This is a genomic window from Aquiluna sp., from assembly GCF_965064355.1.
In genome coordinates this window covers 1-43,988 of the sequence record NZ_CBCHRQ010000005.1, presented here as the reverse complement: position 1 = coordinate 43,988, position 43,988 = coordinate 1, and the positions used below count along the sequence as shown (strand labels likewise).

The 43,988-nt window shown below is 52.8% G+C and carries 42 protein-coding genes and 3 tRNA genes; 32 read left to right on the top strand and 13 right to left on the bottom strand.

The features are described from left to right. The 5 genes from AC128V_RS01235 to AC128V_RS01215 all read right to left on the bottom strand — a co-directional run. Nucleotides 1–854: HAMP domain-containing protein (locus AC128V_RS01235; protein ID WP_482762861.1), on the bottom strand; the 854-nt coding region annotated here is incomplete at its 3' end. 4 nt (nt 855–858) lie between these two features. Next, nucleotides 859–1,551 (bottom strand): response regulator transcription factor, encoded by a 693-nt coding sequence (locus AC128V_RS01230; protein ID WP_482762860.1) that lies wholly within the window; start codon nt 1,549–1,551, stop codon nt 859–861. Nucleotides 1,552–1,603: 52 nt separating this feature from the next. Beyond that, entirely contained in the window at nt 1,604–3,232 is a 1,629-nt protein-coding gene (locus tag AC128V_RS01225) for a DNA repair helicase XPB (protein ID WP_482762859.1), read from the bottom strand. Nucleotides 3,233–3,241: 9 nt separating this feature from the next. Then, the gene (locus AC128V_RS01220; protein ID WP_482762858.1) at nt 3,242–4,852 is read right to left on the bottom strand and encodes a helicase-associated domain-containing protein; all 1,611 of its coding nucleotides are present in this window, start codon (nt 4,850–4,852) and stop codon (nt 3,242–3,244) included. After that, on the bottom strand, nt 4,853–5,092 hold the full coding sequence (locus tag AC128V_RS01215) for a hypothetical protein (protein ID WP_482762857.1): 240 nt from the start codon (nt 5,090–5,092) through the stop codon (nt 4,853–4,855). A gap of 56 nt (nt 5,093–5,148) precedes the next feature. On the opposite strand from AC128V_RS01215, the gene AC128V_RS01210 reads away from it, so the two are divergent. Together AC128V_RS01210 and AC128V_RS01205 are read left to right on the top strand one after the other, a co-directional pair. After that, nucleotides 5,149–5,529 carry a cold-shock protein gene (locus AC128V_RS01210; protein ID WP_482762856.1) on the top strand — a complete coding sequence of 127 codons (381 nt, stop codon included), beginning with the start codon at nt 5,149–5,151 and terminating at the stop codon, nt 5,527–5,529. After that, nucleotides 5,513–6,034 (top strand): DUF3027 domain-containing protein, encoded by a 522-nt coding sequence (locus AC128V_RS01205; protein WP_482762855.1) that lies wholly within the window; start codon nt 5,513–5,515, stop codon nt 6,032–6,034. The genes AC128V_RS01210 and AC128V_RS01205 overlap by 17 nt, the downstream gene beginning before the upstream one ends. Nucleotides 6,035–6,102: 68 nt before the next feature. Here the strand turns inward: AC128V_RS01205 and serC are convergent, their stop codons facing one another. Further along, nucleotides 6,103–7,218: a phosphoserine transaminase gene (serC, locus tag AC128V_RS01200; RefSeq protein WP_482762854.1), complete on the bottom strand. Its 1,116-nt coding sequence runs from the start codon at nt 7,216–7,218 to the stop codon at nt 6,103–6,105. Nucleotides 7,219–7,272: 54 nt separating this feature from the next. Here serC and AC128V_RS01195 point away from each other — a divergent pair, with 54 nt between their 5' ends. The 3 genes from AC128V_RS01195 to AC128V_RS01185 all read left to right on the top strand — a co-directional run bounded on the left by AC128V_RS01195 (nt 7,273) and on the right by AC128V_RS01185 (nt 9,532). Beyond that, nucleotides 7,273–7,941, top strand: coding sequence for a metal-dependent transcriptional regulator (locus AC128V_RS01195; RefSeq protein ID WP_482762853.1), 669 nt, complete (start codon nt 7,273–7,275; stop codon nt 7,939–7,941). 59 nt (nt 7,942–8,000) lie between these two features. Further along, nucleotides 8,001–8,744, top strand: a complete 744-nt coding sequence (locus AC128V_RS01190; RefSeq protein ID WP_482762852.1) for a C40 family peptidase — start codon at nt 8,001–8,003, stop codon at nt 8,742–8,744. A 281-nt stretch (nt 8,745–9,025) separates the two neighbouring features. Continuing rightward, complete coding sequence (locus AC128V_RS01185; protein ID WP_482762851.1) at nt 9,026–9,532, top strand: HNH endonuclease; 507 nt, start codon at nt 9,026–9,028, stop codon at nt 9,530–9,532. 1 nt (nt 9,533) lies between these two features. Here the strand turns inward: AC128V_RS01185 and AC128V_RS01180 are convergent. After that, nucleotides 9,534–9,606, bottom strand: a tRNA-Arg gene (locus tag AC128V_RS01180). A 116-nt stretch (nt 9,607–9,722) separates the two neighbouring features. Between AC128V_RS01180 and AC128V_RS01175 the strand changes: the two genes are divergently transcribed. Further along, the gene (locus tag AC128V_RS01175) at nt 9,723–13,328 is read left to right on the top strand and encodes a hypothetical protein (RefSeq protein ID WP_482762850.1); all 3,606 of its coding nucleotides are present in this window, start codon (nt 9,723–9,725) and stop codon (nt 13,326–13,328) included. On the opposite strand, the gene AC128V_RS01170 is transcribed toward AC128V_RS01175, so the two are convergent. Next, a complete protein-coding gene (locus AC128V_RS01170; protein WP_482762849.1) occupies nt 13,325–13,522 on the bottom strand; it encodes an FmdB family zinc ribbon protein in 198 nt (65 codons plus the stop codon). The two genes, AC128V_RS01175 and AC128V_RS01170, sit on opposite strands and share 4 nt — an antisense overlap. Nucleotides 13,523–13,540: 18 nt before the next feature. Further along, entirely contained in the window at nt 13,541–14,083 is a 543-nt protein-coding gene (locus tag AC128V_RS01165) for a 5-formyltetrahydrofolate cyclo-ligase (RefSeq protein WP_482762848.1), read from the bottom strand. Nucleotides 14,084–14,101: 18 nt separating this feature from the next. On the opposite strand from AC128V_RS01165, the gene AC128V_RS01160 reads away from it, so the two are divergent. From AC128V_RS01160 to AC128V_RS01150, 3 genes are read left to right on the top strand one after another with little or no spacing between them, the layout of a single operon-like run. Beyond that, nucleotides 14,102–14,689, top strand: coding sequence for a GNAT family N-acetyltransferase (locus AC128V_RS01160; RefSeq protein ID WP_482762847.1), 588 nt, complete (start codon nt 14,102–14,104; stop codon nt 14,687–14,689). 35 nt (nt 14,690–14,724) lie between these two features. Then, the gene (locus AC128V_RS01155) at nt 14,725–15,318 is read left to right on the top strand and encodes a hypothetical protein (RefSeq protein ID WP_482762846.1); all 594 of its coding nucleotides are present in this window, start codon (nt 14,725–14,727) and stop codon (nt 15,316–15,318) included. A gap of 45 nt (nt 15,319–15,363) precedes the next feature. After that, nucleotides 15,364–15,777: a hypothetical protein gene (locus tag AC128V_RS01150; protein WP_482762845.1), complete on the top strand. Its 414-nt coding sequence runs from the start codon at nt 15,364–15,366 to the stop codon at nt 15,775–15,777. Here AC128V_RS01150 and AC128V_RS01145 read toward each other — a convergent pair whose 3' ends face one another. Further along, a complete protein-coding gene (locus tag AC128V_RS01145; protein ID WP_482762844.1) occupies nt 15,778–16,662 on the bottom strand; it encodes a TIGR01777 family oxidoreductase in 885 nt (294 codons plus the stop codon). It lies immediately after the preceding gene. Between the two features lie 73 nt (nt 16,663–16,735). Between AC128V_RS01145 and AC128V_RS01140 the strand changes: the two genes are divergently transcribed. Continuing rightward, nucleotides 16,736–17,734 carry a TerC/Alx family metal homeostasis membrane protein gene (locus AC128V_RS01140; protein ID WP_482762843.1) on the top strand — a complete coding sequence of 333 codons (999 nt, stop codon included), beginning with the start codon at nt 16,736–16,738 and terminating at the stop codon, nt 17,732–17,734. A 2-nt stretch (nt 17,735–17,736) separates the two neighbouring features. On the opposite strand, the gene AC128V_RS01135 is transcribed toward AC128V_RS01140, so the two are convergent. Together AC128V_RS01135 and AC128V_RS01130 are read right to left on the bottom strand one after the other, a co-directional pair. Further along, nucleotides 17,737–18,885: an MFS transporter gene (locus AC128V_RS01135; protein WP_482762842.1), complete on the bottom strand. Its 1,149-nt coding sequence runs from the start codon at nt 18,883–18,885 to the stop codon at nt 17,737–17,739. Nucleotides 18,886–18,893: 8 nt separating this feature from the next. Then, a complete protein-coding gene (locus tag AC128V_RS01130; protein ID WP_482762841.1) occupies nt 18,894–20,360 on the bottom strand; it encodes a dolichyl-phosphate-mannose--protein mannosyltransferase in 1,467 nt (488 codons plus the stop codon). Between the two features lie 23 nt (nt 20,361–20,383). Between AC128V_RS01130 and rsmI the strand changes: the two genes are divergently transcribed. The 14 genes from rsmI (at nt 20,384) to AC128V_RS01060 (ending at nt 36,261) form a co-directional block, all read left to right on the top strand. After that, a complete protein-coding gene (gene rsmI, locus AC128V_RS01125) occupies nt 20,384–21,202 on the top strand; it encodes a 16S rRNA (cytidine(1402)-2'-O)-methyltransferase (protein WP_482762840.1) in 819 nt (272 codons plus the stop codon). 10 nt (nt 21,203–21,212) lie between these two features. Continuing rightward, the gene (gene metG / locus AC128V_RS01120; protein WP_482762839.1) at nt 21,213–22,781 is read left to right on the top strand and encodes a methionine--tRNA ligase; all 1,569 of its coding nucleotides are present in this window, start codon (nt 21,213–21,215) and stop codon (nt 22,779–22,781) included. Further along, nucleotides 22,778–23,674, top strand: coding sequence for a TatD family hydrolase (locus AC128V_RS01115; protein WP_482762838.1), 897 nt, complete (start codon nt 22,778–22,780; stop codon nt 23,672–23,674). The genes metG and AC128V_RS01115 overlap by 4 nt, the downstream gene beginning before the upstream one ends. Further along, nucleotides 23,674–24,492, top strand: coding sequence for a 16S rRNA (adenine(1518)-N(6)/adenine(1519)-N(6))-dimethyltransferase RsmA (gene rsmA, locus AC128V_RS01110; protein WP_482762837.1), 819 nt, complete (start codon nt 23,674–23,676; stop codon nt 24,490–24,492). The genes AC128V_RS01115 and rsmA overlap by 1 nt, the downstream gene beginning before the upstream one ends. Beyond that, entirely contained in the window at nt 24,489–25,343 is an 855-nt protein-coding gene (gene ispE / locus AC128V_RS01105) for a 4-(cytidine 5'-diphospho)-2-C-methyl-D-erythritol kinase (RefSeq protein WP_482762836.1), read from the top strand. The genes rsmA and ispE overlap by 4 nt, the downstream gene beginning before the upstream one ends. Continuing rightward, nucleotides 25,343–27,121 (top strand): ABC-F family ATP-binding cassette domain-containing protein, encoded by a 1,779-nt coding sequence (locus AC128V_RS01100; RefSeq protein WP_482762835.1) that lies wholly within the window; start codon nt 25,343–25,345, stop codon nt 27,119–27,121. Before ispE ends, AC128V_RS01100 begins: the two co-directional genes overlap by 1 nt. A gap of 42 nt (nt 27,122–27,163) precedes the next feature. Beyond that, nucleotides 27,164–27,235, top strand: a tRNA-Gln gene (locus AC128V_RS01095). 21 nt (nt 27,236–27,256) lie between these two features. Continuing rightward, nucleotides 27,257–28,678 (top strand): bifunctional UDP-N-acetylglucosamine diphosphorylase/glucosamine-1-phosphate N-acetyltransferase GlmU, encoded by a 1,422-nt coding sequence (gene glmU / locus AC128V_RS01090; RefSeq protein WP_482762834.1) that lies wholly within the window; start codon nt 27,257–27,259, stop codon nt 28,676–28,678. Then, a complete protein-coding gene (locus AC128V_RS01085; protein WP_482762833.1) occupies nt 28,668–29,642 on the top strand; it encodes a ribose-phosphate diphosphokinase in 975 nt (324 codons plus the stop codon). Before glmU ends, AC128V_RS01085 begins: the two co-directional genes overlap by 11 nt. Nucleotides 29,643–29,651: 9 nt before the next feature. Beyond that, nucleotides 29,652–30,866 (top strand): APC family permease, encoded by a 1,215-nt coding sequence (locus tag AC128V_RS01080; RefSeq protein ID WP_482762832.1) that lies wholly within the window; start codon nt 29,652–29,654, stop codon nt 30,864–30,866. Between the two features lie 88 nt (nt 30,867–30,954). Beyond that, nucleotides 30,955–31,542, top strand: a complete 588-nt coding sequence (locus AC128V_RS01075) for a 50S ribosomal protein L25/general stress protein Ctc (RefSeq protein ID WP_482762831.1) — start codon at nt 30,955–30,957, stop codon at nt 31,540–31,542. Further along, nucleotides 31,505–32,074: an aminoacyl-tRNA hydrolase gene (pth, locus tag AC128V_RS01070; RefSeq protein WP_482762830.1), complete on the top strand. Its 570-nt coding sequence runs from the start codon at nt 31,505–31,507 to the stop codon at nt 32,072–32,074. Before AC128V_RS01075 ends, pth begins: the two co-directional genes overlap by 38 nt. A 9-nt stretch (nt 32,075–32,083) precedes the next feature. Beyond that, nucleotides 32,084–35,563: a transcription-repair coupling factor gene (gene mfd / locus AC128V_RS01065; protein WP_482762829.1), complete on the top strand. Its 3,480-nt coding sequence runs from the start codon at nt 32,084–32,086 to the stop codon at nt 35,561–35,563. A 32-nt stretch (nt 35,564–35,595) separates the two neighbouring features. Beyond that, the gene (locus tag AC128V_RS01060; RefSeq protein WP_482762828.1) at nt 35,596–36,261 is read left to right on the top strand and encodes a nucleoside triphosphate pyrophosphohydrolase; all 666 of its coding nucleotides are present in this window, start codon (nt 35,596–35,598) and stop codon (nt 36,259–36,261) included. 36 nt (nt 36,262–36,297) lie between these two features. Here AC128V_RS01060 and AC128V_RS01055 read toward each other — a convergent pair whose 3' ends face one another. After that, nucleotides 36,298–36,906, bottom strand: coding sequence for a TetR/AcrR family transcriptional regulator (locus AC128V_RS01055; protein WP_482762827.1), 609 nt, complete (start codon nt 36,904–36,906; stop codon nt 36,298–36,300). Nucleotides 36,907–36,974: 68 nt separating this feature from the next. Between AC128V_RS01055 and hisS the strand changes: the two genes are divergently transcribed. The 8 genes from hisS to AC128V_RS01015 all read left to right on the top strand — a co-directional run bounded on the left by hisS (nt 36,975) and on the right by AC128V_RS01015 (nt 43,947). Continuing rightward, nucleotides 36,975–38,174 carry a histidine--tRNA ligase gene (gene hisS, locus AC128V_RS01050; RefSeq protein ID WP_482762826.1) on the top strand — a complete coding sequence of 400 codons (1,200 nt, stop codon included), beginning with the start codon at nt 36,975–36,977 and terminating at the stop codon, nt 38,172–38,174. An 88-nt stretch (nt 38,175–38,262) separates the two neighbouring features. After that, nucleotides 38,263–39,549: a phosphopyruvate hydratase gene (eno, locus tag AC128V_RS01045; RefSeq protein WP_482762825.1), complete on the top strand. Its 1,287-nt coding sequence runs from the start codon at nt 38,263–38,265 to the stop codon at nt 39,547–39,549. Nucleotides 39,550–39,618: 69 nt separating this feature from the next. Continuing rightward, a complete protein-coding gene (locus AC128V_RS01040) occupies nt 39,619–40,125 on the top strand; it encodes an FtsB family cell division protein (RefSeq protein ID WP_482762824.1) in 507 nt (168 codons plus the stop codon). Continuing rightward, entirely contained in the window at nt 40,125–40,616 is a 492-nt protein-coding gene (locus AC128V_RS01035; protein WP_482762823.1) for a DUF501 domain-containing protein, read from the top strand. Before AC128V_RS01040 ends, AC128V_RS01035 begins: the two co-directional genes overlap by 1 nt. Continuing rightward, the gene (locus tag AC128V_RS01030) at nt 40,607–41,827 is read left to right on the top strand and encodes a S8 family peptidase (protein WP_482762822.1); all 1,221 of its coding nucleotides are present in this window, start codon (nt 40,607–40,609) and stop codon (nt 41,825–41,827) included. The genes AC128V_RS01035 and AC128V_RS01030 overlap by 10 nt, the downstream gene beginning before the upstream one ends. Further along, nucleotides 41,808–43,199 (top strand): NAD(P)/FAD-dependent oxidoreductase, encoded by a 1,392-nt coding sequence (locus AC128V_RS01025; protein WP_482762821.1) that lies wholly within the window; start codon nt 41,808–41,810, stop codon nt 43,197–43,199. The genes AC128V_RS01030 and AC128V_RS01025 overlap by 20 nt, the downstream gene beginning before the upstream one ends. A 44-nt stretch (nt 43,200–43,243) precedes the next feature. Then, nucleotides 43,244–43,316: transfer RNA gene (locus AC128V_RS01020), tRNA-Leu, on the top strand. Between the two features lie 67 nt (nt 43,317–43,383). Continuing rightward, nucleotides 43,384–43,947, top strand: a complete 564-nt coding sequence (locus AC128V_RS01015; RefSeq protein ID WP_482762862.1) for a LemA family protein — start codon at nt 43,384–43,386, stop codon at nt 43,945–43,947. Nucleotides 43,948–43,988 lie beyond the last annotated feature (41 nt).

The window sequence follows — 43,988 nt, the reverse complement described above, 5'->3', positions numbered from 1 at the left end:
TAAAGCTCGGCATAGCCTCGGACTGTCACAAGCGGGGTTCTTAGCTCATGACTGGCATCTGAAACAAAGCGCCTCATCTGCTCCAGGGTCTTGTCTTTGCCTTTCACTGCAGACTCGATCGAATCCAACATGCTGTTTAGGGCGTTGTTTAGTCTTCCGATTTCGGTCTTGTCATGACGGTTAATCAGGCGCGAAGAAAACTGTCCTGCCTTCACTGACTGTGCGGTTCTTTCGACCTCGCGAAGCGGCTTGAGTGCAGATGTAATGGTGAGCCAAATACTCATTCCTGAGAGCACAATAAGGAAGATTCCAAAGCGACCACCAATGCTGCCGTATTCACTAATGATCTGTCGGTTGGTATTGGTGGGGAGCGCAACAACTACAGATCCAGCGGCACGATTGAGCGGAAGCGCAACAATGCGCCAGGTCGTGTTTGGACCTCTTACGTTGTCAACCTCAACCTCGAATGGAATACCTTCGGTTGCTTTGACAACCTCAAGGGTGAAGGATGAGAAATTTGGCGTGATGCGTTGACTGCCAGCCGATGAAACCAAGCCGAGAAACTGCTTGCCGTCGGAATTCAGAATTGCGATGTAGTAGTCGCTGGGCAGTGATGGCAGAGTCAGATCTCCATTGGCGACTCGGCGATCAAGCAGAATGGGGTTCTCAGAAGCCAAAGTTGATGCGGTTGCAACCAACAGGGTGTCGGTGTTGCGCTGCAGATAGGTGCTTAAAAGTGCAACAGTTCCAGCGCTAGAGACAGTGAGCAGTAACCCAATCAAACCGACCGACAACGCGGTCAGTTTTGCTCTAAGGGATACTCGCTCCCATCCCGACAGAAACTTGTTCTTCAACTAGCTAACCTTTTGGACCCTTGAGCATGTAGCCGACGCCGCGCTTGGTAACGATAAGCGGCTCTGTGCTGACTGGGTCAAGTTTCTTTCGAAGATAAGAAACATAAGACTCGACAATGCCCATTTCGCCGTTGAAGTCATACTCCCAAACATGGTCCAAGATTTGAGCCTTAGTTAGCACGCGATTTGGATTGCTGGCAAGATAGCGAAGAAGCTGGTATTCGGTGGGGGAGAGCTCTACAACTTCGCCCTTTACGGTTACCTCGTGGGCATCCTCGTTCATCTCTAACTCGCCAACTCGGATCACGGAGTGACCATCGGAGTCTTTGCCGGTTCTGCGCATAATTGCGCTGATGCGAGCCACGATCTCATCGAGGCTAAATGGCTTGGTGACATAGTCATCGCCACCCACAGTCAAACCCGTCACCTTATCCTCAGTCTCATCGCGAGCGGTTAGGAACAGGATTGGGGTTTCGATGCCCATCGAGCGAATCTTCTTGGTGACACCAAATCCTGAAATGTCTGGAAGCATCACATCGAGCAGCACGATATCCGGCTGAGTGTCAATGATTTTGGCAATCGCATCGGTGCCATTTGGGGATGTGAGCACCTGGTGCCCAGCGAATCGAAGGCTTGCTGAAAGCAAGTCGCGAATGTTTGGTTCATCGTCAACTACAAGTACTTTTAGGCTCTCCATGACGCAAGCATGAACTAGTTAGCTGGAAGATTCCTGAGAATCATCTGGATGTCTAAATCTCGTCTGCATCCAAGATTTCATAGGAGTAGCCCTGCTCCGCCAAAAAGCGCTGACGATTCTGAGCGAAGTCCTGCTCAACGGTGTCTCGTGCCACCAGTGTGTAGAAAGATGCTGACCGGCCGTCGGCTTTGGGTCTGAGCAGTCGTCCGAGGCGCTGTGCCTCCTCCTGGCGGGAGCCAAAGGCACCAGAGATCTGGATCGCGACCGAAGCTTCTGGAAGGTCAATAGAAAAATTCGCAACCTTGGATACCACCAGGGCGGTTAGTTCGCCGCGGCGGAACTTTGCAAACAGCTGCTCGCGCTCATCGACCGGGGTCTCGCCGGTCAGTTTTGGAAGCCCCAAACCTTGTGATACCTCTTCGATCTGGTCGAGGTATTGCCCAATGATCAATGTCGGCTCGCCCTTGTGCTTGCGAAGCAGTTCTTTGATGATCGGCATTTTGGCTTCAGCGGTTGCGGCTATCCGGAATCGGGCATCTTGATCGGCTATCGCGTAGTCCATGCGAACCTCATCCGGCAAGCTAACTCTCACCTCGTAGCAGCTTGCTGGAGCGATGTAACCCTGGGCTTCTATGTCCTTCCAGGGTGCATCAAAGCGCTTTGGTCCGATTAGGGAAAAGACATCTGACTCGCGGCCATCCTCACGAACCAAAGTCGCGGTCAGTCCAAGTCGTCTTCTTGCCTGCAGATCCGCGGTCATCTTGAAAATAGGGGCTGGCAAAAGGTGCACCTCGTCATAGATGATCAATCCCCAGTCGCGGGCGTTTAGCAGTTCCAGGTGAGCGAACTCGCCTTTTCGCTTGGTCGTCAAAATTTGATAGGTGGCAATCGTCACCGGACCGATGTCTTTGGTCGACCCGGAGTACTCAGCAATGTCTTCTGCTTTGAGAGAAGTTCTTGTCAAAAGCTCATCTCGCCACTGTCTTGCAGAAACTGTGTTTGTTACCAAAATCAAAGTGTTGGTTTTTATCTCTGCCATGGTTGCAGCTCCAACCAAGGTCTTACCCGCCCCACAGGGCAGCACCACAACGCCAGAGCCACCAAGCTCAAACTTAGCCACCGCCTCTTTTTGGTAATCGCGCAGTTTCCAAAGGCTTTGATCTAGGGATATTTCAAAAGGTGTGCCAGGGGTGAAGCCGGCATTGTCCTCGGCTGGCCAGCCAAGTTTCAATAGCTCCTGTTTTAGCTGACCTCGAGCCCAGTCTTTGACGCGGTAGGCATTTTCTAATCTCTCATCTAATAGCTCAGAGATCTTTCGGTTGCTGGCAACCTCAATCAGGATCGAAGGGGTAGAACCGGTAAGGCGAAGACCTGTCTCATCGCGATCAATAACCAAATTGCCATAGCGATCGATGGTGGAGCGAATCTCTCGCTCAACACCTTCTGGAACCGGGTACTTGCTCCAGCGCTTGAGCGAATCGATGATGAATTCGGCATCGTGACCTGCGGCCCTGGCGTTCCATAGACCAAGTCGAGTGATGCGATAGGTGTGGATGTGCTCAGGTGCTCGCTCTAGCTCCGCAAAGATTGCGAGCTCGTGGCGAGCGTCCTTAGCTTGTGGATGATCTGTTTCGAGCAGGACAGTGCGGTCGGATTGCACAATCAGCGGCCCAAGAGACATCCTTAAAGCCTAACTGAGCCAGACGGCCTGAATCCTAGAAAGTGGCAAGGTGCGCTCCGCTTCCTTTTCCACATCTCTGCCGCGGAATCGGCCACCGGCAATACCAAGTGGAGTCATTTCAATCTCGACAATGCCCTCTGGCATATCCACCCGGACGCCAACCCGAAGCTTGTTCTTCAGGGCAAATTGCAGCTGTCTTAGGTGATCATCCGGGCTAGGCGCTAGGGCTTCAGCGCTAAGTAGCGACTTGGCTTGCAGTCCGAACAGATCAACGCTTTGCTCCTCAATGAAAACCTGAGCGAGCCTTGGAGCTACTACCTTGCCGTCTTCGCCAAGTTGAATAACCGGATACCCAGCGTCACGAAGGTTGAAGTAGATCAGGCTCGGGTTCAACCTTGAAACTAGGTGGTCATCCTCACCCTTGAGCATCAAAGCTGCCAGCCCATTCTCATTCAAAATCTGAGTGAGCAAAATAGGGTCGCTGGATTCCACGACCGACTCACCATCACCGGCCCGAACGGTTAGCTCGCCAAACTTCTTTTTGGCTTGGGCTAAAAGATATGTAACTGGCTGCGGCAGGTCGGAACCCGAGAGCGTGAGCAAAATTGTTTCAATTTCTTTTGCCGTTATGCCCATCTCCATGGCGTGCAGAATTGAATTTAGGGACAGTCGGAAACGGCAAGCAAGTCCAAGATCCTCAGATTGTGCAAGCAGGTCGATTTGCTTGTGAACCGCAGGAGCAAGTGGTCCCGGAGAGATGATGCTCAAATCACCCTGGATGATGATTCTGGAAACTGGCTTTGGAAACTGATCCCACACCAATTGCCCGGCATTAGCCAAATCGGCGCTCGCCGATTTGAATAAAACTGTTGGTTCGAAATCGGAGAGCAATCCCAGGATGTGTCCGTAGCGCAAAAGCTCCAGATCATTTTGGTCAAACAGCGGGTACTGCTGACTGATCATGGTTTCTAGTGACCCGGATGTAATAACCACTTCAGGTAGGTCCCAAACCTCGCTGGCCAAGCTGAACCAACGCTGGGCAGGGTCGGCGTCCAGCCACTGCAAACCCTTAATGGTGCAGACGTAGCGATTGTCGATGACATCAACCAATCCTGCTCGCCTGGCCAGCTGGAAGCGCAGCTGAAGCTGCGCGAGGTCCATCTTTAGGACCTGTGCCAAATCTTTAGCCTCTGCAGCCCGAAGCCCGGCCTTTACCGCTTCCAACCAATGGCGTTCGCAGGCAAAAAGAATCTCGGTAATGGCCAATTGAGTTTCGTAGTTTGCAAGTTCACTGCTTAGTAGCTCGTGCTTGACAGGCTTTAGCTTGATCGCCTGAAGCTCCTTGACTAGCTCAACCGCGGATTCAAATCCTGCAGTGTCCGATGCCAGATAAGTTGCCTGAAGCTTTGGGTTAGTGCCACCGGCTTTCAAGATAGCCAACGACTCGCTATCTAGAAGGCGAATGCGACGCTCCAGTTCGCGGCGTCCAACCATGGCGCGGGCAACGTCAAAAAGGTCACCTAGCGAGGCGGCGGAGTTTCCGAGTGGTCGAAGGACTGCCTTGAGCTCGCCTTCGCCCATCTCGCGAAGCGCACTTGCTATAAGCAGTAATTCAGACAATTAGCTCCGATTGTTTTTGCCCCTGCGGGCGATTGAGGTGATCAGCATGCCGATAATCAGCAAAAAGCCAACCGGAAAACCAATTAGTGGCAATTGCGCCATCAAGGCTGGAAGTTGGTCCACTCCTAGGGCGGTCAAAATCAGGGTTGCAGCCATCGAAACAATCGAAAGCGCAATCACCCCGATCGCCATATAGGCCAGGGTGACTTCAATTTGAGAACGCTTTGGAGAATCAGCCATCAGATAACTCTAACCTTTCAGATACACTTATCGCCGGTTAGTGGAAAGTAGGACGTATGCCAACCGGCAAAGTTAAATTCTTTGATGATGACAAGGGCTTCGGCTTCATCGCAGGCGATGATGGCACCGAAGTGTTTCTGCACATCTCGGCACTACCTGCCGGCACCTCAACCATTAAGCCTGGCTCAAGAGTCGAATACGGCATCGCCGATGGCCGCAAGGGCGCTCAGGCGCTCTCGGTGAGAGTCATTGAGGTTCCAACCATCACTCCAATGAACCGTAAGCCTGCCGAAGACCTAGCAATCATCACCGAGGACCTAATTCGTCTTTTGGATCAAATCGGTGGAAACCTAAAGCGCGGAAAGTACCCAGAGAACTCTCAGTCGAGCAAGGTAGCGCAGCTATTGCGCAAGGTTGCTGATGAGCTCGAAGGTTAATCCAACCGAGTTAGCCCTTCAAGCTCTGCGCGAAACCACTGAGCTTGGACTAATTGGCGAATTTGTTTCCGAATCGGAAATCGAAAAAAACGTAGTTGAAGTTCGCTTTGCCTGCACCCTCAAGCAATATCAGCACTGGCACTGGGTCGTTACCCTCACCCAACCAGACAAGCGCAATCCGCTAACGGTTTCTGAGATTAATCTCTTAGCGTCCGAGGACTCCCAGCTTGCTCCGCAGTGGGTGCCGTGGGCTGAGCGCCTGGCGGAATTTAGACGTCAGCTGCGCGCCGAAGGCAAGGCAAACACCGATGCCGAAGCAGATGCACTAATTGAGGGTATGCACTCAGGATTTACGAACCATGAACCAGGCCAGGATTCCAAGCAGGACTCCAACGATGGCGGTGTGAAGCCACCAGTCAAGACCCGCGTTCGTCAGCGCAGGGTAAAACGCAATGAGGACAATCAGGACCAGGACCCACAGTCCGGTTCCGACCAAGATAGCTAACCTGGTATTTACCTCGGCTGGCTTCGGTTCCGGGTGTCGATCCGAGAACTTTACGAATAGCTTCGCCATTAGATGCGCTCCAATACATAATCCAAACAATTAATCAGTGCTTGCACATCGCTTGGTTCAGTTGCGACGAAAGTCGCAACTCGAATCTGGTTTCTACCGAGTTTGCGATAGGGCTCAACATCGACAACGCCATTGCCACGCAAAGTCTTGGTAATCAAACTCGCATCGATCTTCTCGTCAAAGTCAATCGTTACTACAACTTGAGAGCGGTGGTCTGGGTTTACGACATATGCGGATGCAACGGATGTTTTTTCTGCCCAGTCATACAAAAGCTTCGAGCTTTGCTTGGTTCTGGCATCCGCCCACTTCAAGCCACCGTTTTGGTTGATCCACTTGATCTGGTCATTCAGTAAATACAGCGTTGCAATAGCTGGAGTGTTTAGAGTCTGGTTTAGTCGAGAGTTATCCAAAGCCGTTTTGACACTTAGGAATTCTGGAATGTAGCGATCGCTGGCGGCAATCTTCTCAACTCGTTCGATGGCAGCCGGTGACATCATCGCAAGCCATAGTCCGCCGTCAGAGGCAAAGTTCTTTTGCGGGGCAAAGTAGTAGACATCAGTCTCGGAAAGTTCAAAGTCAATACCACCGGCAGCGCTGGTGGCATCTGTGAGCATTAGCGCACCTTGGTCGGCACCCTGAACTCTTGTGACCGGGGTGACAACACCGGTTGAAGTTTCGTTGTGTGGGTAAACGTAGGAGTCAATTCCTGCTTCGGCGATAAGGGCTGCTCTTGAGCCTGGCTCGCTATTGACAACAGTCGGGGTCTTTAGCCAAGGGTTAGTTAGCGCGCTTGCGAACTTTGATCCAAACTCACCATGCACCAGTGCTTGGGCTTTGCTCTCAACAATGCTGAAAGCCGCCGCATCCCAAAATGCCGTCGATCCGCCGTTTCCGAGCACGACCTCATAACCCTCAGGGGACCTAAACAGATCACTCAAACCCGCGCGAATTTCACCAACCATATTCTTGATTGGCGCTTGGCGGTGGCTGGTGCCCATCAGCGCAGCACCTTCGATCAGAAAGTTGCTGAATTGTGCCGCTCTGGTGCGAGATGGTCCGCAGCCGAATCTTCCATCAATGGGTAGCAGTTCGCTTGGAATTTTGATCTCGGCCATGGGCAAAGTTTAGCTTTGATTTAGCATTAGTCTTGCTAAGCCAAAGGGGGCATCATGACGGATCTAATTGACACCACAGAGATGTACCTCAAGGCCATCTTGGAGCTTGAAGAAGACGGCATCACCCCAATGCGCGCCCGCATCGCGGAACGTCTTGACCACTCTGGGCCAACTGTTTCTCAAACCGTAGCTCGCATGGAGCGCGATGGTTTGTTGCGAGTCGGCGATGACCGGCAATTGGAATTCACCGAAGCCGGCCGGGTCACTGCGGTAGAGGTGATGCGCAAGCATCGACTAGCAGAGCGATTGCTTCTGGAAGTTATTGGTCTTGATTGGCACTTGGTCCACGAAGAGGCTTGCCGCTGGGAACACGTTATGAGTGAAGCGGTCGAGCGAAAGATTGCCCTCTTGCTTTCCGATGTAACTCATTCACCTTTCGGCATGCCAGTGCCAGGTCTTGAGCTTTTAGGACTTACCGCTGCTAACCCCAGGTCATGTAAACCAATCTCTTCAGTTGGTTCAGGAGAGTATGAACTGGTTCGAATTGGTGAACCGGTTCAGGTCGATCAAGACTTCTTGCTTCAGCTTTCCGAGCTTGGTTTAGTGCCCGGTGCCAAGGTGGTTGTCATGGTTGAAAAAACTGGCTGGTTACTGAGCGCAACCTCCAAAACTGAGGGATTGCTGTTAGATGAGCTGATTGCGTCTCATCTTTTCGTCGGCTAGCAGAACCTCGGTTATACTCTTGACGCGGAAGTTCCAATGAAGTTTCCGGAGGATTCCTTTTGACCCATCCAACCGCAGAGGTTCAGCTGGTATCTCGTAAAGAGATGCGTAAGCAGCAGGCCCAGCCCAAGCGCGTTCGTCGCAGCAGGAATGTTCGCACGCCTGTAACGATGATCGCGACAATTGGCCTGCTTGCCACTTCGGTTCTGCCTTCCTACGGTTTTGACCCGGAGACTACAGCCCTCAGCGGATTGACTCGCGACAACGGCCTGGTGCAATTCACCGCGGAATCCCAAGGACTTTCGGTTGCGACCGTGCGTGCTGTGGAGTTCTCGCGCGGCGACTACAAGCCTGCCGAAGCATCAGAATTTGAAGTCAAAACCTCCAGAAGCCGCGTCTACACAGGAATGCTCGCTGAGGATTACTGGGCCAAGCCACGTTTCAGCAACTTCAGTTCGGCACTTTTGATGAAGACCTCCGCCGAATTGGTAGGTGTTCCATACGTTTACGGTGGCGATACCCCGGCTGGCTTTGACTGCTCTGGCTACGTACTGTTTATCTACTCGCAGTTTGGCGTTCCACTGCCTCACAGTGTTTATCAGCAGTCAAAGCTGGGTAAGAAGATCGATATCGAGGATGCAGTTCCCGGTGACATCGTGGTTTTCAACGACTTCAGCCACAACGGAATCTACGCGGGTAACGGTAACTTCTATCACGCACCGCAGCCAGGTGACCGTGTGAAGCTAGCCCCAATCTTCACTCCTCGATTCCACATCATCCGACTGGTCGACATCAACAGTTAATCGATACCAAAACTTCATTTTTTGTTTCTGCGTTTCTCCGCTGTTTTTTACGTGTCAGTCGTAATCTTCCATCAAGTGTTGACTTGATTTTCGGGGAGGAGGTGCAAGATGCCTAATGGTTTGCTCTCCAAGCACGGCAATTGGATTCATCTGCACCAGCATCCCTGTATATCTAGTCGGGAAATTTCGCGCGTCGCATTTTGCGGCGCGTTTTTTATTTCCCGGCAGTCACACCGAAATCCCGCAGGCCGTGCGGGTGGTTTCGATAAAGGAGCAGTTAGTTGCGCACATTAGTCCTAAACGCAGGTTACGAACCGCTAGCCGTGGTGTCATTCAAGCGAGCGTTGATTTTGGTGTTGAACCAAAAGGCAACCATTCTCGCCGGAGCTGAGATGGGTAAAGTCCACAGCGCTGATCGCGAGTTCGAATTGCCGACCGTGATACTGCTGCAACGCTACGTGAGAATTCCAGGCTCTCGAAAGATACCGGTGTCTAGGCGAGGAGTCTTGAGAAGGGACAGTCACCGCTGCGGCTACTGCGGCAAGAGCGCAAACACTATTGACCACATTCTTCCTAAATCTCGCGGGGGAGCGGACAGCTGGGAGAACTTGGTTGCCTGCTGTCTACGTTGCAATAACAACAAGAGCGACAAGACTCCGGCAGAGATGGGCTGGGAACTCAAGATCACACCAAAGATGCCTAGCGGTTTGATTTGGACTGTTCGCGGAGTTGAAAAAGAAGACCCGCAGTGGGAGCCGTTTTTGGGGATGCAGCGCCAAGCTGCGTAAGTGGCCTCGATAGGAATCGAACCTACGACACACGGTTTAGGAAACCGTTGCTCTATCCACTGAGCTACGAAGCCAAAAAGCTACTACTAGGTTACTCGCAATTGCCAGTTGGATTTTGGCTTGATAACTGTTTATCCGGCCTACCGAGAGCCAACCGAGGATTAGAGAGTTTCACTCTTAGGATTTGCGCGTGGAAGCGCACGCTAGCATCCGCGCTTGGCGCGATGAACTTTCGGGAATTGGTGGAACCAACCCCTTAGTTTCGTTTGAGCTTTCCAGCTTCGGTCAGGTTGATCTTGCAAGATCCCACCCTGGAGGACTTGCTCAGCTAGTTACCTCAAGAAGCACAACGCTAAGCAACCTGGTTCGCGATGGAGTCGCCCAGGCCCGTGCACACAGCACTGTGCGGCGCATAAAACTCAAAGCGGCCAGAATTCAAGACAACTTCGGCATCGCGTCAATTTTCATTGCAGGTGGTTTGGTGCATGATCTCGACAGCGGTCAGAAGCTTCCAATTTTGCTTTGGCCGACGCATCTAATCTCTAAGGGCGAAGACTACGAAATTCGAATTGACCCAAGGCCCCAGATGAACCCGGCCGTTTCAAAATTGATCAGCTCGGTTAGAAAGAGTTTCAGCCCGAATGACCTCTTAGCAGTTTCGGTTGGGCAGGGCGATCTCATCCCGCTTTCGGTTTTGTCTTTGGTGTCTGAAATTTTGTCTGGCGAGAACGTCGAAGTCGACAAGCTACTGGTGCTTGGAAACTTCGTGCCGGATCTACTGATGACACAGTTGCAGGAATATTCGCTCCATGAGTCAGCCGTGAAGTTACTCACCGGCGATGACGAAGTGACACAACTTTCTTCGACGCAGGATGTGGTTCTGGTCGCAAACGCCGACAACTCGCAGCGTGAGGTGTTAGCCAGAGCCTTGGCGGGCAATTCGTTTGCGGTTGAAACCCTGCCCGGCTGTGGCTACCTGCAGACCGCAGTCAACCTAGTTGCAAATCTTGCCTACGCTTCAAAGCGCGCTCTGATTATCGGACCGAGGCAGCAAACCTTGGATGAGATGGGCGAGCGACTAGTTGCAGTTGGGCTTTCAGGTTTAGCAATCCGCGAGGCGCAGAGCTGGACCGATGCGGTGAGTGCAATTTCTCGCAATGAGAAAGCTCAACCGGTTGCACTTGCCGACGCTATGTCCTCCAAGAAGCAGGCAGAAGCTCAGATTGCAAAGTACTTCGAGTTGGTCGGGAATCCAGATCAAGAGTTAAATGTCAGTTTGATCGACGCCATGCGAGAGTTGGCAGCGCTTGCGGGCAAGCAAGTTCCTGCCGTAAACAACGCAAGAATTCGTACCGATCTTCTTCCTGGCCTTTCTGACCGAGTGCTACCCGCTCTTCGAAACGCCTATGAAATAGGAGTGTTTAGATACGGACCACAGGATTCACCGTGGTTCGCTGCTCGCTTTGAAAATCAGGTGGATTTGGATGCTGCACTCAGTGCCGTTAGGTCAATCTCCGGTGAGGAATTCCGAACTCTTCGCTACCAAATCAACAAATACCTAGCGGATCAAAATTTGGTTCAGTGCGAAAGCGTTGAACAGTGGGCCAGACAGCTGAGGTTGCTACTAGGCATCCGAGAAACATTGGATAAGTTCCTACCTTCAATTTACGATCGCTCTTTAGCCCAGATGATTGAGGCAACGGCACCCAGAACTGAACGAGGTCAACTTTCTGGTGCTCAACGTCGCAGATTCAAAAAGTTGGCCAAAGAATTTATTCGCCCGGGTGCATCAATTAGCAACCTCTATCTCTCGCTCCAGCTCGCTGAGCAGCAGCGCATTGGCTGGCTGGAGTTGAACCAAACCCAGGCTCCACCGACGGTTCCACTTGGTCTTAGCGATGTGCAGGAAAAGTACGAGCGAATTACCTCGGTGCTGGATCTATTGCAGCGACACCTCGACCCAAATCCAGATATCGAACTGCTTACTCGATTGAACCTAGATGCCCTTGAGGCGAAGGTAAATGACCTGGCGACAAAGACAGAGATGCTCGATCGACTGCTCGAGCGCGGGCCATTGGTGTCGGAGCTGGAACAGCTAGGTCTTGGATCTTTGGTTGTGGAGCTTTGCAAGCTACACCCAAGCCTTGAGCAGGTTGAAAGTGAATTTGAGTTGGCCTGGTGGCAGTCTGCCCTTGAGGCAATTGTGAATCGCAACCCCGCAATCTTGCAATTCTCAGCAGCTGAGATTGCAAAGCTGGAAACCGAATTCGAACGCTGCGCAACGCAACTTATCGAGCACGGCAACAATGAGGTCAAAGATCGCCTGAGCAACCGCTGGACGGCGGCCATTGCGAAGCACCCAGCTCAAGCCGACAAACTTCGCAATCTGCTTCGTGCTCGAGAGCTCACCCTTCGGTCGGGATACCTAGAAGCGGGTCCGCTCTGGAACGCGCTCGCAAGTGCCGTCTTACTATCGCCATTTCGCCTGCACGAAATTGCGAAGGATGAAAAATTTGACGTGGTCATTATTTTGGATGCCGCTTCCACCGCTATGGCAGAGGCACTTCCGGCGATAGCTCGCGCTAACCAGGTTGTTGTTTTTGGTGACCCAACTCTTGCCCTGGTTGAAGACTTTGACACGGTGGCAAGGGCAAACCAGGGTCGTGTGGCTCCTAAGCGCGAGTCCAGCTTTGAAGTCATTGCAAAGCGATTCGGGTCAATCTCGATAACCCACAGCTATCGCACCGAGGGTCAAGTTCTGGGCAGCTACCTAAACCAAAACTTCTATGGCGACCGATTGATTCTGGAGCCAGCCGCGGGTCAACTCTTTGGTTCTCACAACTTCGAGCACGTTCAAATCCTTAAGGGCGCAGTCGCGACCTCAACCATAGAAGGTGCTACCGAGTCGATGGACGCTGAGGTGGCCAAGGTTGTTGAGTTGGTGCTGAATCACGCTCGTTGGACCCCCGAGCAATCGCTGTGTGTAGTTACTGCATCGGCGTCCCACGCCGACCGAATTGAGCAGTCGGTCGCATTGGCTTTGAAGGATCAGGCAAACCTTGCAGAATTCTTTGACGCCCATGGTCGCGAAAGGTTCCAGGTTGCCACCATGAGCCAGTTCACCCACCAACTGGCAGATCGCGTGATCTTCTCGGTCGGTTTTGGCAGAACTCCAGAGGGTCGCATTTCCGGAACGCTTGGGGACTTCAATTCAGAATTTGCTTCCCACTGGATGGTGAACACGATTGTCTCTGCAAGAAAGCGACTGACCGTTGTATCTTGCTATAACTTCGAAGACTTTGCTGCCGGAAAGCTGCCGGATAATCAGCGTTGGCTAAAAGACCTAATAGCCCCAAGCTTCCTAAGCGATATTCGAAGTGGTGAGCCGGACCCACTTTTGGCAGACCTCGCCAGAAGATTGGAAAAAATTGGGTGCAACGTCGCACTGAACTTTGGAGACCGGATTGGACTTGCGGTTTCACTGGGCAATAAGGCAGCTGTGGTGGATGCTGACTGGGCGCTCAAGGGAGAGAACTGGGACGAAAAGCTTTGGCTGAGGCCAGGACTATTGCGTGCGATGGGCTGGACTTACATCCGCGTCCATGCGCTGGAGATTTTTGCCCAACCGCAAGAGGTTGCCAATCGAATCGCCAAGCAGCTAGGTCTTGATCTTGAGCGCAAGGCTCAACCACTTTTTGAAGACAAGGCTTTTGAGGACACCGGTCGAGCCTGGGGCGACCCTGATGACAATAACGACAATCGTCTAAACGACGAGCGCCCACCGCACTGGGGTTAGTCGCTACTTGGGCTAGAAGGCTGGGAGTCGGTTCGGTAAAAACCAGAACCCTTGAAGCTAACTCCAGGAGTGCTAAATTGCTTGCGCAGTTCACCCTTGCACTTTGGGCAGCTGGTCAAAGCAGCATCTGAGAAAGACTGTTGAATCTCAAATGCATGTTCACACTCTTTGCAGACGTATGAATAAGTTGGCATGTTTCCTCCGTGAAGATTTTAACCGATTGCGGATGCGCGAAAGTGGTGGATTGCTGTTGGCGTAACAGCACCGGTCACCCAAACATCGTGTTCTTCTGCTGGAACGGTCGGCAAAACCTCTGAGTCAAACACCACCGCGTAACGAGGAATGCCCGTAACTAAGCGGAGCGCTCGGTCGTAGTAGCCCATGCCCTTGCCAAGTCTGTTGCCGACGCCATCCACAGCGAGAGCTGGAACAAGGATTAGTTCACACTCGGAAATCTCTTGAGCATCGCCCTGCGGCTCCAAAATGCCATGGCTGCCCGACTCCAATTCGCCAGTTGCAAATACCAATTCTTTGCCTGAGATTCTTGGCAACAGCAAGGTCTTGCCCATGGCCACCACCCAGTTATTGAACTCCGCTACATCGGGCTCATTTGCAAGTGGCTGATAGCTCGCTACAACGTTGGCATTGAGCTCTAGGGCCAGACGCACCAGGTTGGCAGCAAGTCCCTCTGAGGACTGAGGTCGAGCCGCCAGGCAGCGCTGTCTGATCTCAGATTTGCTCTCAGGGGATTCCATAGAGGTAATCTTGCCAGCGTGAACCCATTTCGCCCAATCGCCCACGGAGCAATTGCGCTGCGCCTAGTCGGACGAAGAGATTACTGGCGCTTGCAGCACCTTTTGACCCAAGACCGCGATTGGCTAGAACCTTGGGAGGCAACCGCACCTGGGCTTAGAACCCTGGTGAATGCCCGCTGGATGATTTCCAGCCTGAGAGCGCAGGCCAAACGTGGCACCGGGTACGGGTTTGTGATTCTGAAAGATGGCTTGGTCGTCGGTCAACTCAATGTGGCCAATGTTCAGCACGGTTCAGTTTCTTCGGCAACCATCGGTTACTGGATCGCAAAATCCACCGCCGGGCAAAACATCATGCCAGCTGCCGTCGCACTAGCGATTGATTTTTTGATGGATGACATTGGCCTGCATCGAGTAGAAATCGATATCCGGCCCGAGAACCTAGCAAGCCTTCGGGTGGTCGAAAAATTAGGTTTGAGGCAAGAGGGACTAAAAGAACGTTTTATCCACATCGATGGCGCATGGCGTGATCACAAGATTTTTGCCATCACCTCGGAGGAAAGAATTGGCTCGATGTTGAACCGACTGGCGAACACGCGCGCTGAATAACGCCTTTTAGGAACGCCTACGCATATCTTGAAGATATGGAAAATTCGGTGGGCTTGGGCGGAATCACTTTTGTGGTTGCGGCCATTGTCTGGCTGGCGATTTTTGTCCCAGGATTTTCTAAGCGATCTGAACTCAAAGCTAACTCGAGCATCGTAAAGCGGGACGTAAAAGTTGCCCAGGCCAAGTTGCCGATGACATCGGATGAGAAGCTAAATCGCCTAGTCAACACCCAAAGATTTTTCTCAGTGTTATTTGCGATGTTCCTTATCGGCAGTATCTCTGCGGCCATAGCGGCAACAACAAATGCCGGCTGGTGGGCGCTTTCTGCAGCGATTGGAATTCTTGCGCTTTTGAGCATCTTGGTTTCAAGGGCGGCTTCGGTTCAGGCCGCATCTCTCGCTTCTAAACTTCACCGCACTCGCCAAGAGGTCCGAAAGAAAGCCTCTGCAAAGCGACCGCTTATTGAAAATCGCGATTGGGCACCAAACCCAATTCCTGCCCCGCTGAACCAACCAAAGGTTGGAGAGCTAGTAAACAACCTGGCAGATGTAGTTGAGATTCAACGCCCTGCAAATATTTTGCAAAGTAAAGAATTAGACGCGATACTCGCAAGACGCCGCGCAATCTAATTCTGGCGTTAAGCTAAAACGCAGTTATCCCTCAAACAAAGACAAATGGAGCGCGTAAAAACAATGGGACTATTAGACGACGTAAAGAGATTTTTTCAAAAGACTTCTGCGGTAACCGTAAAGGAAGCTGGCATTCTTGCAGACGAGGCCGGTAAGGCCGCGAACAAGGCAGCTGACGATGCACGTAAGGCCGGCACTAAGTTTGCTGCTGAGGCTCTATCAGAGGTAGAGAAGGCAGCCAAGGCTGTTGCAAAGGGTGCTTCTGCTGCAAAGAAGAAGACCACCACTGCAGCTAAGAAGCCAGCGGCTAGAAAGCCTGTAGCTAAGAAGCCTGTTGCTGCAAAGACCACCACTGCAGCTAAGAAGCCAGCTGCCAAGCCAGCTACTGCAAAGACCACCACTGCAGCAAAGAAGCCTGCTGCAAAGAAGCCAGCGGCTAGAAAGCCTGCAGCTAAGTAATTAGTTCAGAACGTATCCCACCGATTCGGTGAGGGTCGGGTGTTTGAAAACAAACCCCGTCTTCTCGAGTCGGTGGGATTTCATTTTCTGTGAGCAGAGCAAAAGTTCATCGGCTGCTTTGCCAATCAACAGCCTCATGGCAAATGCCGGAACTTTGATCAGCGTAGGTCGGTGAAGTTGACGCCCCAGCTCCTTGATGATCTGCTCACAAGTCGCAGGTTCAGGCGCGGTCAGGTTGTAGGCACCTGATGCGGTTTCGTTTTCGATGAGGTGAATGATGGCCCGGGCCTCGTCTTCAAGTGAGATCCAAGCCCACCACTGCCGACCTGAGCCAAGCGCTCCACCAATTCCGAGTTTGATAAGCGGCAAGAGTTTTCCCAGGGCACCGAGCTTCTTACTCATAACCATGGTTGTCCTAACCAGCACAACGCGCGTCCTCGCCAGCTTGGCTGACTCTTCCCACTGGTAGGCGAGATCGGCTAGAAATCCCTCTCCCTTAGGAGATGACTCGTCCAACCACTGATCCCCCTGGTCACCGTAGATGCCAGAGGCCGATCCCGATATCAAAACCTGTGGTGGATTAGGGCAGGCATTAATGGCGTCCACAAGGGTTTTGGTGGATTCGAGCCTGGAGGCGATTAATTCTTTTTCATACTTTTTGGTCCAAGGAATTTTGCCTGTGGTCGCGCCGGCCAGGTTTATAACGGCGTCGATATCTGAAAGAGCAGCTGGGTCCAGCGGGGCCACTCCTGGGCTCCAGGAAAGCTCCTCTTGAGAGCGTGCTGGGCGTCGCACCAGCCTCACAACTTGGTGGCCTTGGGCCTTTAGTTGCAGGTTTAATTCGGTGCCAATTAGGCCGGATGCTCCAGAAATCAGGACTTTCACTGAACTACCTCGCAATCTCGTATTAATACTTACAATTGGTGTCGGACGATTATTCCGCTGTCGCGGAATTGGAATGGGAATAATGCAGGTAGAGCTCTGGGTATGGGCCGTCACAATCGCCGTTCTAGGCGTTATTTTGGTCACAGACTTTGTTGTCCAGCTTCGCCGTCCTCACGAGCCCACCTTCCGCGAGTCTGCGATTCAGGTGAGCGTCTACATCTCGTTAGCCCTGCTATTCACCTTCGTTGTCGGTGGTGCTTGGGGTCCGCAGTACGCGGCGGAATACATAGCCGGCTGGGTCACCGAATACAGCTTGTCGGTGGACAACATCTTCGTCTTTTTGATCATCTTCACTCAGTTCGCTGTGCCAAAGCGCCTGCGTAGCCAGGTGCTACTGATTGGTATCGCGATTGCGCTGATTCTTCGCTTCATCTTCATCATTCTTGGTGCTGCGTTTATCGAGCGTTTTAGCTGGGCGTTCTACGTCTTTGGCGCTTTCTTGATCTTTACCGCCATCAAGCTGGTCATCGAAACCTTCCACAAGGGCGAAAAAGGCAACAACGAACCCGGTGGAATGACCAAGTTTGTTTCTAAATTCATTCCAACTACCACCGAGTATCACGACGACAAGTACCGCATCAAGCAAAATGGCAAGTGGGTATACACCCCGCTTTTGTTAGTCATGATCTCAATCGGATTTACCGACATCCTGTTTGCACTTGATTCGATCCCGGCGGTATACGGACTTACCAATGAGCCATACATCGTGTTTGTGGCAAACGCCTTTGCGCTTTTGGGACTGCGCCAGCTCTACTTCTTGCTTGGTGGCCTAATGGAGCGCTTGAAGTACCTATCAATCGGTCTAAGCATCATCTTGGCTTGGATTGGTGTGAAGTTGGTTGTGCACGCTCTTCACAAGAACGAGCTGCCATTTATCAACGGAGGCAAGCACGTTGAGATCATTCCTGAGATTTCCACCGAGCTATCGCTCGCGGTCATCATCATCACCCTGGTGATCACAACCATTTGGTCGCTTGCCGTAACGGGCAAAAACGCTAAGAAGAAGTCCTAGCGCTAATTCTTTGTGCCTCTGGTAATCAGAAGCGATGCGATCAGCGTGAAAACGCTGAAGACCACTGAAACCAGTAGCGCGGCTATTGGGTCGACGATATCAATCGCAATGCCTGCTAGAGCGCTTCCGGCGGAGAATCCAACCAGCTGACCCGCGGTAGTCCAACCGTAAGCCTCAACGGTCTCGCTCCAAGAGGTGCCAGTGGCAATCATTAGCGCGAGCGTTCCAAGCGCTGGTGCAACCCCAAGCCCGGCGATAAACAGGCTAACTGCTGCCCAGACTGGATTTTCCGGTGCAATCAAAAAGGCTGAATAACCAACCAGGGAAATCACTATGAACACGGTAAGTGCGTGTGGACCTTTGAACCTTGGAGCAATTAGCAAACCACCAAAGATCGAACCCAGTGAGAAGACCGCAAACATCAAGCCAGCCAGAGTCTTGCCAAACAACGCTACCGACCCAACCTCGACGCCAGCAAAGGAGCCGACAAACAACAGTCCCAGCACTGTCACAGCGGCAACCCTTGGGTTTCGCAGTGCTTTACCGAGGGCATTCGTATTCTTTGGGATCTTGACCGAGCCAACGGACTTATTCAGCAGGAACCAGATCGTGCCGAAAACTTGAATCAAAGCGACGGTGAAGAGCATTGGTACGTTGCCAAAGCTTGCTGCCACCAAGGTTGCGACCAGCGGTCCAAGCACCCAAATGATCTCCTGGGCTGTGGCATCAAGTGAGTAAAGCGCTGGCATCAACTTCTTTGGTGTCACCTGCGGGTAAATAGATCTTGCCGCTGGCTGGATAGGCGGGGATGCAAGGCCAACGAGAAACGAAAGTGCAACTAACCAAAGCGCTTCCGGAGGGACAAATGCCAAGCTAATCAGCGCAGCGACCGAGGTCGATGTGCTGATGATGATCACTCTTCGCATTCCAAAATCTGCCATCCACCTTGCCAACAGCGGGCCGGAGATGCTTGCGCCAATGGTCTCAGCACCCAGGGCAATTCCAGCAATTGCGTAAGAGCCGGTTATGGCTTGAATGTGAATCACAAATGCGATGCTGAGCATCCCGAATGGGAACCGTGCGAATAATTGCGAAATCAAAACCGCAATTGCTTCAGGAGCCGCTTTTAGCGCGGAAATACCCAGGGCCACTTAATCACCTAAATCCAAGAAGGCAGCCACATTTGTATTCGCCAGTACCAGTAGGGGACCGGCAATCCCATCCAAAGGGATGCGAAGAATGCTGCCAGCACCAAAGTTACCACTACGAAGAGAGTTATCGCCCATTCGCGTTCCGCAGCCCTTCTCAGCACCACGCCTTTGCGCCAGAAACTGTGCAGGGCAAAACTGAGCGCCAATAGCAAAAACGGCGTGAAGACCACCGCATAGAACTGGAAGGTGGTGCGGCTGAGGTAGATCAGCCAAGGAGCCCAACCTGCAAGGAAAGCAATAAAGATCGCCCCTGCGGCAATATCCGCCCTTTTCACAAAGCGCACGCCCACCCAAATCATGGCCAGTACGGCAGTGAGCCAAATCAGTGGGTGCGGCAGTGGTGTAATGGCGATGCTGCAGCTTTCTAGCAGGCCGCAGTTCTCCCCAGTGAAGCTATCGAAGTAGAAAGCAGTGGGTCGAATATTCAAAAGCCACTGCAGTGCATTAGCGGCGTATGGGTGCTCCGCACTTAGGCCGGTGTGAAAGCTGTAGGCATTGGTGTGGTAATCCCATAGTGCGATAAGCCAGTTTTCATTTGCCTCTCGGCCCCATCCGCCTTGGCTCAAAATCCAACCGGACCAGCTAGCGATATAAGTGCCTATAGCTATAACCAGCATGGAAATTGCATTCAGGGCGGCTTGCAACACCGCCGGCATTACCTTGAGTCCCAGTCGTTGTCTTGAAATCCAGTCAGCGATAAAGCTGTAGATCCCAAAGGCGGCGAGGAAATAAAGCCCAGACCATTTCACCGAGCAAGCCACCCCCAGCGTCAGTGCCATTGCCCAAAGCCAAGGTCTTGGAGAAAAACCAAAGTCCCGCTTCATTAGCGCGGCTTGATTCAATCTTCGAGAGACGGCCGCCCGGTCTCGAAGCAAGAAATAGAAAGCCAGCAGGACGAAAAACGCCAAGATTCCATCGAGGATTGAAGTCCTGGACATCACAATCGATTGACCCTCGATTGCTAAGAACAATCCCGTAAGGGCAGCAAAGACTCGATTGCCGATCAATAGCCTTGCCGCAGCGATAATCAATGGAATCGCGAGGGTGCCTAGCAAGGCAACTGAGAATCTCCAGCCAAAACTCGAATCTGCTCCAAATAGCTGCATGCCCAGCCAAATGATCCATTTACCCACCGGCGGGTGAACGACATAAGCACCATCTTGCAGATAGCCGGATACATCGCCAGATTCAAAGGCGCCATTCGCGCCATCTGGCCACTGCTTTTCATGCCCAAAAAGACCGAGGGTGTAAGCGTCTTTGACGTAGTAGGTCTCATCGAAAACCAAAAGCTGCGGGTTTGCCAGGTTTCCAAATCTCAGCAACGCCCCCAGCGCGGTAATCAGCAGGGTGCTGATCGGATAAAACCAACGGCTAGCAGCTGCACGTTTGGTTAAGGTAAGCAGCCCGTAAATCACCCTTAGATGCTAGTTTGCTTAGCGTGTTGATTCTTGCTGCCACCCCAATCGGTAATCTCTCCGACGCATCCCAGCGTCTGAAGAATGTGCTGACAACCAGCGAACACATCGCAGCCGAGGACACCAGAACCCTCAAGCAGTTGGCCTCCGGACTTGGAATCCGGCTGCACGCCAGGCTCTACAGCCTTCACGAACACAGTGACCTTGAGCGAACTGCGCTTTTGGTTGAGGTTGCCAGAGATCACGATCTATTGGTGGTCTCTGATGCCGGAATGCCTACGATTTCTGACCCCGGCTACCAATTGGTTCGCGATTGCGCTCAGGCCGGAATCGAGATCATCGCAATCCCGGGACCATCTGCAGTTATCTCGGCGCTCGCTGTCTCCGGGTTGCCAACCGACCGATTTAGCTTCGAGGGATTTCTTCCTAGAAAGCAAGGCGAGCGCGTCAGGGTATTTACCAGCCTCAAAGATGAAGCTCGCACGATGGTGTTTTTTGAAGCCCCGCATCGAATTCACGAGTCACTGGTGGATGCGGCATCGGTGTTTGGGGAAGAGCGTCTCGGAACAGTTTCACGAGAGCTCACAAAGAAGTTCGAGCACACTGAGCGCGGAACTCTCGCCGATCTAATTACCTGGGCTGCCGGCTCACCCAAAGGTGAAATGGTTTTGATAATCGCCGGCGCTGCTCCAAAAACCTTTGACATTGCAGATCTTGGATTGAAAGCCTTGGCTCTAGCAGCCTCCGGAATGGGCCTAAAGCAGGCTTGCGCGGACCTTGCAGAAGCTAGCGGTGCGTCAAAGAGCGCAATTTACGCTGAAGCGCTTTTGCACAAACCCTAAGATATCAAGGGTGTCCAAGTCCTTTTATGTAACCACCCCCATCTTCTACGTGAACGATGCCCCTCACATTGGCCACGCCTATACCGAGGTGGCCTCGGATGTGCTGACCAGATGGCATCGCTCCAGAGGTGAGAATTCATTCCTGCTCACCGGAACTGATGAGCACGGTGAGAAGGTTTTGCGCACGGCACTGGGAAACAACACCGACCCGAAGAGCTGGACTGACAAGTTGGTGACAGAGTCTTGGTTGCCACTTTTGGAAACCATCGACATCGATAACCAAGACTTCATTAGAACTACCGAGCCTCGCCACGAGAAGGCAGTGCAGCTGTTCCTGCAAAAGCTTTATGACACCGGTTTTATCTATCAGGGTTCGTTCCAGGGCAATTACTGCGTTGGCTGTGAAGAATACAAAAACGAATCAGATTTGATTGATGGCACTGGAGATTTCTCAGACCAAAAAGTCTGTGCCATTCACTCCAAACCGGTAGAACAACTAAACGAGACCAACTACTTTTTCAAGCTGAGTGAATTCCAAGACCGACTGCTGGCGCACTATGAGGCAAACCCAACTTTCATTCAGCCAGAAAGCGCTAAGAACGAGGTTGTCTCGTTTGTGCGCTCAGGACTTAGCGACCTTTCGATTTCAAGATCCAAGGAAAGATTTGACTGGGGAATTGATATTCCTTGGGACGACCAGCACATCACCTACGTTTGGTTCGATGCGCTTTTGAATTACATCACAGCCATTGGTTACGGCTCTGACGAGGACAAGCTCAACTCGCTCTGGCCAGCCGATGTCCAGGTGGTTGGAAAAGACATTCTTCGCTTCCACGCAGTTATCTGGCCGGCAATGCTGATGGCTGCGGGTCTTCCTCCAGCCAAGCAGGTCTTTGGCCACGGTTGGCTTTTGGTCGGCGGCGAGAAAATGTCAAAGTCCAAACTCACCGGCATCGCGCCGACTCAAATTACCGACATCTTTGGCTCCGATGCCTTCCGCTACTACTTCATGAAGGCAATTGGTTTTGGTTCTGACGGCTCGTTCAGTTGGGAAGACTTAAGTGCTCGATACAACTCGGAGCTCGCAAATGGTTTTGGAAACCTTGCCTCGCGAGTAATCGCGATGATCAATAAGTACTTTGATGGGGTTGTGCCTGCACCAAGCGACTACCAAGAAGCGGACATGGCTATTCAGAAGGTGGCCCAGGAGGCAGTTGATGGCGCAAATGCGGCTATCGACAAGGTTGCTATTCACGAGGCGATTGCCAAGGTCTGGACATTGGTTGATGAGTTAAATAACTACATCACCGTTCAGGCTCCCTGGGTATTGGCCAAGGACGAAGCTGATCGCGATCGTTTGGCAACCGTGCTTTACACAACCGCCGAGGGTCTTCGCCTACTTGCGGTATTGCTAAACCCAATAGTTCCTAAGGCTGCTCAAAAGCTTTGGGTTTCGATTGGCACCAGCCTTGGTGAGCTTTCCCAGCAGCGGATTCAACAGGCGACTTGGGGAGTTCTTCCAGCCGGCACCAAGCTAGGTGAGCTAGAGGTTTTGTTCCCTCGCGTAGAGGAACAATGAGCGAACCGATTCGCACCAGAAACTCTTATGACGGTTTAGATAACCGTCCGGTTAAATACCCCGATTTACCCGCACCGCTTGAGGTTGGCACTTACGACAACCACACCCACCTAGAGATTGCCGACGGCGAGCACCCAATGTCAGTCGTCGAACACCTAGAGCGTATGCGCCAGGTAAACATGCTGGGAGCTGTTCAGGTTGGCGTCACTCTTGAAAGTTCGTTTTGGTCGGCCGAGGTTGCAAAGTCAGAACCAATGCTTTTGGCTGCGGTTGCGCTTCACCCAAATGAAGCACCGCTTTACCAAACTCGCAAAGAATTAGATGACGCCATTGCCGGTATCGCAAAGCTGGCAAAGCTTCCTAGGGTCCGCGCAGTTGGTGAAACCGGCCTAGATTTTTTTAGAACTCAGGGCGATGCAGAACTTGCGGCCCAGGCCTACTCATTCGAGCAGCACATTGCGATTGCCAAAGAGAACGATCTTGCGCTGATGATTCACGACCGCGAAGCTCACGGCGAGGTTGTAGAAACCCTAAAGCGAGTGGGAGCTCCCGAGAAAGTGGTTTTCCACTGCTACTCAGGTGATCTTGAGCTGGCTGAAATCTGCCAGCAAAACGGTTGGTATTTGTCTTTCGCCGGCAATGTCACCTTCAAGAAGAATCAGCACCTAAGGGATTCGTTGCTAGCCGTTTCACCTGAGCTACTGCTTATTGAAACCGATGCACCATTTTTGACCCCGGAGCCAATGCGCGGCAGACCAAACGCCCCCTACCTAGTTCCTCATACGCTTCGCTACATGGCCTCACTTTTGGGTTGGGACGAGTCAAAAACTGCGCTGCAACTAAATGCCAATACCGAGCGGGTGTATGGGCTTTGGTCTGAGGGTCTCAGCTAATGCTGGGCGCAGGTGAGATTCGTCAGCTGGCGGAGAAATTAGATATTCGCCCAACCAAAAAGTTGGGTCAGAATTTTGTCATCGACCCAAACACCATCCGCAGAATCGTCTCGGCGGCGGAGCTAAGTAGCGATGACCTAGTAGTTGAAATTGGTCCGGGGCTTGGTTCACTAACCCTTGGAATTCTAGAAATCGTGCCAAAGGTAATTGCAGTCGAGATTGATCAGCGATTGGCCGAAGAGCTACCAAGCACAATTGCAAAGCACGCGCCAAATAAAGAGCTTGAACTAGTAGTTGCAGATGCTCTGAAGGTCAAAGAACTACCGGGTGCTCCAACTGCTCTGGTTGCGAATTTGCCATACAACATTTCGGTTCCGGTGCTACTTCACTTTATGAGCCAGTTCCCATCGATTCAAAAGGGATTGGTGATGGTGCAGGCCGAGGTTGCTCATCGTTTGGCAGCGGCACCAAACAGCAAGGAATATGGCGTGCCATCACTCAAGATGGCTTGGTATGGCCCTGCACGTCTGGCCGGCAATATCGGCAGAAACATCTTTTGGCCGGTGCCGGGAGTAGACAGCGCACTGGTGTATTTCCAAAGAACCATTGAACGCGATCCAGCGCTCCAGCAGCCCACATTTACCGCTATCGATCAGGCATTTTTGCAGCGACGTAAAACCCTTCGCCAAGCACTTGCCGGTTGGGCTGGCTCCGCCTCGCAAGCCGAGGAAATACTGATCCGCGCTGGTGTCGACCCACAGGCCAGGGGCGAGCAGCTAAACATTGAGCAGTTCATCGCGATTGCGAGTGCAAAGTGATTTGGGCTTCAGCGCAAGGCAAGGTCAACTTGTATTTCCAGGTTGGAGACCTTCAGCCAGATGGCTATCACCCGGTCGTTAGCCTCTACCAGGCCCTGGATCTGCAGGAGCGCGTTGGTGTTGAACCAAGCGGTGCTTGGGAAGTTCGAGTTGTTTCAGATCTTCCAAACCTTGGGGAAATCCCGCTCGATGAATCCAACCTGGTAGTCAAAGCCGCAAAAACCTTGGCAAAATTTGCTGGCATTGAGAATCCACAGCCGATGCAATTTGAGATTCAAAAGCAGGTGCCGGTGGCAGGTGGCATGGCTGGTGGCTCTGCCGATGCGGCTGCGGCACTGGTAGCGCTAAATGAAGCCTGGGGTCTAGGTCTTGACCAGGCTGAGTTGATGAAGGTTGGCGGCGGCATTGGCGCAGATGTGCCATTCGCAATCTTGGGCGGCACAGCACTTGGCAGTGATACCGGGATTGAACTTGCCGCTCACCCGGCTGTCGTTTCAGAACCAATCGTCCTGCTGATTAGCAACAAGCCCCTTTCGACAAAATCCGTATTTCAAGAATTCGATCGTCTTGACCTCGGTGAGGTTTTGCACATCCCAAGCTTTGAAACCGAGACCGCTTGGCTAGGAAAAAACTCTCTAACTAAGGCTGCTTTTAGTCTCTTGCCCGAACTTGCGGATCTTGCCCTAAAGGATCTTGGTTGCGGTCCAGGAATGCTCTCCGGATCTGGTCCAACGCTTTGGTACTTGGCGGCTGATGACAAGGCGGCTGAGGTGTGTGCAGAGAACATTCGTGCCGCAGGATTCCAAGCGGTAATTGCTCACCCAAGTAGAGCAGGCAGCAGGCTTATCTAATGGCTCATCTTCTGGGCGCAGAGCAAATCGACCTCGAGTTTCCAACCAAGCAGGTGTTTGATGGCATCACGGTCGGGGTCAACGAGGGCGACCGAATCGGAATTGTTGGTCGCAACGGTGATGGTAAGTCGACGCTACTAAAGATTCTCTCCAAGCAGTTAGAGCCGGATTCTGGTCGTGTTACCTATCGCGGATCACTGCGGGTTGGTTACCTGACCCAGGTGGACAAGATTGACAACTCACTCAGTATTGGTCAGGCCGTGGTCGGAGAGGGTCCGGAGCACGAGTGGGCTACCGACCCCAAGATCAGAGATGTGCTTCAGGGACTCCTTGGAGATTTGGACTGGAGTCAGCAGGTTGGGACACTTTCGGGAGGCCAACGCCGAAGGGTGGCACTAGCTGCGTTATTGGCTGGTGACTATGACATCGTCATGCTTGATGAGCCGACCAACCACCTGGATGTTGAGGGTGTGGCATGGCTTGCCGAGCACCTTAGAAACCGCTGGTCCAAGACTGCCGGTGGCTTGCTGGTAGTAACCCACGACCGTTGGTTCCTGGATGCGGTATGTAACCTCACCTGGGAGGTATACGGCGGAAAGATTGAACCATTTGATGGCGGATACGCCGCCTACGTTTTACAGCGAGCCGAGCGAAATCGCCAAGCTGCATCAAGTGAAGCAAGAAGACAGAATCTACTTCGCAAGGAGCTTGCTTGGTTAGGTAGGGGAGCGCCAGCTAGAACTGCAAAGCCAAAGTTCCGCATTGATGCGGCTTTGAATTTGATTGCTAACGAACCACCACCTAGAGATCAGCTTGAGCTAAGTAAATTGGCCACCCAGCGCCTAGGTAAAGATGTGGTGGATTTTGAGGATGTGAGCTACCAAACCGAAGATGGTAAGCCGATCCTGAAAGATGTCACCTGGCGTTTAGGGCCTGGTGACCGCATCGGTTTACTAGGTGCCAATGGCGCCGGCAAGACCACCTTGCTGCAGTTGATGACCGGCGAACTTATGCCAAGCTCTGGTCGCATCAAAATTGGCAAGACTGTGAAGTTTGCGACCCTGAGTCAGGATGTTCGTGAGCTGGATGAGTTTGCCGATGATCGCATTTTCGCAATGATCAAGCGAGAAAAAACCACCTTCACCGTTGGTAAGAAAGAAGTTGGCACCGGTCAGCTGGTTGAGCAGCTTGGATTTGATTCCGCTCAGCTTCAGACTCCAATTTCTGAACTCTCGGGTGGTCAAAGACGTCGCTTTCAGCTTCTGCGACTTTTGTTTACCGAGCCAAACGTTTTGATTTTGGATGAGCCAACCAACGACCTTGATACCGACATGCTGGCAGCGATGGAAGACCTTCTTGACACCTGGCCCGGCACATTGATCGTGGTTAGCCACGACCGCTACTTGCTCGAACGAGTTACCGACCAGCAGTTTGCACTTTTGGGGGATGGCAAACTTCGTCACCTACCAAAGGGTGTCGAGCAATTCCTGCAGCTTCGCAAGGCCCAGCCAGAAGCGCAGGCGGTTGTCGCCGCAAAACCTCAGTCGGCTTTATCGGGAGCGGAAAAGCGCAATCTCGAGAAGGAATCTGCCCGTCTAGAACGGGCTATGGCAAAAGGCAACCAAGAACTGGAAGCAATTGCGCTCCAACTCGCAACTGCCGATCAGTCCGATTACGAGCTGCTATTGAAATTGGCTGACCGACAGCGTGAACTAACTCGGCAGCTCGGGGAATTTGAAACTTTGTGGCTAGAGACTTTGGAGAAACTTCAGCTCTAGCCAATCTATCTGGCAGACTTATCGCCGAGGTGCAAACCTCGTTCCGCTCTGGTGTAACGGCAGCACGGCGCTCTTTGGAGGCGTCCGGTCTAGGTTCGAATCCTAGGGGCGGAGCGGCAACTGATTTGGAGGACCATGCGTCAGCTCGCAGTCGTAGTGCTAGCAGCCGGAGAAGGCACGCGCATGAAAAGCGCGACTCCAAAAGTGCTGCACGAAATAGCAGGCCTCCCGCTAATCGGGCACGTTCTCTCAACCGCTCACTCGCTTGGAGCTGACCACGTGGTTGCGGTTCTCAGGCACGAGCGCGAACGAATCGAAAACTACGTAAAAGCCTTTTACCCAACTACTTCGGTTGCCCTGCAGGATGCTGTGCCTGGCACCGGCCGAGCCGTTGAAGCAGCGCTAGAGCAGTTACCTAAGTACTTTAAAGGCGATGTTGTTGTCTTGTCAGGCGATGTGCCGCTGTTGGATGTTGCAAGCATCGAACAACTGCTCGAGATTCACCGCGGAAGCGAGAATTCCGGAACTCTAATTTCCGCCGTGATGGCAGATGCGAACGGCTATGGCCGAATTGTTCGATCACGCGAGAACTTTGTCGGAATCGTTGAGCAAAAGGACGCCACAAGCGAGCAGCTCGAAATCAACGAGATCAATGCCGGCGTCTACATCTTTGATGCAGGCCACCTAAAGACTGCACTTTCAAAGGTGACTTTGGAGAATTCTCAAAAAGAGAAGTACCTCACCGATGTTGCAGCTCTAATGCTGGAGCAGGGACAAAAGGTTTCCGCTCACCCAATTTCAGACAACTGGCTGGTGGCTGGCATCAATGACCGCGCTCAGCTTGGCGAAGTCGCAAGCGAGCTAAACGCCAGGATCGTTCGCGCTTGGCAGTATGCCGGTGTGACCATCCAGGAGCCTGCAACCACTTGGATCGATGTAACTGTCCAGCTAGCCAAAGACGTAACCCTGTTGCCGAGCACCAGATTGCATGGCTTCACCTCGATTGGTGAGGGTTCGATTATTGGCCCGGATACTGACCTGACCGATATCGAGGTCGGTTCAAATGTGACCATCAGCCGCACCCAAGGAGCATCCTCGAAGATTGATAGCGGAGCAAGTGTTGGCCCGTTCGCCTATCTTCGACCAGGAACTCACCTTGGCCAAGACGGCAAGATCGGTACCTTTGTCGAGACCAAGAACGCCAAGATTGGTGCTGGGGCAAAAGTCCCACATCTTTCGTATGTTGGCGATGCCGAGATCGGCGAGGGCAGCAACATTGGTGCCGGCACCATCTTTGCTAACTACGACGGCATTGAAAAGCACCGCACAGTCATCGGTGCATACGCCAAAACTGGCAGTGGCAACGTCTTCGTTGCTCCAATTGTTATCGGCGATGGCGCTTACACCGCAGCTGGTTCCACAATCCGCCGGGATGTCGAGCCTGGAGCGTTAGCATTGAACACAACACCGCAAAAGAATCTGGCTGGCTGGGTTTTGGACAAGCGTCCTGGCTCGAAATCAGCAGAGGCAGCAAAAAGGAGCAGCGATGCCAGTTGAAAAGGCAGCAAGTAAGCAACTAGTCATCGCATCCGGAAGAGCGCATCAAGCGCTTGCTCAAGAGGTTGCGGAGATCTTGCAGACCGAGCTAGTGCCGGTCACCGCCTACGACTTTGCCAATGGTGAGACCTTTGTCCGCTACGAACGAAGCGTTCGCGGCGTTGATGCCTTCATCATCCAAGCTCACCCAGCACCAATCAACCACTGGCTCATGGAACAGCTTTTGATGGTCGACGCCATGAAGCGCGCTAGCGCTAAGCGCATCACCGTGGTTGCGCCATTTTTCCCTTACGCCCGTCAGGACAAAAAGCACAAGGGACGTGAGCCAATCTCCGCTCGTCTAGTGACCGATATGTTCAAGGCAGCTGGCGCTACCCGCATCATGTCGGTAGACCTTCACTCACCACAGATTCAGGGTTTCTTTGATGGACCGGTAGACCACCTGTGGGCCCTGCCGCTTTTGGCCGATCACATTGCAGAAACTTTTGGCACCGAGAACCTGACCGTAGTTTCCCCTGACTCAGGACGCGTTCGCGTGGCAGATATTTGGGCAGACCGCCTTGGCACTCCGCTTGCGATTGTGCACAAGCGTCGCGATCCAGATCGCCCTAACCAGGTTCAGGTAAATGAAATTGTTGGTGCTGTTGCAGGTCGAGACTGCCTATTGGTTGACGACATGATCGACACCGGTGGCACCATCTTGGCCGCAGCCAAAGCGCTCAAGGCAAATGGTGCAAAGCGAGTTATCGTTGCTGCCACCCACGGTGTTTTCTCTCACCCTGCGGTTGAGCGACTAAGTGATCCGGTTATTGACTCAGTGGTGGTTACCAACACCCTGCCAATTACCCCGGACAAGGAATTTGCAACTTTGACTGTGCTCTCAATTGCACCGCTGATTTCAAAGGCAATTGCTGCGGTGTTCTATGACGACTCAGTCAACTCACTCTTCCCAGGTCACGCTTAGTCCTAAAAAGTGAAGTCGCAACTTTCCACAACTCAAGCGACTTATGTTGGCTTAGCCTCAATGCTTGGTGCCGGGGTGTTTGTTGTCTTTGGGCCTGCCACTAGCTACGCGGGATCATTACTTCCAATAGCTGTTTTGATTGCGGCGGCAATTGCTTACCTCAACGCGATGTCAATCTCCCAGCTTGCGAGAACGGTAACCCGTTCAGGTGGTGCTTATGCATACGCCAGGCATTACATTTCCAACCAGGTGGGATTTATTGCCGGGGCAGCATTCCTGGTTGGAAAACTAGGCTCAACGGCGGCAATTGCTTTGACCTTTGCCACTTTTTTGACACCGGGTGCGGCGACAATCACGGCCATTGCGGCGTTAGTGACAATGACCACACTGAACATTTTTGGCATCACTCGAACGGCCCTAGGTTCCAAAATACTTGCCCTAATTACCATTGGTTTTTTGGCAGTGGTGATACTGGCAGCAAGCCTCACTCCTGCCGCAGCAGTGGATCCCTTGACGCCTGAACCGCTTGGGCTGCTGACTGCTGCCGCAATGATTTTCTTCGCTTTCGCGGGTTACGCAAGGGTTGCAACGCTGGGAAACGAAGTGGCAAACTCGGCCGTTGCCATTCCAAAGGCGATCCGAATCTCGCTCGGTATTGTGGTTTTGATTTATCTGGCGCTAGCCATTGTGCTTCCGATGCAGCTCGGGCGAGGTTTGTCCGGTGACCTAACCGCGATTGCCGAGTTGACAACGCTGGTTTTACCTGGAGTCGATGGCAAAGTGGTCTGGATATTTGCCGCTTCCGCATCTTTAGGCTCACTGCTGGCCCTACTTGCAGGACTTGGTAGAACTGCCAGCACTATGGCCGAGGATGGCGAACTACCTAGGTCTTTGGTTCGACGAAACTCATACGGTGTGCCATGGCTCGCGGAGTCAATAATTGCCCTGATTGGATCGCTGCTGGTTCTGACAAACAGCGTCGAATTCGTTGTCAGTCTCTCCTCTTTCTGTGTTCTGATTTACTACGCCATCGCTAACTGGGCCGCATATATGCAGCCTAAGGCTGATGCCAATAGGCCAAAGTGGCTCAATGTTTTGGGCCTTATAGCTTGCCTGGCACTGGCAGTCTCTGTGCCGTTTTCGGCCATTTTGGTCGGGTCGATTGGTATGGCAGCACTCTTTGTCCTTCGACTGGCCTTGGCAAAGCTAGGTACAAGCCGCTAAGCTTTGGGTCGAACAGCGGCGAGGGATACAAAGTATCCGTAATCGACGGGGTGCCTTTTCCTCGCTGCAATTACCTATAGAGGAAAAGATGTCAGAGATCAAGATTGTTGCAACTCTTCGCGAGAACTTTGGTAAGGGTGCAGCACGCAAGCTTCGCGCAGTCCACCAGACTCCAGCCGTTATCTACGGTCACGGACACGCAACCCGCCACATTTCACTTCCAGCTCACGAGATCGCTTTGGCGCTTCGCCACAAGAACGCTCTTTTGGAGCTTTCTATCGAGGGCAAGACTGAGCTAGTTCTAGTAAAGATGGCTTCTAAGGACCCAGTAACCCAGATCATCGAGCACGTTGACCTAGTTGAGGTCATCAAGGGCGAGAAGGTCCACGTTGTGGTTCCAGTTCACCTAGTTGGCGAGCCAATGAGCGGCACCGTTGTTGACCTTGAGCACAAGACCGTAAAGCTTGAGGCTGAGGCAACTCACGTTCCTGAGTTCGTAGAGCTTCGCATCTCCAAGGAAGCTGCTGCTGGTCACCACTACCTAGCAGGCGAGCTAATTCTTCCTCAAGGAGTCACCCTGGACATTGCCGCTGGCGAGCTAGTTGCCTCGGTTGTAGAGACCAAGGCAGGTGCTGCAGGTGAAGATACTCCAGAGGCTGGTCCGGCAGCTGAGTAACGATGTTTGGCTGGTAGTCGGGCTCGGGAATCCTGGGCCTGGCTATCAATCAAATAGACACAACGTCGGGCACGTGGTGCTCGACGTTTTGGCTAAGCGGCACAACGCCCAATTCAAGGTCCACAAGTCTGTGGCTCTGACTGCCGAATGCCGATTTGTTGCCGGTGGCAAGAAGATAATCCTGGCCAAGAGCACAGGTTTTATGAATCTATCCGGTGCCCCGGTGCAAGCACTTATGAAGTTCTACTCGATTCCAATTGAGCAGGTCTTGGTTGTGCATGACGAATTGGATATCCCCTTTGGTGAGATTCGAGCAAAGCTTGCCGGCGGTCATGCCGGTCACAACGGTCTTAGAGACATCATCGCTCGCTGCGGCGCAGAGTTTCACCGAATTCGCTTCGGTATCGGTCGCCCACCTGGGCAGATGGAAGTAGCAGCCTTTGTGCTGCAAGACTTCTCAACCATCGAGCGCAAGGAGTTGCCGGTTCTACTAGAACTTGCTGCCGATCAAGTTGAGGAAAAGGTCGCCTAGACTAACTCCGTGACCCTCCACCCGCTGATTCAAGAGGTGGGTCAGTCGCACCCAAATCAGATTTCTAGCGGTGAATTCTTCGCCCCGGTCACTTCTCACCCCTATGCCATAAACCAGTGGCTCGCGACTTCCAAAGCACCCATGATTGTTGTGACCCCATCTTCAAGGCAAGCCGAGGAGATTGCAGCTGCAACGAGAGAGCTGTCTCCGAATATCGAAATCATCGAGTTTCCGTCCTGGGAAACTCTTCCTCACGAACGACTAAGTCCAGCCGCTGAGACTGTGGGCAGAAGACTAAAGGCGCTGCACCGGATGCTTGAACTAAAGGCTCAGAGTAAGCCGTATCTGGTTTTAATGTCGGTTCGCGCTGCCTTGCAGCCGGTGGTTGGCGGCATGGAAGCTCACCCGCCACTGTTGATTTCGCGCGGCAAGGAGTATCTACTTCCGGAATTGGCACTCAAGCTAATTGAAATTGGCTACCAGAGAGTCGACATGGTGGTAAAACGCGGAGAGTTTGCAATTCGCGGTGGCATTTTGGATGTCTTTCCAACCACCAGTGAGCACGCTGTGCGTTTGGAGTTTTTTGGCGACGAGCTTGAGGATGTTAGAGAGTTTTCTGTTGCTGACCAGCGATCGATTGCGAGCCAAGTCGATCACTTGGAGATTTATCCTGCGCGAGAGCTACTGATTACGCCGCAGGTGGCACTTCGAGCCAGAGAAATGGCCCACGAGTTTCCAAATCTGACCCAGATGCTGGAGAAGATTTCCAACGGTATGCCGGTTGAGGGCATGGAGTCACTCGCCCCAGCTCTTGGTGTGAAGCTAGGCCCAATTACCGATTACCTGGGTAAAGATGCAGTCGTGATTCTGCAGGATCCGCAAAAGATCGAACAGCGCGCTGAGAGCTTGATTCAAACCAACGAGGAGTTTTTGCACGCCGCTTGGGATGCAGCTATCTCGGGTTCGCAAGCTCCAATTGACCTAAGCGGTGGAAACTTTTTCACTGTCGAGGAGTTCGTTGCGAAGGTAAAGCAGTCCAACACCTTGGTCTCACTCAGCGCCCTGGTGGGGGAATCGGCCAAGGATCTGGGCTATCGCGAAATCCCTAAGTTCACCCCTGAGCAGCACGCCACCGAGTGGCTGGCGGATTTGATGACCCAGAAGCACAAGATCGTGGTTATGGCGCATGGCCACGGAAGCGCCGAGCGCGTGCTTGAGGTTCTTACAAAGTCAGAACTGCCTGCAATCCTGACAACCAGTATCGGCAAGCTAGCAACCGAACACATCACCGTTTCGGTTGGGCAGTTCGCCCATGGCTTTGCATTTTTAGCCAGCAAGCTCGTGCTACTAACTGAGGCTGAGTTCTTTGGCGTCGCATCTTCCTACCTAGCTCCCAGCGAGCGAAAGCTTGCTCGCCGAAGGGGCCAGCAGGTCGACCCGCTAAGTCTGAAGCAGGGCGACTACGTCGTTCATGAAATACACGGCATCGGCAGGTTCAAGGAGCTAGTGCAGCGCCAAAGTAGCATCGGAGCCAGACAACATTTTCGCGAGTACTTGCTAATCGAATACGCACCTCCTAAGCGCACCTATCCAGCCGATACTCTCTTTGTTCCAACCGATCAGCTGGATATGCTCACCAAATATGTTGGTGGTGAAGCTCCAGTGCTTTCGAAGATGGGTGGCACGGACTGGGCGAGAGTCAAGGGCAACGCCAGGAAAGCTGTTCGCAAGATTGCCATCGACCTGGTCAAGCTCTACTCGGCACGCATGAAGAGCAAGGGGCACGCCTTTGGTCCGGACACCGCCTGGCAGCAAGAACTCGAAGATGCCTTCGCCTTCCAGGAAACTCCTGATCAGCTGACCACTATCGAAGAGATCAAGCGTGATATGGAAAAGCCAATTCCGATGGATCGCCTTTTGGCCGGCGATGTTGGGTATGGCAAGACCGAGGTCGCGGTTAGGGCAGCTTTCAAGGCCATTCAGGATGGCAAGCAGGTGGCGATGTTGGTGCCAACCACATTGTTGGTGCGTCAGCATCTCGACACGTTTGCCGAGCGCTACGGCGCATTCCCAATCACCATAAAACCAATCTCACGATTCCAAAGTGACAAAGAAATCAAAGAGACCCTCCGCGGATTGGAAAACGGGGCTGTGGACATGATCATCGGTACCCACCGGTTATTGGGTCAGGGAGTCAAGTTCAAAGACCTAGGCCTTGTGATCATCGATGAGGAGCAGCGTTTTGGCGTCGAGCATAAAGAGAAACTCAAGGACCTAAAGCACAACGTAGATGTACTTGCAATGAGTGCTACCCCAATTCCAAGGACTTTGGAGATGGCGGTTACAGGTATTCGCGAGATGTCCACACTTGCAACTCCGCCGGAAGAGCGTCACCCGATCCTCACCTACATCGGTGGCTATAGCGAGCAGCAGGTGGCAGCAGCGATTAGGCGTGAGTTGATTCGTGAGGGGCAGGTTTTCTTTGTTCATAACCGCGTCTCAACCATCGAAAAGGTTGCAGCAGATCTTGCCAAGTTAGTGCCGGAGGCAAGAATTGCCGTTGCCCACGGTCAGATGCCAGAGCATCAGCTAGAGCAAGTGGTGGTGGATTTCTGGGAGCGAAAGTTTGATGTTTTGGTTTCCACAACCATCATCGAAACTGGAATTGATATTCCAAACGCCAACACCTTGATTGTTGATCGCGCCGAAAACTTTGGCCTTAGTCAGCTACACCAGATACGCGGACGTGTGGGGCGTTCTCGAGAGCGCGGCTACGCCTACTTCTTTTATGACCCCACCAAGACCTTGACCGAGACCGCTCACGACCGTCTTGCAACAATCGCCTCAAATAACGAACTTGGCAGCGGTATGCAGGTGGCCATGAAGGACCTTGAGATTAGGGGCGCTGGGAACTTACTAGGTGGCGAGCAGTCGGGTCATATCGCAGGTGTTGGTTTTGATCTTTACCTTCGAATGATTGGCGAGGCGGTAGCTGAATTTAAGGGCGAAGATATATCCAGCCCTGCTGAGCTAAAACTCGAGTTGGCGGTGGATGCTCGAATTCCTCAGGAGTATGTCGACTCGGAGCGTTTGCGACTAGAGGCGTATCACAAGCTCTCTTCCGAGAGCGGTGCGAAAAGCGATCGAGCAAAACTGGATGCAATCTTCCAAGAGCTTGAGGACAGATATGGGAAAGCGCCGCAGCCGGTAAAGACACTGATTGAGGTAACTCACCTTCGACAGCAGGCCAATCGACTGGGGCTTAAGGACGTAAATCTCTTGGGATTGCAGGCAAAGTTTGCTCCGGTCGACATTGACGATGCTCGTCTGGTGGCACTGAGTCATCAAATACCAGGCTTGAGATATCTGCAAACTTCGAAGCTGCTAACCATGCCATCGCCGACATCGAGTTCTGGCGAACCACTTCGAGACCAAGAGATGGTTGACTGGCTCTGGAAGATTTTCCAAATCATTTTTGCGAAGGGGTAATTTTGCAAAAGCTTGAAAGCTTGATTCATACCATGCACCAGCTGCGTATTCCGGGCGGGTGTCCTTGGGATGCCGAGCAAACCCACCGTTCGCTGGTTCAGTACCTGCTCGAGGAAACCTATGAGCTTATCGATGCAATTGAGTCTGGTAATCGTGACGAGATTTTGGAAGAGCTAGGAGATGTGCTCTACCAGGTGATTTTTCACTCGGACTTAGCATCCACCGGAACCCTAGGTGAGCCATTCGACCTTGAAGATGTAGCAAGTTTTATGGAACAAAAAATGATCTCCAGACACCCGCATGTTTTTGGCACCGAAGAGGAAAAAGAGACCTACAAAGCAACTACCGGCGATGATGTGGTTCAGGTCTGGGATGGTCACAAGAAAAAGGAAAAGCCAAATCGCACCTCGGTGCTTGACGGCATTCCGCAGGCAATGCCAGCGCTCGCTCTTGCGTCCAAAGTGATGGGCAAGGCTGAAAAGATTGGGCTTTTGGAAACCGCGGAGTCTCCGGCTATCCCAATGGACAATGAAGACGAGCTAGGCAAGCTATTGCTTGCGGTGGTTGCCAGCGCGAGGGCTGCAGGTCTAGACCCTGAACGTGCGCTTCGCGAGGCCACCAAAGAACTGCAGGTTGAGATCCGTTCCTATGAGATATCTGCTGCTACTGATGCTGGAGTGATTGGTTTTGCCCACTAGGTTTTCCACCCCTACTTCAACGAGTTGGAAAAGGCTTTAAGGGCCGCTCTGGCTAACCTGAGCAAAAATTGCCTCAAAGTCCCTAAAGCTCTCATCCAGCACCTGAGCTACTGATCTTGGGTCATCGGTCTCGGCCCACCACGTGAGGACCGACATGGAAACGGCAATCAACGCGGACGAGACCATTTTGGGTCGAACGGAATTTGGCTCTTCTAATTTTGCAATGGCGGCCTCAAGGACTTTGCGCGCTTCTTCTAGTTGAGCATGACCCCAGCCGTAGACCTCGGGGGATGAACCAATGAGCTTCAGGCGAAGTCTCACCGTATCGGAAGAGTTATCGAGCAGTTGCATAGCGCTCACCCAAGACTGATGCAGCAGCTTGATGACTGATGTCTCAAGGTTATTTGCCAACTGCAGCTTTAGTTCCTCGGTGATGCGGTGCATGCCGCCCCAAACCACTGCGGCCTTGGAGGGGAAAACGCGAAAGAGATTAGAGCGAGAAATACCGGCTTGTAGGGCCACATCATCCATTGTGACGCGATCGATGCCCAGCTCGTGAAAGAGTTTCAAGGCGGTCAATCCAACCGCGGCAGGGTCGGTGGTAACAGGCCTGCCTCGAGATCGCTTTTCTTCGGCTTCGATCATTGCTCAGAACATTAGCAACGGCGAGCGGTAAACCATGGATATACCTGCTTCTATGCCAAACTTGTCCGGTGGCCAACCCAGTAAATGCACCAAGAGGAATGCGGGATTTTCTCCCGCAGGACAAAATCAAGCGTGAGCGCTTGATTTCAACTGTGGTTGATAGCTACATCGCCCGCGGATTTCAGCAGATAGAGACCCCGGTGCTCGAAGATCTTGACCGACTAACCTCGGGCCAGGGTGGCGATAACGAAAAGCTTGTTTTCAAAGTTCAAAAACGCGGCGAGGAATTCACTCAAGCTGTGGAGGCAGGCGAAGAGCTGGCAGATCTGGGTCTGCGATTTGACCTAACGGTTCCACTGACCAGGTTTTACGCTTCGAATCACTCGAAGTTGCCAAGGGTATTCAAGGCCATTCAAACCGGGCCAGTTTTTAGAGCAGAGCGTCCACAAAAAGGTCGCTATCGCCAGTTCATCCAGTGTGACATCGACATCATTGGTGACGATTCGATTCTCGCCGAACTCGAACTTCTGTCGGCATCGCTCTCCGCATTAGAGTCAATCGGAATCAAAGACGCCACTATTCGAATCAACCACCGCGAGCTATTGCGCTCAAACATTCAAGCTTTGGGGATATCTACCGACGATGCACTGTCCGCAATGATCACCATCGACAAGCTGGACAAGATTGACATCGAAGGTGTTTCAAAAGAACTAGGTGAGAAGTTTGGTGACGCGGTACAAAAGTCAGCCCATGGTTGGCTTGCCGCAATCGATACCTCAAACATTCCAGATTTACTAAGACCGATCTGGGATGGCCTAGGCGATAAAGCAAGTTCTTTGCGTTTTGACCCAACCCTGGTTCGCGGCATGGGGTATTACACCGGTTCGATTTTCGAAATCGAACACCCTGGATCAGGCTCCTCAATTGGCGGCGGCGGTCGTTATGACGGCATGGTTGGAAAGTGGCTGGGGACCGATGCTCCTGCGGTTGGAATTTCGCTTGGGATTGAACGCATTGTTGATTTGGTTCCGGATCAGCAAACCACAGGAGAATCTGTGGTGCTGGTTCTGGAGTCGAGCACTGAGGCGGTTGGGCTAGAGCTGCAGCAGCAGCTAATCAATTCCGGCCGACAGGTCCGATTAGAAATTCGCCCGAAGAATCTAAAGGCATTACTAGATCAACTTGCTGAAAACGGCTACCAGCAGTTTGCCATCGTAGATGAATCTGTCTCTGACCTTTCCGGTTTAGATTTCAAGCAAATCGGCTAATCACATTAGAATTGGTACGAATACAGCGCCGTTTTCGCCCCCAAAATCACTTTTAAATCCGCGTATTGTCGCAATCAAAGGAGAAACCTTGTCCATCATTACCGCTGTAGGCGCTCGCGAAATTCTTGACTCTCGCGGAAACCCAACCGTTGAGGTTGAAGTTCTGCTCTCCGACGACAGCTTTGGCCGCGCAGCTGTGCCATCTGGCGCATCGACCGGTGCCTTCGAAGCACACGAGTCCAGAGATGGCGACAAGTCTCGCTACCTGGGCAAGGGTGTACAGAATGCAGTTCGCGCCGTTATCGAGACCATCGATGAGGCACTAGTTGACTTTGATGCCGCAGACCAGCGCTTGGTTGATGCAGCACTTATCGCAATTGATGGCACCGACAACAAGAGCAAGCTCGGTGCAAACGCAATTCTGGGTGTGTCCCTAGCGAATGCTCGTGCAGCTGCTGAGTCAACCAATCTCCCGCTTTACCGCTACCTAGGCGGCTCAAACGCTTACGTCCTTCCAGTGCCACTGATGAACATCATCAACGGTGGCGCTCACGCCGACACCGGTGTTGACATCCAGGAGTTCATGATTGTCCCTCACGGTGCCGAGTCTTTCTCCGAGGCACTTCGCTGGGGCGTCGAGGTTTACCACCAGCTCAAGAAGCTACTTTCCGAGAAGGGCTTAGCCACCGGTTTGGGCGATGAGGGTGGCTTTGCTCCTGACCTACCAAACAATGCAGCAGCTCTAGAGCTAATCTCTGAGGCCATTGGCCTTGCCGGATACAAGCTTGGAACCGAGATCGCGCTGGCTTTGGACGTTGCGGCTACCGAGTTCTTTGATGAGAAGACCGGCAAGTACAGCTTCGAGGGCAAGCAGCTTTCCAGCGACGAGATGATCGCCTACTACTCAGATCTAGTTGCTCGATTCCCACTGGTATCGATCGAAGACCCACTAGCCGAGGATGACTGGGCCGCTTGGACCAAGATCACCGCAGTCCTAGGCGACAAGGTTCAGCTAGTTGGAGACGACCTTTACGTAACCAACCCAACCAGATTGCAAAAGGGTATTGACCTGTCAGCCGGTAACGCGATTTTGGTGAAGGTAAACCAGATCGGAACCCTAACCGAGACCATGGATGCCGTGTCTCTGGCTCAGCGTCACGGCATGAAGGCAATCATTTCTCACCGCTCAGGCGAGACCGAGGACACCTTCATTGCTGACCTAGCTGTTGCAACCAACGCTGGACAGATCAAGACCGGTGCCCCGGCGAGGTCCGAGCGCGTGGCCAAGTACAACCAGTTGCTGCGCATCGAGGAGGAACTTGCTGACGGCGCCGTTTACGCCGGTCGCAGCGCTTTCCCTCGCTACCAGGGATAGTTTCATTTAGTGATAGCTCGGGTGAGGCAATCTGCCTCCCCGAGCTTTCGCACTTAAACTTGGGTGGCTATGGCTAGACCAACAAATCCCAGGGACGCAAAGGTTCCAGTTTCCCTATCACAGGGCAAACTGATGCTGCGCGCGGTCAAGCTCAACAGCGTCACGGTAAGCATCATCCTGGTCATTGTCGCCGGCACCTTTCTAATCTCGTCAGACGTTCAGGCCTTTTTGAATCAGCGCCGACAGATCGCAGAGATGGAGCTGAGCATTCAGCAGGCCGAACAGGACGTTGAAGATATGAAAGCCGAGCGTGATCGCTGGCAAGATCCGGTTTACATTCGATCTCAAGCTAGAGACCGGCTTTACTACGTTCTGCCTGGCGAGGTTTCCTACCTTGTGATGGATACCGAGGGACTTGACTTCTCCGACACCTCAGGAACCGTTGGGGCACTGCTTGCTGCCAAGCGCAATGCCGATGAAATTTCTCTAGAGGTTGCGGCTGCGAATGAAAACTGGGTGGATGCACTTATTGAATCTGGCCTCAAGGCAGCTCTTGATAAGCCCAAGGAAAAATAATGCCTGAGACTCCCGTCACTAAAGACGACATTGTTGAGGTAACCAGGCAGCTAGGCAGACCAGCAAGGGACATCCTGGCGATTGCAGCAAGGTGTGTTTGCGGTCGAGCGCTGGTTGTGAAGACCAAGCCTCGGCTAGAAAATGGCACGCCATTTCCAACCCTTTACTATCTAACCCAGCCAGCCGCCACCGCAGCGGTTTCAACCCTGGAAGCCTCAGGTTACATGGTTGAGCTGCAGGAGCTTTTGCAAACTGACAGTGATATTTCGGCAGCGTACCTGGCAGCCCATGCGCAGTATTTGGCTGAGCGAGAAGCTATTGAGGTCGTTGAGGAAATCACAGATTTTTCGGCCGGCGGTATGCCGACCAGAGTGAAGTGCCTGCACGCCCTGATTGGTCATTCGCTGGCTAAAGGCGAGGGTGTAAACCCAATTGGAGACCTTGCCCTGCAGGCCCTGGAATGGTCGCCTGAGGTATGCCGGTGCGTATAGCGCTATTTGTTCTAGGTCTTTTGCTAGCACCTGCAACCATTGCTGATAATTGGTGGATTCAAAGCTATGGCTTTGATAAGACCCAGCTCGATGGGTCGGGCGTGACAATTGCCGTAATCGACACCGGTATCGACACTTCTCACCCAGATTTGCAGGGAACTGTCTTAGACGGCGTTGACTTCTCAACCGTGGGTGTGCCAAATGGCACCTCGGGAGTTGGCAGCTCGGCTTTCCACGGCACCATGGTTGCCTCGCTGATTGCCGGCCAGGGCAGCACTGGGTCTGGAGTCATCGGCGTAGCTCCGAAAGCAAACTTGCTTGCTATTTCAATTGGACTAGGAGTGCCGGGTTCAAATACCGACGACCAGATTGCCCAGGCCGTTAGGTGGGCGGTTGACCACGATGCCGACATCATCAACCTCTCGCTGACCAGGAACTCGCAGACTTGGCCGCGCAGCTGGGATGACGCATTTAGCTACGCCTTTGAAAATAATGTTTTGGTGGTGGCAGCCGCCGGAAACCGAACGGATCAATCCTCCAGGCCATCTGCCCCAGCGACAATTCCAGGGGTTGTTTCGGTCGGCGGGGTCACCAGGGACCAGCAGCCGGCTGAAGCCTCAACAGCTGGCCTTGGCGTTGCTATCTCAGCCCCGGGAGAAGATTTACTAGGCGCATACCCTGGCGAAGGCTACCGAGTCTGGGACGGTTCCTCAGCGGCTACGCCACTTGTCTCTGGGTTGCTCGCGCTAATGAAGCAGGCCGATCCAAAGGCCAGTGCAAATGACCTAATCGAAAGACTTTTGACCTCGGCAACCGATCTGGGATTGCCTGGCTACGACGCAAACTATGGTCACGGAGTTATCAACCCGGTTGCAGCGCTTGCATCCAAGGCCACCGCCGACGAAAACCCGCTCGGATCGTTGCAAAATTGGATTACTCAATACCGCTCCGAAGCCGATGAGGACCGCTCTGAGCTGGTTGCTCCAAGCGAACCAGAGCCAATAGCGGTGAATGAGAGCACTGCCAGCGAAGAAATCACTGAGCCAGTTGGCCAATCTCTCTCGGAACCGTGGCTGAATCCGATACTCTATTGGCTGTTAGCACCCGTTGCACCGTTGCTCTGGATTGTTCTGCGTCGCAAGCGTACGGGTAAGTCTGGGGCCTTGAAGAAAACCAAAGGTAAGCCGCAACATGACAGTAGCGACAACTAAGTCCGTGACCCCACCTCAGGTGGCACAGGAAATTTTGAACCCAAAGCCAACGCAGCGTATCTTGATTATCGGTGGTGGCTATGCCGGTTTCTACACCGCTTGGAAGCTGGAGAAGACCCTAAAGCGCGGGGAGGCCGAGGTTACTTTGGTTGACCCACTGCCATATATGACCTACCAGCCATTTCTTCCTGAGGTTGCAGCCGGCTCCATCGAGGCGCGTCACGTCGTGGTATCACACCGCCAGCACCTAAAGAAGACCAACCTGGTTTCGGGCAAGCTCACAAAGGTGAACCACAAGACTCGCAAGGCAACTATCGCCATCGAGGGTGGTAAGCCAGTGAACCTGGACTACGACCAGATCATCATGACCGCAGGTGCGGTAACTAGAACTTTCCCTATCAAGGGCGTTGCCGAGAATGCAATCGGCATGAAGACCATCGAAGAGGCCGTAGAGGTCCGCAACCGCTTGATTGGAAACTTTGAGCGCGCAGCAGCACTTCCAAAGAGCTCCAAGTTGCGTCAGCGACTATTGACCACTGTTGTGGTCGGCGGTGGCTTCGCCGGTATCGAGACTTTCGCAGAACTTCGTAGCGCTGCCACCTACTTGCTTCGCTACTACCCACAAATCGATTTCGATGAGATTAAGTTCCACCTAATCGAGGCCATGGGTCGAATCATGCCTGAGGTTTCGCTTTCAACGGGCGAGCGAGTAATCGCAAACCTAGAAAAGCGTTCTGCCAAGATTCACCTCAACACCCAGCTTGAGTCTGCCGAAGGTGGCGTAATCAGACTGTCGACCGGCGAGAGCTTTGAGTCCGACCTAGTTATCTGGACCGCAGGAGTTGCCGCCGCTCCGGTAGCCAAGAACACCACCTTCCCACTTGATGCTCGTCTTCGCATCACCGCAAATGCCAAGTTGCAGATTGTTGATGGAGATAAGGTCTTGGGTCACGCTTGGACCGCGGGTGACGTTTCTGCTGTGCCGGATCTATCCGGAGGTGGCGTTGGTGGCTACTGTGTTCCAAACGCCCAGAACGCCGTACGCCAGGCGAAATTGCTTGCCAAGAACCTGGCTGCGACTATCCGTGGCGAAGAGCCTCGGGAGTACCGCCACTCTAACCTCGGTGCCGTCGCAGGTTTGGGTATGGGCGTTGGCGCATTCCAGTCCGGAAAGCTCGGCCTTGTCGGTTTCGTGGCTTGGATTTTTCACCGCGGTTACCACGGGTTGGCAATGCCGACCTTGGAGCGCAAGTTTCGCGTAGTCTCCGGCTGGTTCTGGAACATGGTTCTGGGCCGCGATCTAGTTTCGCTCGAGCAGGTCCGCTCGCCGCGATTATTCTTCTCAACCTGGGCAGCCCGTCCGGGTAAGTAGAAACTTACCTAACTAAAGGCCCAGGAAACTGGGCCTTTAGTTTTGCCCCGATAGCCCAATGGCAGAGGCAGACGACTTAAAATCGTCACAGTGTGGGTTCGAGTCCCACTCGGGGCACTTGCCAGCAAATTTCCAGAAATCTCGCATACTCTATAGAAGTCTCAATCAAGGAGTATTCGTGGACATTGCAATTTGGATCATTCTCGGGCTGGTAGTCGTAGCAGGTCTGTGGCTATGGGCAACCTACAACGGACTGGTAACCCTCAAGGTTCGAGTCGATGAAGCCTGGAGTGATATCACTATCCAGCTAAAGCGCCGAGCAGACCTGATTCCAAATTTGATAGAGACCGTTCGTGGCTACGCCACGCACGAGCGTGAAGTCTTTGACGCGGTAACTCGCGCTCGCGCGGCAACCGTTTCTCCTGAAGCGCTATCCCACCCAGCCCAGGCGGCAAAAGCCGAAGGCGAGTTGCAGGGAGCTCTAAAGAGTCTGTTTGCAGTATCCGAGGCCTACCCTCAGCTGGTTGCATCGGTTAACTTCTTGGAGTTGCAGCGTGAACTTACTGACACCGAAGACAAGATCATGGCTGCGCGCCGCTTCTTTAATGGTGGAGTGCGAGAGCTGAACACCAAGATTCAACAGTTCCCAACCAACGCCTTTGCCCGTTCCCTTGGCTTTACCTCTCGTGAATTCTTTGAGGTTGAGAATCCAGCTGCGATTCAAGAGCCTCCTACGGTCAAGTTCTAAGAGGCCACTTTGTATTCGGCAATAGCCGCGAATAAGCGCAA

Bases quoted from the DNA above. Each gene is read 5' to 3' on its own strand.
- AC128V_RS01230 (WP_482762860.1), bottom strand. From the start codon at position 1,551: ATGGAGAGCCTAAAAGTACTTGTAGTTGACGATGAACCAAACATTCGC.
- AC128V_RS01225 (WP_482762859.1), bottom strand. From the start codon at position 3,232: ATGTCTCTTGGGCCGCTGATTGTGCAATCCGACCGCACTGTCCTGCTC.
- AC128V_RS01215 (WP_482762857.1), bottom strand. From the start codon at position 5,092: ATGGCTGATTCTCCAAAGCGTTCTCAAATTGAAGTCACCCTGGCCTAT.
- AC128V_RS01210 (WP_482762856.1), top strand. From the start codon at position 5,149: ATGCCAACCGGCAAAGTTAAATTCTTTGATGATGACAAGGGCTTCGGC.
- AC128V_RS01205 (WP_482762855.1), top strand. From the start codon at position 5,513: ATGAGCTCGAAGGTTAATCCAACCGAGTTAGCCCTTCAAGCTCTGCGC.
- serC (WP_482762854.1), bottom strand. From the start codon at position 7,218: ATGGCCGAGATCAAAATTCCAAGCGAACTGCTACCCATTGATGGAAGA.
- AC128V_RS01195 (WP_482762853.1), top strand. From the start codon at position 7,273: ATGACGGATCTAATTGACACCACAGAGATGTACCTCAAGGCCATCTTG.
- AC128V_RS01170 (WP_482762849.1), bottom strand. From the start codon at position 13,522: ATGCCAACTTATTCATACGTCTGCAAAGAGTGTGAACATGCATTTGAG.
- AC128V_RS01165 (WP_482762848.1), bottom strand. From the start codon at position 14,083: ATGGAATCCCCTGAGAGCAAATCTGAGATCAGACAGCGCTGCCTGGCG.
- AC128V_RS01155 (WP_482762846.1), top strand. From the start codon at position 14,725: ATGGAAAATTCGGTGGGCTTGGGCGGAATCACTTTTGTGGTTGCGGCC.
- AC128V_RS01150 (WP_482762845.1), top strand. From the start codon at position 15,364: ATGGAGCGCGTAAAAACAATGGGACTATTAGACGACGTAAAGAGATTT.
- AC128V_RS01140 (WP_482762843.1), top strand. From the start codon at position 16,736: ATGGGAATAATGCAGGTAGAGCTCTGGGTATGGGCCGTCACAATCGCC.
- AC128V_RS01115 (WP_482762838.1), top strand. From the start codon at position 22,778: ATGAGCGAACCGATTCGCACCAGAAACTCTTATGACGGTTTAGATAAC.
- rsmA (WP_482762837.1), top strand. From the start codon at position 23,674: ATGCTGGGCGCAGGTGAGATTCGTCAGCTGGCGGAGAAATTAGATATT.
- AC128V_RS01100 (WP_482762835.1), top strand. From the start codon at position 25,343: ATGGCTCATCTTCTGGGCGCAGAGCAAATCGACCTCGAGTTTCCAACC.
- glmU (WP_482762834.1), top strand. From the start codon at position 27,257: ATGCGTCAGCTCGCAGTCGTAGTGCTAGCAGCCGGAGAAGGCACGCGC.
- AC128V_RS01085 (WP_482762833.1), top strand. From the start codon at position 28,668: ATGCCAGTTGAAAAGGCAGCAAGTAAGCAACTAGTCATCGCATCCGGA.
- AC128V_RS01075 (WP_482762831.1), top strand. From the start codon at position 30,955: ATGTCAGAGATCAAGATTGTTGCAACTCTTCGCGAGAACTTTGGTAAG.
- AC128V_RS01060 (WP_482762828.1), top strand. From the start codon at position 35,596: ATGCACCAGCTGCGTATTCCGGGCGGGTGTCCTTGGGATGCCGAGCAA.
- AC128V_RS01055 (WP_482762827.1), bottom strand. From the start codon at position 36,906: ATGATCGAAGCCGAAGAAAAGCGATCTCGAGGCAGGCCTGTTACCACC.
- AC128V_RS01040 (WP_482762824.1), top strand. From the start codon at position 39,619: ATGGCTAGACCAACAAATCCCAGGGACGCAAAGGTTCCAGTTTCCCTA.
- AC128V_RS01035 (WP_482762823.1), top strand. From the start codon at position 40,125: ATGCCTGAGACTCCCGTCACTAAAGACGACATTGTTGAGGTAACCAGG.
- AC128V_RS01025 (WP_482762821.1), top strand. From the start codon at position 41,808: ATGACAGTAGCGACAACTAAGTCCGTGACCCCACCTCAGGTGGCACAG.